This is a genomic window from Mesorhizobium sp. M7A.F.Ca.MR.148.00.0.0 (genome assembly GCF_003997735.1).
Classification (GTDB): domain Bacteria; phylum Pseudomonadota; class Alphaproteobacteria; order Rhizobiales; family Rhizobiaceae; genus Mesorhizobium.
Window position 1 is genome coordinate 20,601 of sequence record NZ_RZTB01000010.1, and the last position, 57,671, is coordinate 78,271.

Here is a 57,671-nt window from a genome sequence, read left to right on the forward strand (position 1 = left end):
GCCAAAACCGACCGTGCGTGGCGGAAGACAAAATCCGGTGCGCGAAACGACAAGACGACGCCGGGCAACGGCGTGAATTTGGCACCCGAGCAGTCCGCTAGAGACCGCCGGAACCGACAGGGGAAGACATTTGCAACGTGACTGGCCGCAAGGCCGGATGCTTCGCGCCTTTCCGTCGGTAGAAAGAAGGAAAGGGTCATGAGTCATCTGAGCGCGGAGAACGTCTCGGTATCGTTTGCGGGGCTGAAGGCCCTGTCATCGGTAGACCTCCAAATTACGCCCGGCCGCATCAGTGGCCTCATCGGCCCGAATGGCGCTGGCAAGACCACGCTCGTCAACGTGCTGACCGGCTTCCAGGCACCGACGGAAGGCACCATCAAGCTCGACGGGGCAGCACTCACAGGTCTCAAGCCGCATCAGGTCCGGCGGCGCGGCATTGCCCGCACCTTCCAGGGTGGGCGGCTCTTCCGCGACCTGCCTGTGCTGGACAATTTGGAGGTGACCGGCGTTGGTCTGGGAATGAGCCGGCGCGCTGCCATCGCCGAAGCGGAAGCGATGCTCGACTGGATAGGCATCGGTGCGCTGGGCACCCGCATCGCCGGAACGTTGCCATATACGGACGAGCGCCGCGTCGCCATTGGCCGCGCCCTGATGGGACGGCCCGCGTACATCCTGCTCGACGAGCCCGCGGCTGGCATGAGCGCGCTGGAGGCGCGGGAGCTTTCGGCCCTGATAAGACATATCGCCAGCGATCTCGGCTGTGGTGTCCTGCTCATCGAGCACAATGTCGGGCTGGTGCTCGGCCTTTGCCAGCATATCGTCGTGCTCGATTCCGGAGCGATCATCGAGGAAGGCCCGCCTGCCGCGATCCGCGACAGCGAGAAGGTGCGCCACGCCTATATGGGCACGGCCGCGAACACCGACCTGCCTGTGCTGGAGGCGATGGAATGAGCCTGCTCGCCCTTTCCGATATCACTATCCGCTACAGCCGTCTCACGGCGGTCCGAAATGTTTCCTTCTCCATGGAGGAGGGAGAAATCCTGTTCATCACCGGCCCGAACGGAGCCGGGAAGTCTTCGCTGCTGCGCGCGATCGCCGGTGTTACGCCAGTGGCGGGCGGCCGGATCGACCTTGCAGGTCATGAGATCACCGGCCAGGCGCCGGAGAACATCGCCCGGCTCGGATTCTCCATGGTGCCGGAGGGGCGCGATGTCTTCGGCTCGCTGACGACCGAAGAGAACCTTCTGGTCGGAACCGGCATGCACGCCCGCGAACGCGGCTGGCGCAGCCGAGCGGCCGACGAACTCGAAGCCGTCTACGCAACCTTCCCGATGCTGAAAGAGAGGCGGCATGGGCAGGCGGGATTGCTGTCCGGCGGGCAGCAGCAAATGCTGGTCATCGGACGCGCGTTGATGACCAATCCGCGGCTTGTAGCCATCGACGAGCCTTCGCTGGGCCTCGCCCCCAACATCAACGATCAGGTCTACGAGCGGCTGATCGCGCTGCGTGCGCAGCGCCAGCTCACGCTCCTGATCGTTGAGCAGAGCTCGGCCCGGGCGATGATGGTGGGCGGGCGGATGATCCTGATGCGTGGCGGACAGATCGTGCTCGATGGCGACGCGCGGACGCTCGGCAATGGCGAGGCGATCCAGGCTGCCTATTTCGGTTACGAGGACCACTGAGATGCTCCAGATCCTGTTCGACGCACTCTCGCTTGGCTCGCTCTACGCGCTGGGCGCGCTTGGCATCGCCCTCATCTTCGGTGTGATGCGGCTGGTGAACTTCGCGCATGGCGACGTCATCGCCTTCTGCGTCTTCGCGCTGCTGTGGCCGTCAACCGACGCCATGGCCATCGTCTTCGCCGGCCAATTGCCGTGGTACCTGCTGGTGCCCTTCGTTCTCCTCTGCGGGGCCGGGCTGTCGGTGCTGTGCGAAGTCGTCGTCTTCAGGCGGTTCCGCCAGGCAAATCCGGCAACCATGATGATCGCCTCCTTCGCGCTCGGTTTCGTCATTCGCTACTTCCTGCTCATGCTTTTCTCCAGTCGGCCGAAATCAATCTCGCTGCTGCCCGAACTGTCCCAGCCGGTGGAGATCCTCGGTGCCAGGCTTCCCCTCCTCCAGCTCATAACAATCGTCGCCACGATGGTCATCCTGATCGGCCTGACACTGTTCCTGCGTCAAACCCGCTTCGGCCTGGAGATGCGGGCGGCGGCCGAGAACTTCTCGATGGCCCGCATGCTGGGTGTGCGTGCGAACCGGGTTATCATGGGCGCGTTCGCGCTCTCCGGCGCGTTGGCCGCCGCCATTGCACTGATCTTTGGCGCCCAGACAGGCACGCTGGACATCCAGATGGGCGCCTCGATCATGTTGATGGCCTTCATCGCCACCGTCATTGGCGGCCTCGGCAGCCTCGGGGGAGCCGTGCTCGCCGGCTTCCTGCTGGGTGCCGCCTCGGTGATCATGCAGGTCATGCTGCCCATCGACGCCCGGCCGTTCCGCGATGCCTTTGTCTATGGAGCGGTCATCCTCGTTCTCCTCTTCCGCCCGCAAGGGCTTATTGCCGCGCGCGGCACCAAGGAAAGGGTCTGATTTCATGGGTGTCGCCGCCTCCCTCACCAACTCTACCGCTGCCGGTGCCGCGGCTGCCGAGCGAAAGCCCGCCCGCTTCGCGCTTGCCCGCCGCACAATCCTGACGCCGGTCCTGCTTTCTCTGCTGCTGCTGGCCATCGCGCTGATCACGGTGATGACCGGATCGCGGCCCTTCAACCAGACGGTGATCGACGTGTTCGTCCGTGTCATCCTCGTCGTGGGCCTATACATCTTTATCGGAAATTCGGGCGTTCTCAGCTTCGGGCATATCGGCTTCACCTGCCTTGGCGCCTACGCGGCCGCATGGCTAACCATCAATCCGATGATGAAACGCGGTTCGCTGCCGGGATTGCCCGAATGGCTGCTGGCGACCCGTTTGCCGTACTGGCAATCGGCCGTGCTGGCGGCATTGTTCGCTGCCCTCGCCGCTCTCATTTTCGGGCGGGTGCTGATGCGGCTATCGGGCATCGCGGCTTCGATCGCGACCTTCGCGATGCTCGCCATGATCAACACCATCTATTCCAATTGGGAGAGCGTGACCGGAGCGACCTCATCGGTCGTCGGCATTCCGATCGTGCGCATGATCTGGCCGTATCTCATCGGCGCCGTGGTCGCAATCTTCATCGCCTGGGCGCACGCGATCTCCCGGTCCGGCCTGGCCCTTCGTGCTGCCCGCGACGAACCCACCGCCGCCGCGGCTTCCGGTATCGACATTCCCAGGGAAAGACTCGTGGCGTTCGTCGTATCGGGCGCGGTGATGGGGCTGGGCGGTGCGCTTATGGCTCATTCCATCGGCGTGGTCACACCCGATACATTCTATCTCGGTCTCACCTTCATCACCCTTTCCATGCTCGTCGTCGGCGGCATGGGCAGCCTGTCGGGGGGTGTGGTGGGTGTCGTCCTGCTGTCCGCCCTGATCCAGGCGCTGCGCTGGCTGGAGGCAGGCGTATCGCTCGGCGAGTCCACTTTCGCCCTCCCGAAAGGGGTCCAGGAAATAGCCCTCGGCGTCATCATGATCGTGATCCTCGCGCTTCGCCCATCCGGACTCATGGGCAACCGCGAGCTCACCTTACCTCGCAGCAGTCGCAACAAGTGACCGGCGGCACAAGCCCGACCGGAAAACAAAAAAGGAGACGTGCATGACATACAAAATGAGAATTGTCGCAACCGCTCTGGCCTCGATGTCCATCGCATATCCGGCGCTGGCCGATGACAAGACTATCGTCATCGGCTTCGCCACTGCGGAGTCGGGCTTCATGGAAGCTTATGACAAGCCTGCGCAGGAGGCGGCCTTGATCCGCATCGACGAGATCAATGCGGCTGGCGGCCTGCTTGGAAAGCAGATCAAGGTTGTCAAGGCCGACACCAAGTCCGACCGGGCCGAAGGCGCCAAGGCGGGCCTCTCCGTGCTCGACCAGGGTGCGGATCTCGTGGTCGTGTCCTGCGACTACGACTTCGGATCGCCGGCTGCGCTCGCGGCCGAGGACGCGGGCCGTATCTCCTTCTTCCTGTGCGCAGAATCGGTCAAGGCCGGTATCCAGGGTGTCGGCCCGCACAGCTTCTCCGCGTCGGTGCTGGCGGCCGTGCAGGGCGCAACCATGGCCGAGTGGGCATTCAAGGAAAAGGGCGCAAAGGACTTCTACCGTCTGCTCGATACTTGGACGGCCTACAACAAGGGCATCTGCGACGGCTTCGACTGGATGATGCCGAAGCTCGAAGCCCAGGGCGCGAAGCTTGTCGGTGAAGACACCTTCAAGAACGAGGACGCCTCCATCGCCGCGCAGATCACCCGCATCAAGTCTCTGCCGAAGGAGCCGGATGCGATCATGCTTTGCACGATGATGCCGGGCGCTGTCTCGGCCATCAAGCAGCTTCGCGCCGCGGGTATCAACTCCATGATCCTGAATGGATCGGGCGTCGACGGTAGCTATTGGCTCTCGGCTGTGCCCGATCTGACGAACTTCTACGTCCCCGTTCAGGGATCGATCTATGGCGACGATCCCAATCCGGCCGTGCTGAAGTTCAATGCCACCTACAAGGCGAAGACAGGCGCCGATCCCTCGAGCCAGTATGTCTTTCCGGGTTACGTCATGGTCGACGTCTGGGCCAAGGCGGTGGAGCGTGCAGGCACGGCCGATGCCGACGCGGTCGTCGCGGAACTGGAAAAGATGAAGAATGAGCCGACGCTGTTCGGGCCTCGTACCTTCTCGCCGGAACTGCATCACCAGAACCAGACGCGGTACCTGATCGTCGAGACCAAGGCCGGCAAGCCGGGTGTTGTAGGCAACTGGACGATTTCCGAGCCGGTACCGATGGAAGCCTTGCTCAAGTAGGAGAAGATGGGCCGGATAAGTCCGGCCCTTCATCTACGAAAGGCCCTGTTCCTCTGGGACGACCGGGCCTTTCGTCTTTGAGGATCTTGCCTTTGGACAAAAAATGAGGGCGGCCCGTTTGGACCGCCCTTGTTGCCCGATGAATTCAGATTTTCGCTACCCTCGCGCTTTGCGGTAGGAATCCTTGAGCGCTATGAGCTCCCCCGAGAAAGCGAAGATATCGCAGCCGTCGACTTCGATTTTCTGCCCCGCTGCCGTGGTGCCGACGAAGCGCCATGATGAAAGCCCGGTGTCGCCCGTCACGACGTGCCGTCCCCTGGTCCACTCGGCTTTCGGGAAGGCATCGAACAGCGCTGCATAGGCGGCGCGCACGGCGTCACGCCCCATATGCTTGCGCCCTTCGGCATCGGGTCCAGCCGAGCCGTGGAAAGCGCAATTCTCAGCCATGCAGTCCATCAGCGCGCCCACGTCGCGGGCGTTCCAGGCCGCGAGGAACCGGTCGAGCACGGCCAGCCGCCTGGCTGCGAGATCGCCGGCTTCAACGACCTCGACCTCGAGGAAGGCGAGCGGTGCATCGCCGGCATTGATGACGTTGTGAGCCACACCCGTCCGCCGCGAATAGGGCACCCCTTGGGTGAGAGCGGCTTGCGACTGCGCGCCGTCCGGGCCTTCGAGACCGAGTTTGCCGTCCGTAAGCGGCACGATGACGTAGTCATGGCCATGGATGTGCCAGCCGGTCTCGGCCCCGGTGGCAAAGCGCCATTCGGTGACCCGGAAGCGTTCGTCGTCGATATGGACGACCGGTTCGGCTTTCATGCGGGTCATTCAAGTCCCTCCTTGGCGACCGCACCGGTCAGGCGCTCAAGCGTCCGGCCCATGCGCGTCATGATTTCCTTCACATCGTCTTCTGTCGAGATCATCGGCGGACAGAGCGCGAGCTGGTCGCCGATGGCGCGGAAGATGAGGCCTTCCTCGTGGCCGATTCCTGCTGCGATAGTCCCTGCACGCCCAACCTTGGCGAAGGGGCGTTTCGTCGCCTTGTCTGCCACCAGCTCCACGGCGCCGATAAGACCGGTGCCCCGCGCTTCGCCGACAAGCGGGTGATCGGCGAATGAGCGGATGCCGGCCTGGAACGACGTCTCAAGGCGGGCCGCGTTTCCGATCAAGTCCCGCTCCTCGAAGATGGCGAGGTTTTCGAGACCCACCGCCGTGGCGACCGGATGTCCTGACGCGGTGAAGCCGTGGCCGAAATTGCCGATCGTGGCGGTGTTGTCGGCGATCGCCTGATAGATCGCATCGGAGAAAATGACGGCGGCAAGCGGCATATAAGACGACGTGATTTGCTTGGAGACCGTCATGACATCAGGCGTGAAGCCGTATTTCTGAGCGCCGAAGGGCGTGCCGAGGCGTCCGAAACCACAGATCACCTCGTCTGCTACCAGGATGATATCATTTGCCCGGCAGATTTTCTCCACGCCTTCCCAGTACCCGACCGGCGGCGGCAGAACGCCGCCGGCTGCCATGAGCGGCTCTCCTATAAAGGCTGCGATGGTATCAGCCCCTTCTTCCGCGATCACCGCTTCCAGCTCGGCGAGCAGACGCGCCGTGAAGGCGGCTTCGTCTTCGCCTTCCATGCCGAAGCGATAGAAGTGCGGGCAGGTCAGGTGGCGAACGGGAATCGCCGGAAGATCGAAGTCGCGATGGTTGACCGGCAGGCCTGTCAGGCTGCCGGAGGCGACGGTGATGCCGTGGTAGCCCTTGGTCCGTGCCAGGAATTTCTTCTTTTTTGGCCGGCCCAGCGCGTTGTTCATGAACCACATCATCTTGACGATGGTGTCGTTGGCTTCCGAGCCCGACGACGTGAAGAAGACACGCGTCAGGTTTTCCGGCGTCATCTCCACGAGTTTCTCCGCGAGCCGGATGGACGGTTCATGCGCCTTGGAGGAGAAGGTGTGATAGTAGGGCAGCTTCAGCATTTGCTGATAGGCAGCATCGGCCAACCGCTTTTCCGAAAAGCCGACGCCCACCGACCACAGCCCGGCGAGCCCTTCGATGTATTCCTTGCCGCGTTCGTCATACACACGGATGCCGTCGCCGCGGCTGATGATCAGCGGCCCGGTTTGTTCGTGCTGACGCAGGTTTGTGTAGGGGTGCATGGTGGTGGCGATGTCGGCGGCGGCGAGAGAGTTGGAAAGCGCATCCATGGAAGTCCTCAGCGGCTTGGGGAAATGGTTCGGGCGGTGAGTTCGAGATAGTCCTCGATCCCATGCGTGGAGCTTTCACGATTCGGGAAACGAATCATGGCAGGCTGTTGGAATGGGTATCGATGATCCGCCGCATCAGCGCGGCGACGTCGCGCGCATTCGGAGGATCGGAGTGGATGCAGACGGTGTCGAAGTCGACCGGGCGGATCGTACCGTCTGTCGTGACGAGTTCGCGTCGGGTAAGCGCCCCCACCATGCGATGCTCGGCAAGTGTCAGGTCGATGGCCGACTGGACGCGCGGGATGATCAGGCTGCCGCCGGGAGCGTAGGCAAGATCGGGAAAGAACTCGCCCACGAAGGCAACGCCGAGCTCGGCTGCCGCCGTCTCGTGACGGGTTCCCGCCAGGCCGAAGAGCGGGACGCCGAACGGCTTGACCGCCGCGGCAATTGCCCGGGCAGTGTCTATGTCGTGCGCGGCCATGCCGTAGATGATGCCATGCGGCTTGACATGGCTGAGCTGCCCGCCCTCGGCGGCCAGCATCCCCGTCAGAGCACCGATTTGGTAGAGGGAGGCGGCTGTCAGTTCCTCCGGTTGAAGTTTCATCTCGCGCCGGCCGAATCCCTCGCGATCGGGAAGGGACGGATGCGCGCCAACCTTCTTTCCGTGCGAAAGCGCGAGCCGCACGGTCTTCAGCATCGTCCATGGATCGGAGGCGTGGAAGCCGCATGCGATGTTGGCGCAATCGATGTGAGGCATGATGCCGGCATCGTCGCCGAAACGCCAGTTGCCGTAACTTTCCCCCATGTCGCAGTTCAGGGTGACCATGGTTTGCTTGCCTCAGCCCAGAGTGTTCGACGCCCAGCCGGGGGCGATGTGCGGGAATTCCGGCGGTGGTTCGCGCTCATGCAGCAGTCGAAGCACGCGCGGCGGCGTCAGTGGCAGCTGCCGCACCGGTTTGCCGATAGCGCGTGCCACAGCGCAGCCGATCGCGGCGCCCACGGCCAGGATCGGGACCTCGCCCGCGCCCTTGGTGCCTAGAGGCCCGATCGACGGTGCGCCCTCGTAGAGGTCGGCGGCGACCGGAACCACGTCCTGCGCCAGCGGCAGGCGATAGGTCTCGAAATCGTCCTGCGCGATGCGTCCGTCAGCGGTGATCGTCACCTCCTCATGCAGGGCGTAGCCGAGACCCTGCACGACACCACCCTGTATCTGGCCCATGACCGCGCGCGGGTTGAGTGCGCGGCCGACATCCTGCACCACGCGATAGGCCAGCACCTCGACATGACCGGTGTCCGGATCAACCGCCACCTCGGCCTCGTGAACGACGAAGACGGGGATGTCGAGCGCATCGATGAAGTGCCCCATCGCGCAGCCGGACATTGCCGGAGTGTTCCTGGCGGTAAAAGCTCCGCTTCCGGTGACCGGGCCGGTGGTTGCCTGCGCATGGGCGACGACAGCGGGGATCGACATGCCGGAACCGGGACGTCCCGTGATCTCGACACGACCATCCCGCACCACCAAGTCTTCCGGTCGGGTCTGGAGCATCTCACCGGCGGTCCGCAGCAGCTTCTCCCGCACTTCCGCGCAGGCAGCCACACTTGCCGCACCGATGGAGACGGTGGTGCGCCCACCGCCAACGCCGACATCGAGACCGGCGGCATCCGTATCGGCTTCGCGCACGATCACCTGGTCGGGAGCGAGGCCGAGCTGCCCAGCCACGATCTGCGGCAGGGATTGCACCATCGTGCCGGATCCGATCTCCACACCCGAGGTGACTAGCGTTGCGCTACCGTCGGCGTTCAGATTCACCGTCGCCGCCGAAGGCCCGACGAAAACGAACCATGTGCCGACCGTGGTTGCAATTCCATAGAGCCTGCCGTCGGCCTTGGCCTCTGATGTACCGGTACTGGCGCGTAACGCCTCCATGCGATCGAGCATCGGACCCAGCACATCGGCCTCGAAAACCTGGCCCGTGGCACCGAGATCGCCATCTCCCAGGACATTTTTCTTCCGGAACTCCATAGGGTCGAAGCCTAGCGCATCGCAGATTTCGTCGGTATGTCGCTCCAAAGCGAATGTGTTGTAGACGCCGTTGCAAGCTCGGAAAGCACCGTTGGGTGGTGTGTTGGTGTATACGGCGCGGCTGACGAGCCGCGTTGCGCCAACCCTGTAATTGCCGCCCAGCGTGTGCGCCGTCATCGTCGTCAGAAAAACCTGTTCGCCTCCATACGCGCCGCAGTCCATCAGCACGACCGCCTCGCGCCCGGCAATGTATCCTTCGGCAGTGACAGCGGACCGGATGCGGATTTCCGCATTCTCGCGGCAGAGGCAGGTTGCCATCTCTTCCTGCCGGGTATTTTCCAGGACCACCGTGCGCCCGGTCATTCGCGCCAGAAGTGCCGTGATAGGCTCGATGGATGCATCGAATTTCAGGCCGAACCCGCCGCCGACAGGGGGTACAGTGACCCGCACACGCCCGGGCGGAAGCTGCATGACCCTTCCGGTGACGTTGCGCACAGTCCAAGGCACCTGCGTCGAGGTCTGTATGTGAGCACGGCCGTCCTCCCAGGAGCCGATGGCAACGCGCGGTTCGAAGGGCACATGGTTCTGCCGGCCGACGGTGAAGCTGCTCTCGACAATGCGAATGTCGGGACGGGAGAAGGCCGCATCGACGTCGCCGCGACTGGATTTTGCCTCCCAGGCGATGTTGCCGGCACGTGCACCGCCCTCGGTGATCACCTCATAGCCGCGCCAGCCCTCGTGAACGAGACGGGCGGAGGGCTGGAGCGCTTCGGCCATGGTGGACACCGGTGCCAGCGGTTCGACCTCAAGCACGACGACTGCAAGCGCCGCCCGCGCCTGCTTCTCCGTTTCGGCGGCGATGACGGCGATTGGTTCGCCGTGATAGCGGATCGTGTCGATGGCCAGAAGCGGATGGTCGGCAATGCCGATGCCGTACAGCCCTGGCGCATCGGCGCCGGTCGCCACCGCGCGCACACCAGGACAGCGAAGTGCTGCCGAAACGTCGAGCTTGCGGATCCGCCCAGCGGCAACGGTCGACCGCAGCAGCACGGCATGCAACATGTCGGGGCGAACCCGGTCGTTGGTGTATTTCGTGCGCCCGCGCAGCTTGTCCTGCGCATCGCGGCGGGGAAGGTTCATCACCGTGGCGGACAGCTCAGACATGGATGCCTCCTACCACCTGGCCAGCCATCCGCGCTTGGTCGAGCCAGTCGGCCACGGCGTCGACGATCCGCTCATATCCCGTGCAGCGGCAGATGTTGCCGACCATCGCGGCCTTGATTTCGGCACGGCCCGCATGCGGATTGTCGCGCACGAACGCCGAAAGGCTCATGACCATTCCCGGGAAACACATGCCGCATTGCACGGCATCGGCCGCCTCGAAATTGGCCTGGAGCGGGTGCAGCGCCTGGTTTCCGGAACTCAATCCCTCGATGGTCGTCACCGCGCATCCCTGGACGAGGCCAATCGGCTTCAGGCAGGACGGCACCGCTTCATCGTCGACATGCACGGTGCACGCGCCGCAGAAGCCTTCGCGGCACACGGCTTTGGTCCCCGTCAGGAATCGTTCCTGCCGCAGGATGTCGACGAGCGGCGTCATCGGATCGCCATCAAAGCGGCAGTCCTCGCCATTCAGCTGGAATATCACGGTCATGCCAGGCCCCCGGTCTTGAGAAGTGCGGCAACACCGCGCTTGACCAGTGGCGCAAGAACCTGGCGCCGGTACCAACCCTCCGCTTCTTTGCCGTCGCGGCCCTGAAAATCATTGTGCTCCAGCGCAAGCCCGGCGGCGCGTTCCGGATCGAACGCAGAGGCCGAGTCCGCCGCCATAGCCTGTTCGAGCGCCGTCCAGCGCCGCGCTACCGGCTCCACCGACCCGACGGCGATGCGACATCGTTTGTCCTTGTCTACCGCAAGCGAGACGATGGCGACCGGATAGTCGCCGGCTTTTCGAAGCGGCAGGCGGATATGAGCGCTGGCGACAAGGTCGCGGCGCAGATGAATTCTCGTCACAATCGCTTCGGCCAGCAGCGCATGCCTGTCTTTGAGGAAATCCGAAATACCGATGAGTTTTGGGCCTTCGAACGTCTCCAACTCCACCGTCGCCTCACAGGCGAGGAGCGCGGGAGCGAGATCGGCGGCGGCAAAGTCGAGGGCACAAAGGTTGCCGCCCACGGTGGCGACCTTTCGGATGCCAGGATTGGCCGCAGTCTCCGCCGCGGCAACCAGACCTTCGAAGCCCACTGCCCCGTGCAACGCACGGCCAAGGACTGCATGGGTAACGGCTGCGCCGATCACGACATGGTCCGGTTCGATTTCGACCTTGGACAAGGCGGGTATTCGGTGGAGTGCGACCACCGCCTCGGGAAGATCGACCCCGCGCCGTGGATCACGCATCATCCAGGTGCCGCCGGCAAGCACCGCCGCGCCTTGCCGGCGTGCGGCCATTGCCTCTTCAATCGTGCTGGCTGCGGTGAACGATCGTTCCACGCTTGGTGCCATCTGTCATACCCCTCGGAAGCAGCCAACTTTCGCGGCGCTGCAGCATTGTTGCTCCAGCTTTAGGCTCCTGTGAAATAGTAATTCTTTGAATATCGTATCGAAAAAACAGATAACTCGGGCATCCCGCGAGCGCCCGCAAGATTGCGGCGCGCTCGTTAGTGCTCAGACCCAGTGGGCGACGGTCCGTTTCTCAAAACTTTCCCGGAACTGGGCGGTGGTTTTGGGGAGCAGTTCGCCAGTCTCCCAGTCGAGGATCACGGCATAGTGCCGAACCGCATCGAGCGTATCGATCTCGCCGGAGCGGTATTTGCGCGCGACCTCCTCGGGATCCATGCGTGCCCAGTCCTTCCGTTTCGCCCGGATGTCGGCACGGCAGGCTTCGGTTGCCGTCCCGTCGATTTCGTACTGGCACAGGTCGCGGTCGATTTCGCGGATCACCACGCCGTAATCAGTCCTGGCGCGCTCCAGGGAAACGTAGTCGTCGATCACGTCCTCCATCACCTTGCGGGGCTCGCGCTCCAATGGATCGCCGAAACCGCCGCCGCCGGCCGTCGGACGAGCGAACTGGTCGCCTGTGTGGACGGAGTAATCGGAGAATACGGAGCCGAGCCAAATCTCGGTCTCTTCTCCGGCGCGCTTCATGGTCAAGCCGTGGGGCATCGACGGCAGGCCTCCTTCGACACCCCAGACGACAGCGCGCTCGCGGTCGCAAATATAGGACATGACGGCATTTTCAGCCTCAAGCAGCAACGAAGTCTTCTGCACGCCGACGCCGCCCCGCCATTTGCCGGGCCCGGCTGAATCCTGCTTGATCTGGAACTCGAGTGTCCGAGTGGGATTCACCCGCTCGTTGCCTTCGTTCGGCTGCGACATCAGCCCGGTTCCGAAGCAGGCGGTGGTGACATCGGCACCATCCTTGCCGTTGCGCCCGCCCCAACCGCCGGGCAGCCATTCGTAGAACATGAAGATCGGCTTTTCGGGTTTGCGTGCGTCCCGTCCCCCGGCCAGCAGATATTCGAGGTTGAAGGCGCAGGCGATAGCGCGTTCGGGCATGATCTTCGACCACATCTCGAAGATCGCGTTCATGATCTTTTCGAACGGCATCAGGAACCCGGTCACCGCCACCGGCCATTCCGCGCTGACGATGCTGTTCTTTGGCGCGGTTACCTCGATCATCCGGTAAAACCCGCTGTTGAGCGGGAGGTCCGGAAAGAAGGTCTTCATGCCAGCGACCACGGCAGAGAAGGTCGCGCCCGGGGCGGAATTGTACATCGAGGCAATGGTCGAATGGCTTCCCGTAAAATCGTAGTGGATCGTGTCGCCCTTGATCGTCATCTTGATGCGGATCGGGATCATGCCTTCGCCGGCACCGAGATCGCGGTCGATGTAGTCGACCGTCTCCCAAGTGCCGTCGGGCAGCTCCGCGAGACGCTTTCGCACGGCACGTTCGACGTAGTCCTGAACCTCCTCCATCCCGCGCATGACCTGGCCGCGTCCGTACTTCTTGACCAGCCGCAACAGTTCGCGCTCGGCGGCCTGCGTCGCCTGCGCCTGGGAATGGATGTCGCCAATGATCGACGCGGGATCGCGCGTGTTGGCCGCGATCATGTTGGCGACGTCGGAGCAGAAGCGGCCGCGCTGGAAAAGGCGCAACGGCGTGATCCGCAGGCCTTCGCGAAACATGTCGCGGGCGGTGACGTCGAAGGAACCCGGCACCGAGCCGCCAAGATCCGACCAGTGGCCGTTCGACTGTGAGAAGCCGATCAGTTTGTCTTCGTCGAAGATCGGCCGGACGAGCCGAACATCGCTGAAATGCGTACCGCCGGCATAGGGATCGTTGATTGCGTAGACGTCACCGGGTGCCATATCGCCTTCGAAGACCCGGATCACCTCCTTGCATGTGTTGTGCAGTGTGCCGACATGGACCGCGATGTCGTAGTTGCCCTGGGCGACCGAGTTGCCATCGGCGTCGTGCAGGGCGTTCGAAAAGTCTCGGTTGTAGATGACGAAGGAATAGCAGGTGCGAAGCATCTGTTCGGCCATCTGGTCGACGGTGGTGATGAAGGAGTTCTTCAGCACCTCGAACGTTACCGGATCGAGGCCAGGGCTCGTTTCAATCAGCTTTGTCATGTCTCAGCCTTTCGTCACGATGAGAATGTTCAGGAAGCCGTCGACGGTCGCGCTCATTCCCGGCGGAACCACGGTGGTGGAATCGAACTGTTCGACGATGGCGGGTCCCGCAAAGGCAGCGCCGGCGCTGAGTTGGTCGCGTTCATAGACAGCCGCATCATGAGATACGCCGTCGAACCAGACGCCGCGGCGGCCGAGCGGCTCGGGCACATGAGGCAAGACTTCATGCCGCGGCATCTCGGCTTTCGGTACGATGCCGATCGCCTTGACCGCGATGCGGAAGATCGACACCGGCGCCTCTTCGCGGCGGTAGTTGAACTCGCGTTCGTGCTCGTTGTGGAATGCCTCTATCAGCGAGCAGATGCTCTCGATCCGCGCCGGGGCTGACACCGCGAGCGAGCGCCACTGGCCCTGGTACATCATCTCGACCGTACGCTGCAGCGCCATGTCTTCGCGCGCCACGCCCTCATGGGTCAGGCGCTCAACGGCCTGTTCTTCCATCAGAACAAAGGCCGCCTGCATCTCGGCGGGCGAGACCGTCGAAGCATCGGCCATGAAGCTTTCGGAGAAATCATGCTGCACGTCGACGAGAAGGCAACCGAGCGCGGAGGTGACGCCAGGATTAGGCGGTACGATCACGGTTGGAATCGAAAGCTCCTTCGCCACGGCCGCTCCGTGCAAAGCGCCTGCACCGCCGAATGCGACGAGCGCAAAGTCGCGTGGATCATAGCCCCGGCTGATGGAGAGAAGCCGCACGGCATTGCCCATATTGGCGTTGGCGACGGCGATGATCGCCTCGGCCGCCTGGTGGAGTTCCATGCTGAAGGGTGTCGCCACAGTCTCCTGCACCGCCTGGGCGGCCAGGGCGGGGTCGAGCGTGATCTTGCCGCCCGCAAGGCTGGTGCCGAGACGGCCGAGCACGACATTGGCATCGGTGTTGGTGGCGGTGCGGTTGCCACTCTTGTAGCAGGCCGGGCCCGGAAAGGCGCCGGCGGACTGCGGTCCGTTGCGCAAGCTGCCGCCCTCGTCCTGCCATGCCAACGACCCGCCGCCCGCGCCGATGGTCAGCACCTCGATGGAGGGGAAGCGGATGGGGTATCCGAATTCGATGTACCAGTCTTTTGTGATGCGCGACTCCCCGTTCCATGCGAGCGAGACGTCGGTGCTGGTGCCGCCCATGTCGAAGCCGATCGAGTTCGGGAAGCCACAGAGATTTCCGATGAAGCGGCTTGCGATTGCGCCGGCGGCGATGCCGGATCCCGCGAGCCGGGCCGAGAAATCCCTGACGCTCGCGGGCGTCATGACCCCGCCACCGCTGTGCAGCAACAGGAGATCTCGTTTGTATCCGGCGGCCGCGAGCTTTTCTCCAAGACGCGACACGTAATCGACGACGACCGGGGCGCAGACGGCGTTGGCCATGGTGGTGGAAAAACGTTCGTGCTCGAAGATTTCCGGCATCACCTCCGAGGAGATCGAGACCGGCAGATCCGGCATGGCCTCCTTCAGAATCTCACGCATGCGGCGCTCATTGGCGCCGTTGACATAGGAGTTCATGAAGCAGACGGCGATGGACTTGACCTGCCGTTTGACGAGAATTTCCGCGACGCGATGAGCGGCCTCTTCGTCCAGTGCTTCCAGGATCGTGCCCTCGGCACTGATCCGTTCCCGGACTGTCAGCCGGTCGCGGCGCGGGATATAGGGCTTGGCGACATCCTTGTAGGTGTCCCAGAGGTCTTCCTTGTTGGCGCGGCGGATCTCGACAACATCACGGAAACCCTCGGTGCAGACCATTGCGGTGCGTGGCAGGCGGCGGGTGATCAGCGCATTGGTGGCGACCGTCGTACCATGAGAGAACAGCGTCACCTCCGAAAGATCGATGCGACCCTGCTCCACGCCATTCATGATCGCCTGCATGGGATCGTCAGGCGTGGAGGCGGTCTTCTCGATGCGGATCGCGCCGCTGTCTTCGTCCATGATGCAGATGTCGGTGAAAGTCCCTCCGACATCGACGGCAACTCTTATTCTGCTCATGACAGTTCCTTCGCGGGATATTTGCGGGCAAGGCCCGGCTTTCGCCGCCCTTGCCGGGGCGGCGTCGCAATAGATTATGGAATTGGCCCGGATTTCGCCGGGTCTAGTGCCGCTCTCTTGAGGTCGAAGCGCGGCCTGCCCGGTTCGCTGCTTCGCGACGGGTATCGGTCGGTGCGCAACCGAACCGCGTCCGGTAATGCTTGCAGAATTGAGACTGGTCGGCAAAGCCCCAGCGGTAAGCAATCTCGGCAACGCTGCTGATGTTGGTCACCGACATCAGTTCCTCGGCGCAAAGTTCAAGCCGGGCGTCGCGGATGAAGCCGTTGATCGACTGGTTGCTGTCCTGAAAAAGAACCTGCAGGTAACGCAGGGAAATCCCGCAGGCATCGGCCACCGCCTGCGGGCCGAGGCCGGAATTCTTCAGATTGTCGCGAATATACTGCTCGGCACGATGCAAATGGCCGGCCCGGATCGACGAGATGCTGCTGTCCAGCACGCGATCGTCGCTCACGATCGACAGGCACAGCATTTCCAGGATGTGCCTGCCCATCATCTCACGAGCGACTTCAGTGATCTCATCGACATGGCCGATCGTGGTTCGCACCGTGTCGAGGAAGAGCGCGGCGACGCCCTGGGTCGCGTCGAAACTGAGCGCACTGAGCCGTTCGGCAGACCCGATCCGCGCCCGAACGCTCGACGATGGCACCTTCAGGACCCACAGCGCGTTTGGCTTGCCGTGCCAGAATTCGTAAGGCGCGTCTCCCCTCTCAACGAGGAAGCCCCCCGGACCGCAATTGACGGTCCTCGACCCTTGCGAGAAATTCACCTCCGACATCTCCGGGATGGTGATGAGCAGGCTGGCGTCACGTTCGTTGAGGAAGTGGCGGCGATGGCGGCGATAGCTTACGGCATCGCAGCGCATTTTAGACACGCTGACGAGCCCAAGCGAGAAGGTTTCCAGCGTGCCCGAAAATTCACGACGGTTCCGATACTCGGTGTCGAGCGGAAAATAGGCTTCGGTAACAGCGGCTTGCCAGGCATCACCGCCTGTGGGACCGCCGATCGTATCGACGACGTATTTCATTCCCCGACCTTTCTGATTGGCCCCGGTTAGCCCGGTGTTTTTCTGAAGATTACAGGAATCCGCCGGCGCGTATTGGTCAAAAACGAATAAACTTATGTGGCCGTTGGCCCAAGAGCCGGAGCTCGCGACGGTTTCAGTTATCGTCACGGTCCTGGTGTGCAGTTGATCAAACCAGCCTTGGGCGCGCAAACCGCAAGCCAACTTGGAACCATACATCGGCCTCGACCGGCTCGTGCACCTTGGGCGCGGCCGTCGCCGTGTTTGGTTTCGCGCGATGAGGATGGCGGGACACAGCGCGCATCCGAAACTTCTTCGCCAGGCAACTTTGCACGAGCCCCCGGCCGAGAAACCCTGTTTCGCCAAAAATGGCGCCGATCCGCTCGGCTCCTCGGTCGTTTTGGCATGAGCCCAAACCCTTCCACGCGCGAAGCAATGCGGCGGCCTAGTCGGCCGCCGGGATCACCCGCCAAATCTTGTTGCCCACATCATCCGCGATCAGCAATGCGCCAGTTCGGTCGATGGCGACGCCGACCGGACGGCCGAATGCCTTGTCATCGTTGCTCAGAAATCCGGTAAGCACGTCCTGCGGCGGCCCCGACTGCTTGCCGTCGGCAAACGGCACGAAGATCACCTTGTAGCCGCTTCGCGGCATGCGATTCCATGAACCATGCTGGCCGACAAAGGCGCCATTCTTCATGTGCGGGCCGAACAGGTCGGCGGTGTTGAAGGTGAGCCCAAGCGACCCGGTGTGCGCCCCCAGTGCGTAGTCGGGCACGATCGCCTTGCCGACGAGGTCCGGACGCGGTGGCTCCGCCCTGACATCGATGTGTTGGCCGAAATAGCTGTAGGGCCAGCCGTAGAAGGCGCCATCCCTGACCGATGTCATGTAGTCGGGAACGAGGTCGCTGCCGATCTCGTCCCGCTCGTTGACGACCGCCCAGAGTTCCCCGGTTTCAGGGTTCCAGGAGAGGCCGTTCGGGTTGCGCAGACCCGACGCAAAGAGCCGCGTCTGCCGCGTCGCGAGGTCGATTTCGTGCACGGCGGCGCGGCCTTCTTCCTCCTCCATGCCGTTTTCGCCGACATTGGAGTTGGAGCCCACGGTGGCATAGAGCTTCGTTCCGTCCGGACTGGCAACGACGTCCTTGGTCCAATGGTGATTGCGGCCGGCTGGAAGGTCGACGATCTTCTCGGACGGAGCAGTGATCTCGGTGGCGCCATCGCGATAGGGGAAAGCGACGACCGCGTCGGCATTGGCGACATAGAGCTTGCCGTCGAGCAGCGTCATGCCGAAGGGCGAGAAGAGGCTGCTGAGGAGGACTGTCCTGGTCTCAGCCACGCCATCGCCGTTCTCGTCGCGTAACAACGAGATACGGTTGGCGCTCCGCACCTCGGCGCCAGCCCGGCTCTGGAACAGTTTCATGAACCAGCCACGTATGGAAAAACCTTCGTCAGGTTTTGGCGGCGCATTGCTTTCGGCGACCAGCACGTCGCCATTGGGCAGCACGTGCAGCCAGCGCGGATGGTCGAGGCCGCCAGCGAATTCGTTGACGGCGAAGCCTTGGGCGGCGACCGGCATCTTGCCCTGGGGCCAAGGGGTCGCCTCGGCAACGTGGACCGTGGGTATCCAGGTCGGATTGGGTTCGGCAAGCGTCGGGTTTGGACCGTAGGTCTGCTCGATCGGAACGGTGGCCTGTTCGCGCGAGAAGAAGAACAAGCCCGCCCCCGCGATTACGACGAAGACGACAATGACGAGTAAAACGCCGAGAATTTTTCGCATCAGATATTCCCGAAGATTGGGACGGTGACGTAACGCCATCAGGGCGTTCCGGTTGCGGCGGCACGCGACATTTGCGCGAAATAGGCGGCCAGTGCGGCAATATCTTCGTCCGAGAGGTTTTTAGCAGCGTTGCGCATCAGATGGGCGAAGCGCGTACCGCCGCGCTTTTCCTCCCGGAAAAGCTCGAGCTGGGTCGCAATGTATTTGGCGGGCTGTCCGGACAGTTCCGGATAGATGGGGTTGCGGTCCGGACGACCGTGGCAACCCAGGCATGCCGGAACGTCGCGCTCCGGGATGCCGCGTCGCGCGATCTCATCGGCACGCGCGATCCGGGCACGGTCCGGTTGCGTCGACGTTGCAGGCGCAGGCAGCGCGGAAAAATGCCGCGCGAGATCGGCGAGGAGTGCAGGGTCGACAGCGGTGACAGAAATTCCCATGACACCGCTCTGGCGGTGGCCGGCAGCGTAGGCTCTCAAACTTTCAAGAAGATAGGTTTCGCGCTGAGAGGCCAAGACGGGCGTTGCGGGGCTCCGGCCGAGCCCGTCCGTGCCGTGGCAGCGGGTACAGTCGGCGAGTGCGCGTTCGAGGCCTTGTGTTTGGCCAGTCGACGGTTCGCTACTGCCATAAGCAAGGTCGCGCCACCGCGCCTCGTCCATCGTCGGCAGTTCGCGCAGGAAGGCGACCATCGCCCAGACTTCATCGTCGCGCTGCTGCGTCGGCCAGGCCGGCATGCCGGTGAAGCGCACGCCGTGCTGGACGATGCGGAAGAGTTCGGCGTCCGTCCATTCGCCGACCTTGCCGGCAAGGTCCGGCGGCTGCGGCAGCATCGCAAGGACGGCGGGCGACCGCGGTTCGCCGGGCGCACCGTGGCAGATGGCGCAGCCGCGCGCGAAATGGCCGGCAGCCGGCTGAATAGCGTAGCGCGGCAGTTCGTCCGGCACCTTGACCGTGAGTGCGTATGTCCGCACGGCCGAGCGCATCGCGAAGTGCAGGAACCATTCGGTCACCTTCCAGTGGCCGGTCGAGGCACCAACGTTGAAGAAGCCGATCCAGGTTGCGAAAAGCACCGCGGCCGGCAAGATCGCCAAGCCTATCGCCAAGTGTTTCCAGTTGACGTGCATCAGCCAGCCAGCCTCTCGGTTTTGCCGCCTAGGAGCCTGGCAAGCAGGAAGACGCCTCCAGCGAGGTAAACGGCAGCGCCGATCATCAACATGATGATGCCGCCGAGCGCCTGGTCCTGCCCCGCCCCGAGCACGAGGCCGAAGCACGTCACTTCGCCGAGGCCATAGAGCGGTCGCGAGGCGAGCGAGAGCAGCGCGCCAAGCAACGTCATGTGGATGGAGGTCAGGAGCAACGCGAAGGCGCCGGCAGCGTCCCTAGCCGGCGCATCGGCATTGCGCGGCGCCATGCACGTCAGCCACAGGAACAGCCCGGCGCCAAGGAAGGACACCTGCTCGATCATGGTGGCGATGGTCGATGTCTCGGCCCACTGGCGCGCAGCCGGCGCATGCCAGCCCCAGACGACAATCAGTTCGACGAGAGAGGCGATAAGGGGAGCGGCGGTGGCCACGGAGCGTATCGGCCAGGCAATACCGATTGCGATCAGCGGCGCCGCGATCGCGACGACGCCCATGTGGGCAAGCATGTGGGCCGCGAACGAGCCACGCCACGCATCGAGCAGCGGTCCCACCCAGACCAGCGCGAGGGTGACGAAGCCCAGCAACAGGCTTGCCGTCCTCATGAGGAGCATCCGTCGATGAAGAGCAGCGGCAGCGCCACGTAAAGCACGGCGACGAAGCTCAGGCCGCAAAGCAGTAGCGTGGCAAACCCCTGGAAGAGGTTGCGGTCCGTCGCTGTGGGATCGTCGTGCGGCGGGTCGTTCGTGCCGAAGCCCCACTGCCTCCAGGCGAGCCACCCGGATAAGACGATCATCGCGAGTGCCGCCAGCGTCATAGCCACTATGCCAGCCTGGACGACAGCGAAACCGAGGTCACCGCGCTTGGCACACCAGATTGCGGCCAGTGCATAACAGGCGAGGAAATGTCCGGCCCAGATCACGGGCGCGGTGAAGAGCGTCCAGAGCGTTTCGACCTCTTTGGGAATGATGCGCATCACCGTCTCACATCGCTTCCGGGAAAAGACCTATGACGGCGAAGGTGATGACAGCGGTGATCGCCATAAAGTGCCAGTAGAGCGCGACGTTGTGCAGTTCCATGTCGTGCTCCCGCGTCAGGCGACCGGCGAGGCTGCGCGCAAGGCAATAGAGCTGCATAACGGATCCGACCGCGGCATGAGCAAGCGCCCAGATGACGAGAATCCAGACGATCGCCGGATAGACATGCGCGGTCGGCTGCATGTCATGCTGCCAGGGTCCGGCAAAACCGGCTGCAGAGGCAGCAAGCGTCAGCAGAAACGCAGCAACAAGCGCAGCGCGTGCGCCGTCGATCCACCCGCTTGCGTTCAGTCGGCGCGCACCAAGCATCGCGACCCATGCGGCGACGAAGAGAGACAGCGCGATCATCGGCCACCGCATACCGGGACCCGGCTGCCCCAGAGTGAAGTCGGGATGGATGGTCCAGTAGAAAAAATAGCCGAAGATGAGGCTGGCGAAGGCAGTTCCGTCGCCAACCATCGTAATGAACATCGCCCACCAGCCAACAGAATCCGGACCGGAGGCATAGAGCGGCAAGCGCAATCCAAGGCCGACATCCTTGGTCTTCTTTTCCGGGGTTTCGCCGGTGCCGGTCCAGAGCCACCACAGAACGGCAGAGAGCGTGCCGATGCCCGACAATAGGGCGAGGATCCAGAGTTCGAAGGTGAGCGCGACGAAGACCCCGCCGAGCAATGCGGCCGAGATTATTGTGATCGTGGTTGATGTCGCCACGCGCTGGCACTGTAGCGGATGGGCGTCGAGCACCGAGGTGATGAGCGTCTCGCGGCGATTCTCCTTGGCACTGCGAAGATAATAGGCGCCCTCATTGACCTTTTGCATCAGATCCGCCTGGTCCCAAAGCGGATACCGGCTCTCGATGATCGGAATGGATCGAACGCCCCAGTTCTCCTCGGGCTCGTTCAGCCATTCGAGCGTGCCCGCCTTCCACGGATTCTGCTCGCTGCGGGGTTCGCGATGCTTCGGCCGTACAACATCGAAGACAACCACCAGCACCCCTGCCGCGAAAACATAGGCGCCGATCGTGGAGATGAGATTCAGCCAGTCCCAACCGATCCCCTCGGGGTAGGTGAAGACGCGGCGCGGCATCCCGCGCAGGCCGCTGAGATGCATCGGAAAGAACGCGACGTTGAAGCCGGCAAACATCAGCCAGAAGGCGGTGCGCCCGAGACGGGGCGAGAGCATCCGCGCATTGATCAGCGGGTAATAATAGTAAACGCCGGCGACCAGCGGGAACAGCATTCCACCGATCAGCACGTAATGCAGATGTGCGACGATAAAATAGGTATCGTGCGCCTGCCAGTCGAACGGAACGAGCGCGACCATCACGCCGGTCAGCCCGCCGATGACGAAGATAGCGAGCCCGCCGGCGCCGAACAGCATCGGCACCGAGAAGATGACACGTCCGGCCAGCATGGTGGCGATGAAGACGAAGATCTGCACGCCGGTTGGAATCGCGACCGCTTCCGAGGCGGCCGAGAAGAATGCCAGCGAGATCTGCGGCAGGCCGGTAGCGAACATGTGGTGGACCCAGAGGCCGAACGATAGGAAGCCGGTGCCGACAGCGGCAAGCACGATCCAGGAGTAGCCGGCGATCGGACGTTGCGAAAAGGTTGGCACGATCATCGCCATCAGCGCGATGGCGGGCAAGAAGATGATGTAGACCTCGGGGTGCCCGAAGATCCAGAACAGGTGTTGCCACAGCAGTGGGTCGCCGCCCCGCGTCGGGTCGAAGAACGGCCAGTCGAACATGCGCTGCATCTCAAACAGGATGTCGCCGGCGATCAGCGGCGGAAAAGCGAATAGTATCATGCCCGCGACGATCAGCAGGTACCAGGCGAACAGTGGCATTAGGTTGATGCGCATGCCCGGCGCACGGCACTTCATGATGCCGACGATCAGTTCGACCGCCGCAGCAATGGAGGCGACTTCGATAAAGGAGAGGCCCAGCAGCCAGATGTCGGCACCAATGCCGGAATATGCCTTGTCAGTGGCAAGAGGCGGATACATGAACCAGCCTGAAGAGGGAGCGGCGTCGAAGAAGATCGAACCGCAAACGAAGACACCGCCGATCAGAAAGCTCCAGAAGCCGAAGGCGCCGAGACGGGGAAATGGCAGTTCACGCGCACCGAGCATCGGCGGCAGCAGAAAGATCGCGACGGCCTCGAAGATAGGCACGGCAAACAGGAACATCATCACGGTGCCATGCAGCGTAAAGGCCTGGTTATAAAAGTCGGCAGAGAGGAAATTGTTTCCCGGAACCGCGAGTTGCGTGCGCACAAGAAGCGCCAGTACGCCGCCAAACAGCATGAAGGCAAAGGCCGCACCCCCGTACCAGAGGCCAACCTGCGTATTGTTGACCGAAGTCCAGTAACGCCAGCCGATCGGCGTCTTCCAGACGAGGCGCAGCTGTTCTTTTTCGATCTTCTCTGCGGAGGGCAAGGCGTTTCGCTTGATGCGGGCTTTGAGGGTTGTCATTCGAGCCCCTTCAGCCAGGAGGCGATTTCGGCGAGGTCCTGTTGGGGCAGCATGTTGAAGTCGGGCATCTTCGAACCCGGCTTGATCAAATGCGAATGGGCGATGAAGCTACGAACGGCCTCATCGTCGGTGGGCAAAACGCCGGCACCAATCGTTCCCCGCGAACCCATATGCGAGAGATCCGGGCCGACACCACCCTCAGCTTGTGTGCCCGCAACGCGGTGGCACGCGCCGCAGCCGTTGCGAAGGAATATGTCGCGTCCGGGCAAGGATGCGCCGGGCGAAGGGTTCGCCCGCACAGCCAGCCATTCCCGGAAGGCAGCGGGCTGCATGGCGACGGCCGTGAAGGTCATCAGCGCGTGCGAGGTCCCGCAATATTCCGCGCAAGGGCCGCGGTAGGTGCCATGTTTGGTCGCCAGCAACGAGAGCCGATTCACGCGACCCGGGATCATGTCCATCTTGCCACCGAGCGCGGGAATCCAGAAGGAATGGATGACGTCGGTGCTTTTCAGCAAGAACTCGACGCGCTCGCCAACCGGCAGCCTGATCTCGTTGGCGGAAAGAATAGGAACTCCGCCGTCAGCCGGGTGGTAGGCGACCCGCCACCAGAATTGCTCACCAGTCACTTCGATCCTGAGACCATTGGCTTCGCCGGCTCGTGCGAAAGGTCTCAGTCCAGGCATCAACCAAAGCGCATAGCCTAGCAAGAGAAAGAGGAGTAGCGAAGGAATGGCTGCCCCGCCCCAGAAAATCAGCCGGCTTGCAACACGCTCGTCTATGGGAGTGCGCTCATGACGTGTCGCGTGGGCCAGAAGACCGATGACCGTCAGCCAGATAAAACCGCCAGCAATGGCCATGAGCCAGAAAAGGTCAGCGATCTGGCGCGCTTCCTCTCCGGCCGGATCAAGCGCCGACTGGGCTCCCGAGCAGCTGGAACAGGTTCCCAAGCATAACCACAGCGCGAGCCAGCGCACCGCAGCGAGTTTCGTAATCCGGGCGCTTGTGCTTGGAACTGTTGACGAATCTATCCCTCCAATCGATGCCCTTGCTCACAAACGCGCCCGCAACCGAGTGGTTGCGCCAAAACTTCAGTTTAACGGCAATGGCCAGTGCTCATGCAATCTGTGCGCCGGTTTCGTCATTTGTCGCGCCGGTAGGCTTCGATACCGGCGATCCTTTGTACGTCTCAGCAGGCAGCCACCCTATTTTAAGGTTCACCAACTATCGGGACCAATCGAGCGATTTCTTGCACTTTGCGGCGTTCGACGGCGTGCCCAAGCCGTCTCGAAAAGTACCGTCTCCGCTCCAACCTGCGAGCAGGCGACCGAGCATTGGTGTTGGTGAAACGTGGGCGCGCACCGAAGAGTTGTCGCCGAGCCGCCCGTCGATCTCGAACATCTCGATCAGGAACCCGCGCCTCCGGCGCGGTTGCAACGCCGGTCCTGTAAATGTCCGCAACGCCAGGGGGGCGGCTCAGCCATCGTCCCTGGCGACCAGTAGAAAAGGTTCGCGCTCCGGCGTCGTCACCGAAAAGCCCGAAGGGCCCACCGCGCTGAAAAAGCGATGGAACATGTCGATGAAGACACGCACGAAGAGTGGCTTTGCCGACCCGTACATGTCGGCGACGATCAGCGTGGGTGGCGGCAGTTCATCGAGGATTGGTCTTCGAACGATCTCCTCGCCATCGGCGGTGGCGCGACCGATCGGCCGCATGTTGAGGACGGCCATGCCGAAGCCGGATGCGACGGCCGAGCGCACCGTTTCATAAGAGCGCGTGCGAAAGCGCACCTCCGGCCGTTTCGCCAGCACGTCGAACAGGGTCAGGAGATAGGTCGCCGTGTGCGGCAGGTCGAGCAGCACCAGCGGCCGTGCCGCCAGTTCCGCCAGCCAGATGCCGTCGCGCGCGGCAAGGGGATCGTCCGCATTGAGCACGGCATGCGCCGGTACCTTGCAGATGCGGGTGACGCTGTCGATACCGAATGGACCGATGTCGTAGAGAATGGCCAGATCGATCTGGCCGGCGACAAGCCGTTCCTGCAATTGGACCTGGTCTGCCTCGACAAGGTCGATCTCGACATCGCCGACGTTGTCGAGGTAGCTGCGCAGCATCTCCGGCATGAACAGCGCGCCGAACGGCTCGAAGCAGCCGATGCGCAGGACCTTCGGCACGCGCCCGTTGAGGTCTCCGATCGACCGGTTGAACTCCGTCTCCGCCGCCAGCATGATGCGGGCGGCGGCGACGAAGCGTTGGCCGGCCGGCGTGATGGAGACGCCGCGCGCCGGCCGCCTGTCGAAAATGCGCGCTCCCATCCCGGCCTCGGCCAGAGTGATCGCCGCGAGGATGGAGGATTGCGAGATGTAGAGCGATCTGGAGGCCGCCAGCACGCTGCCAAGGCGGGCGACTTCGCAGACATAGCGCAACTGCCGAATGGTCAGATTCATGGCTCTTTGTTACATTAAATAGCGAATATTCCCCACAACAATACATTTTATGGTGATGAAAAAACCCGCCAGATTGCCCAGGCTGACAAGGCTGCCGGAAGAGCGGCCATGAAGTGAGGGGTTCGAACTGCATGCCGAATGGGCTGTCTCCCATTGCCGACGCCGATGATCTGTGCCGCCTGGCTGCTGCGGAGCTTAGCGCCGCCTACCGCGCTGGATCGCTGTCGCCCGTCGAGGTGACGCTGGCGGCGCTGGATCGCGCCGAAGCGATCAATCCGCTTTTCAACGCCTTCACCATGATCGACCGCAAGGGTGCGATCGAGGCCGCAGGTGCTTCCGAGAAACGCTGGCGGGCAGGCGAGCCGCTGTCGGCGGCCGACGGCATACCGACGACGCTGAAGGACATCGTCTGGGTCGAGGGCTGGAGCGTGCGTTACGGCAGCAGGACGACGACTTCCGCCGCCTATGACAAGGATGCCCCCGCCGTTGCCCTGCTGCGCAGAGCCGGCGCCGTCTTCATCGGACAGACGACGACGCCCGAATTCGGCTGGAAGGCGATTACCGACAGCGGCCTCTGCGGCATCACGCGAAATCCCTGGAATGCGCAAAAGACCCCCGGCGGTTCCTCCGGCGGAGCGGCGGTGGCCGCCGCCACCGGCGCCGGCGTCTTCCATCTCGGAACCGATGGCGGCGGCTCGATCCGCATTCCGGCCTCGTTCACCGGCATCGCCGGATTGAAGCCGACCTTCGGCCGCGTGCCCGCCTATCCGTCCAGCGCGTTCGGAACCGTCGCCCATATCGGACCGATGGCGCGGACAGCACTCGATCTTTCCGTCATGGCCGGCGCCATGTCCGGCCGCGATATCAGCGACTGGCAGCAAGGCGTGGGAACGCTGGCGCCGCTTGGCCGGATCGAAGAAGTTTTGCGGGGCGCTCGGATCGGCTACTGGTCGAAGCCGCCTTCAGGAGCGCTGGATTCCGGGATCGCCGCCGTCGTCTCCCACGCCTTGACGTGTTTCGACGCCTTCGGCGCGACGGTCGAGCCGATTGATCTTCCCGGTGGCGATCTCCTCGACCTGTTCCAGCATCACTGGTTCACCGGCGCCGCGGCGCGGCTGGCGCTGGTTCCGCCGAGCGAACGGGCGGGCATCGATCCGGGCTTCCTGGAGATCGCGCAGGCTGGGGCGGCGTTCGACGTCCATACGCTCGTCGCCGCACAGTTGGAGCGCGCCGAATTCGGCGCCGCCATGGACCGGCTGCTGGACGACTATGATTTCATCGTTTCGCCGGGGACATCGGTTCCAGCCTTCGACGTTGGCCTTGAAGTGCCTCTGGGCAGCGGCCTTTCGCGATGGATCGAATGGGCAGCGTTCAGCTACCCGATCAATCTCAGCCAGCAACCGGCCTGCGTCATCCCTTGCGGCATGACCGAGGCGGGCCTGCCCGTCGGCTTCCAGATCATCGGCGCGCGCGGCGACGATGCCCGCGTGCTTTCGGCGGCAGCCGACCTGGAAGCCGCTTTCGTGCCCATGACCCACGCGTTTCGCCAGAAAGATCTGGTGTGAAAGATTTCGCATGAAGAAAAGACTCTAACCAACGCCAAAAAGGGGAACTTTGCCATGATGAACAGACGTGCAATGCTGCAGGGCGCGGTCGGCGCGGGTGCGGCCGGTGCCGCGCTTCTTGCCGATATGAACACTGCGGCGATCGCCCAGGACACCAAGCCCATTCCGGTCGGCTCGGCCCTGCCGATGTCCGGCATCGCCGCCGCCGACGGCATCGAGTTCAAGAACGGTCTCGAACTTGCCGCCGAGGAGATCAATGCGGCGGGCGGCATTCTCGGCCGGCCTGTCGAGATCCACATCGAAGACACCAAGGAAATGGGCGCCGACCTCGTCAGCCAGTCGATGCAGCGCCTGATCGACCGCTTCGAGGCGCCGGTCATCATCAATGGCTACAATCTCGGCACCAACATGATCGAGATGGACGTCGCCGCCGACAACGACGTCATCATGATGCACTACAACACGCTGATTTCGCACAATGAGAAGTTCAAGACCGACCCTGCCCGCTATTACAGCTCCTTCCAGGGCGATCCGCCGGAGTTCTGGTATGGACCGGGCTGCCTGAACTTCCTCAAGACGCTTGCCGCGGACGGCAAATGGAAGGCGCCCAACAAGAAGATCGCCATCATCCCGTCTGCCAACGAATATTCGATCGTCATCGCCAACGCGATCCGCGACAAGGCCGCCGAATACGGCTTCGAGGTTAGTCTGTTCGAGACCGTTCCGTTCCCGACCAACCAATGGGGACCGACGCTGGCGAAACTCCGCCAGGACCCGCCGGCGGCGATCCTGGTCACGCACTTCCTGCCGCAGGACCTGGCGCAGTTCATGGTCCAGTTCCTCGCCGAGCCGATCAACAGCCTGATCTACATGCAGTACGGACCATCGCTGCCGGCTTTCCGCGAGATCGGCGGCGAGGCGGTCAACGGCGTCGTCTATTCGACGGTGATCGGCTGCCTGCCGGACGATTTCTCCAAGCCGTTCCGCGAGAGCTACCGGGCCAAATTCGGTCCGAACTCGGCCTACATCACGGGATCGCAGACCTATGACGGCCTGTGGATGTGGGCGCTTGCCGCGGCAATCGCCGGTGGTCCAGGCGAACCGATGGACAAGGCGCAGACCACCAAGGTGGCCAATGCGATGAAGCGCCTGGTCTATCGCGGGGTCAACGGCACCTACCGGGCCGATCCGGCCGGCCAATCGGCCTTCTGCTATCCGACGCAGGTAGCCGATCCGTCGCTTGGCATGCCGCACCAGTTCCTGCAGCATCAGGATTACAAAACCGATCCGAAGCTGATCGCGCCGGTGCTCTATGCCACGGACAGCTTCATCCTACCGCCATGGATCAAGTGACCGGACGCGGAAATGAAACCAACGACACCGGCCGGGCCGTTTGCCCGACCGGCTCCATTGGGTGAGAAATATGACTGAGGCCGCCGGTCCGATGCTGGTTTGTGACAGTGTGGTCAAACGGTTCGGCTCGCTGGCCGCCGTCGACGGCGTGTCGATGGTGGTCAATGCGGGCGAGATCGTTGGCATTGGTGGGCCAAACGGCGCCGGCAAGACGACCTTCTTCGACGTGGTGACCGGGATCACGCCGGCCAGTGGCGGCCGGGTGCATTTCGGCGACACCGACATTTCGGCGCTTCCGGCCGACCGCATCTGCCAACTCGGAATCGCCCGCACCTTCCAGCTCAATGCCGCCTTCGACAGCTTGACCGTTCGCGAAAACATCGAGATCGCCGCGTATTTCGGCCGGCAGCGGCGAAGGCTGGCCGGCTTCCGCCTCGGCGAGGATGTCCGGCAGGCAACGATCGAAGCGCTGGACTTCGTCGGGCTTGCGGCCAAGGCCGACGAGACCGTGGCGCGGCTGCCGGTGCTCGACCGCAAGCTGCTGATGATTGCCGGCGCCATCGCCACCCGGCCGAAAATGCTCTTCCTCGACGAGCCGGTGGGCGGGCTCAACGTCGCCGAGATCGACCAGATCATGGCGATGGTGCTGAAACTGCGCGACCAGGGACTGACCATCGTCCTGATCGAGCACGTCATGCGCTTTCTCCTGGCGCTCTCCAGCCGCGTGATCATCATGCACCATGGCAAGGTGATATTCGAAGGCCGGCCGGACAAGGTCGCCGAGGACCAGACCGTTGTCGAAACCTATCTCGGCCAGGGCACGCAGAAACGGCTGAAGAAATTCTTCGATGAGCAAGCTGCCGCGACGAATCCGGCGGTGGGGGGAACGCCATGACGGGCGCAGCCGCAAAACCACCTGTCCTGCAACTCGACGGCATCGTCTGCGGCTATGACGGACTCGACGTGCTCAAGGGCATTTCGCTGACCGTTCATGCCGGTGAATTCGTCACCGTCGTCGGCCCGAACGGCCATGGCAAGTCGACATTGCTCAAGACCATTTCCGGCCTGGTGCCGCTGCGCGGCGGTCAGATCAGCATCGACGGCCGGCGCCTGTCCGGCAAGCCGCATGAGACGGCGATGCTGGGCGTCGCCCACGTGCCGCAGGGCGATATGCTGTTCGCGCAGATGAGCGTGCTCGAAAACCTTTTGATGGGCGGCTATCTCGCGCCGGACAAGGCCGAGATCGCGCGTCGGCTGGACGAGGTCTACGCGCTTCTGCCGAAGCTTGCCGACCGTCGCAACCAGATCGCCTCGAGCCTGTCGGGCGGCGAACGGCGCATGGTCGGCATAGGCCGCGGCCTGATGATGGGCGGGCGCATCCTTTTGATCGACGAGCCGTCGCTTGGCCTCGCGCCACTGATCATCGATCAGGTCTACGACGTCATTTCGCAACTGAGCAAGGCTGGGCGCACGATCCTGCTGGTGGAGGAGAACCCGGCCCGGGTCGAGGACCTCGCCGCCCGCCTGCATCTGCTCGACGACGGCGCCATCGTCTGGTCAGGCAAGCCCGCCGAACTGATGGCGCGCGACGAACTCCTCGCAACCTATCTCGGAGGCTGACGCCATGACCGACGTTCTCATGGCCATTCTCGTCGCCGGCTTCACCTCGGGCGCGCTCTATGCGCTGGCGACGGTCGGGCTGTCGCTGGTCTGGGGTTCGATGGGCATGCTCAACATGGCCCATGCGGCGATGCTGACGCTTGGCGGCTACGTCGCCTTCACGGTGATCACCTCGCTCGGCCTGCCGGTCGCAATCGGTTTCGCCGGTGCCATCGTCGCGGGTGCTTTGGCCGGCGCCATCCTCTATTTCGCGATCGTTCGCAATCTCCTGCAGAACGACAAATCGACATTCGAAGCCAACGTCATGATCGCCACGGTCGGCATCGGCATCGCCCTCGAGAATGCCATCCTCCTGACCTATGGCGGGCAGCCGCTGAAGCAGCCGGTCTCGATCGCCGGTGCCTTACGCCTGGGGCCGCTGACGCTGCCCTGGCAGAACCTTCTGATCATCGCTGTGGTGGTCGTGATGATGGTCGTCGTCTCGGCGGCGCTCGGCCGCACGCGGATGGGCCGTGCGATCCGGGCGACGGCGCAGAACCGCGACGCGGCGCAACTCATGGGCGTCGCCGTCAACCGCGTCTACCTGCAGGTGCTGATGCTGTCGGGCGCGCTCGCCGGCATCAGCGGCGTCATGGTCTCGTCGATGACGCAATTGTCGCCGCCACTCGGCAACGACCCGATGCTGAAGGCCTTCATCATGTGCGTGGTCGCCGGTCTCGGCAATCTGCCGGGCGCCATCGCAGCAGCACTTGGGCTGGCGTTGCTCGAATCCTTCGTCCAGTACGCCTTGGGCGCCAGGTGGGGCTTTCCATCGCTGCTGTTCGTCGTCATTGCCGTGCTGATCTGGCGGCCGTCCGGCCTTTTCGGCCACGCCGAAATCCGGCGCATGTGAGGGGTATCATGACAGAGACACGTCCCATGTCCCGTTCCTCCATGTCCCGCTCGGCCAGGACTGATCTTGCCATCAGCTTGATGCTGATCGCGGCTGCGATCGCGCTGCCGTTCCTGGTCGACAGCCGCTACATCCTTGGCCAGATCGTGCTGGCGCTGTTCTATGCGACGATCGCCTCGCAGTGGAACCTCCTGTTCGGCTTCTCGGGCATCTTCTCGCTGGCGCAAATGGCGATCTTTGCCTTCGGCGGCTATGCGACGGCGATGCTCTGCTTCTATTTCGGCTGGAACGTCTGGGCAGCACTTGTGCCTGGCGCGCTGGGCGCCGTGCTGTTCTCGCTGGTCGTCGGCCTCGCCTGCCTTCGCCTGACCGGCGTCTATGTGGCGCTGCTGACGCTGGCGATCGCCCAGACGATGTATCTGCTGATCGTCACCGATACCGAATGTTTCGTCATGGTCGGCTCCGTCTGCCGCCAGTTCACCGGCGGCGCCGTCGGCTTTGCCCGCTTCGGCGACCTCGGCACCAGGGCCTTGCTCCGGGCGCAGTGGCTGGTCGGCAATTACGCCATCATCGCGGTGCTGTTCGCGCTCACCATGGTCTTCACCTACGCGATCGTCAAAAGCCCGATCGGCCTTGCTTTCCGGGCGCTGAAGGACAATCCGGGCTATGCGGTGGCCCGCGGCGTCAACCGCTTCCAGGCGCAGCTTCTGGTGTTCGGCATCTCCGCCTTCTTCACCGGGCTGGCCGGCGGTTTCTATGCCGCGCATTTCCAGGCGATCGGCCCCGGTGTGCTGTCGATGTCGCAACTTATGTTCATCATCGCCATCGTCGTGGTCGGCGGCGTCGGCACGTTCTGGGGACCGCTGGTCGGGACGGTGGTGCTGGTGCTGGCTGACGAACTGATGCGAGAGAGCGGCGAGTTCCGCACGCTCGGGCTCGGCCTGATCATCGCCCTGTCGGTGGTGCTGATGCCCAAGGGGCTGGTCGGCCGTTTTGGCGATGTCATCGACTGGCTCGGGCGCCGTCGCGCCAGCCCCGACAGCAAGCCAGCAGCAAGCAGCATTGTGCAAAGCCCGACCCCGGCCGGAAAGTGAGAGACTGACGATGTTCGATACGATCATAGTGGGCGCCGGCTCGGCCGGCTGCGTGCTGGCAAACCGGCTCAGCGCCGATCCTGCCCGCAAGGTGCTGCTGCTGGAGGCCGGGCGCGAGGCGCCGCTCGCCTCGGACGTGCCGTCGGACTGGCCGACCATGTTCAACACGGAAGTCGACTGGGGCTACTACACCGAGCCGCAGGCCGGCTGCCGCGGCAGGCGGGTGTTCTGGCCGCGCGGCAAGATGATCGGCGGCTCCGGCGCGCTGAACGCCATGATCTATATTCGCGGGCTGCCGTCCGACTATGATGGCTGGGCGGCGATGGGCTGCCCCGGCTGGGCGTGGGCTGACGTGCTGCCGGTGTTCAAGGCCAGTGAAAGCAATGCCGAACTCGGCAACGACCCGCTGCACGGCGCCGACGGGCCGCTGCATATCGGCAATGTCGGACATGTCGATCCCAACGAGCTTGCCTGGATCGAGGCCTGCAAGGCCGCAGGCTACAAGCAGAACCGCGATTTCAACGGCGTCGAGCAGGAAGGCGTCGGCCTGTTCCAGTTCACCATTAAGAATGGCGAACGCTGGGGCACCGGCAAGGCCTATCTGCGCCCGGCGCGGGAACGACCCAACCTGACCGTGAAAACCGGTGTGCTGGCGACGGGCCTGATCGTCGAGAAGGGCCGGGTCAAGGGCATCCGCTATCTCGTCAATGGCGAACCTGAGACCGCTTTCGCCGACAGCGAGGTGGTGCTGTCCTCGGGCTCGATCGGCAGTTGCCAGCTGATGCTGCTTTCGGGCATCGGGCCGGCCGACGAACTCGCCCAGGTCGGCGTTGCTCCCGTGCACGACCTGCCGGGCGTGGGCAAGGATCTGCAGGACCACATCAACATTCCGATCACCTTCTATACCAAGGACAAGATCGGCGTCGGCGCCTGGACCGACGAGACGCTGCAGCGCGACTTCGCCGAATGGCAGACATCGCGCAGCGGCCCGCGTTCCTCACCCTGGGTGGCGGCGGGCGGCTTCGTCAAGAGCCGGCCCGATATCGAGCCGGACCTGCAGCTTTACGGCGCCATCAGCCCGCATCGAGACTATGTTCGGTTCCTTTCGTCCAGACCCGGCATCACGCTGCACACCACGCTGCAGCGGCCAGACAGCCGCGGCGAGATTCGCCTGCGCTCGGCCAATCCGATCGAATATCCGGCTATCGACCCACGTTACTTCATCAGCGACGAGGATGGCTCGGACATCGCCACGCTGGTCGAAGGCATCCGCATCAGCCGGCGCATCGCGGCGCAGTCGCCGCTTGCCGAAATGCTCGCCGGCGAAATCACGCCGAGCGCCGAATGCGAGAGCGACGCCGAGATCGCCGACTATATACGCGGCCACTGCACGACGCTCTATCACCCGACCAGCACCTGCCGCATGGGTTCAGATGCGATGGCCGTCGTCGATCCGACGTCGATGAAGGTTCATGGGCTGGACGGGCTTTGCATCGCCGACGCCTCGGTCTTTCCGAAAATGGTGTCGGGCAACACCAACGCGCCGACGATCATGATCGCCGAACGCGCCGCGTCAATGATCCTGGCGGGCTAGGAAACAAGACATGACGACAGGCTGGAATTTCCACGAACTCTATCTCTGGCACGAGACCGGCAATGCCGCGCAGTTCTTTCAGCCGAGCCTGACCATCGAGCCGGGCGAGCATGCGGAGAATGCCGACACGAAACGCCGATTCCGCAATCTGATGGAGGTTTCGGGCCTGACCGAGAAACTGTCCAAGATCGCCTCCGTCGCGGTGAGCGAGGATGACCTCGCCCTGTTCCACGACCGCGACTACATCAGCCGTATCAAGCTGCTCAGTGATGGGCGCGGCGGCGATGCGAGCTATCTCACCCCCTTCGGCCATGGCAGCTACGAGATCGCCTGTCTGGCCGCCGGCGGCACGGCGGCGGTGATGGATGCGGTGTTGAGCGGCGATGTCGACAATGGCTATGCGCTGGTACGACCGCCCGGCCATCATGCCGAGCGCGGGCAAGGCATGGGCTTTTGCCTGTTCGGCAACGTTCCGGTCGCTATCCTGAAGAACCGGGCCAAACATGGCTTCGAGCGGGTCGCCAGCGTCGACTGGGATGTCCATCACGGCAACGGCACCCAGTCCGCCTTCTATTCGGACCCGTCGGTACTGACCATCTCGATCCATCAGGACGGGCTTTATCCACATGACAGCGGTCTTCACAACGAACGCGGCGAGGGCAAGGGCGAAGGCTACAACATCAATGTACCGCTGCCGGCCGGCTGCGGCCACGGCGTTTACATGTCCGTCTTCGAACGCGTCGTGCTGCCGGCGCTCAATCGCTACAAGCCTGATCTTATCGTCGTGCCGTCGGGCTTCGACGCCTCGGCGGCCGATCCGCTGGGGCGCATGATGCTGCATAGCGGCAGCTACCGCGACATGACGCGGATGCTGATGCAGGCGGCGGACGACCTCTGCGGCGGGCGCCTGATGATGTCGCACGAAGGCGGCTATTCCGCCTCCTACGTTCCCTACTGTGGCCTGGCGGTGATGGAGCAGTTGTCCGGCATCAGGACGCATATCGACGACCCGTTCCTGCCGGTCTTCGAAAGCTATGCCGGCCAACCCTTGCAGCCACATCAGGCGGCCGCTGTTTCCAGGGCGGAGGAACTTTTGGGCGGCATCGCCTAGAAGCCTGATTGCGGTCAGCCAATGAGGCGATCTCAAGACACACCGGCGGCCAATCTCGCAAATGCGGGCACGCGCTGACGGTAGGCTAATGCATGTCGCCCAAAAGTACCGGTTTGGGACAACGACATGCACGAAAACAAAGACTTAAAGCGCGTCGTTTTTTGCGAGAAACGCCGGAGCACTCCAGACTACGCTAACCCCTACTCCCACTCGATTGTTCAAACAGCCTATAACTAATTGAAATTACACTAGGATGTTTCTATAGCCCCATAAGAGACCGACACCAGAGCCGTCAAAAAATTACGCCTCGGTTCTAAAGGGAAATCGCCGCAAAGAATTTTTCGAGGGTTCACCAACTATCGGGACCAATTGGGCGATTTTTGTACCCCAAGACGTTCGACGGCCTGCCAAAGCCGTTTAAAAAAGCACCGTCACCGCTCCAATAGGGCATTGGCATGGGTCATAACGATCGACAAGCAACCGGTGTCGCACACACCCTGGTGCGGGCGGTGTGGCGCGACCGCGCTGGCATCCACTCGATTATTGCTAAAATTCCGGCTAGCTTGGCGAGAGATGGCTCAATTTCTGGTCGGTGAATCACAATCAGACCGCCCGTCAAGAGAATAATGGGCAGCACCTTTGGTCTAAGGCGAGTGCAATGGCGCGCACGAATGAGCTCTACAACAATGCGCCGTGGGACGCCCAGCGACCTTGTCCTTTCGTATACCGATCAAGCAATTGGCTATATGGGCAAGATAGGGGAAATCGTTTTTAGCAGTCCGGATTGGAATCAAGAGGGATGACTTCTGCCGATTTTTTTGACATCGTTTTCCTCCTCGATCCATCCCACAATACAACAGGAAGTCTCTGCTCACTCCTCGCGGCGATATTCGCCAACCCACCTAGTTCCGGACTGGCGATCAGAAAGCATATCTGAACGGCATTCCATAGAAGCGATATAAATTGAAATTGCGGCCATGTGATTCACACCCGGGATGGTTTCGAAGCCGGGGGCGCTCACGGTCTCAAGGCGAGAATTTTAAGAGACGTTCAAGAATGACCCAACACGCAGAAAACGCTCGAATTCTCATGTACAGCCACGACACGTTCGGGCTCGGCCACTTGCAGCGCTGCCGGACTATTGCGCATTCGCTAGTCGAGGATTTCCGTGGGCTTCAGGTGCTTATCATTTCGGGTGCGACTATCGCCGGCGCCTTCGACTACCGCGCCCGCGTCGACTTCGTGAAGATCCCCAGCGTCATCAAGTTGCGCAACGGCGAATACACCTCGTTGGAAAAGGACATCGATCTGCATGAGACGCTAAGGATGCGTCAGTCGATCATCCGCCACACAGCCGAGACCTTCCGCCCGGATATCTTCATCGTCGACAAGGAACCGCTCGGCCTGCGCGGTGAGATTGAGGACACGCTGTCCTACCTCAAGACGCGGGGCACCACGCTGGTGCTTGGCCTGCGCGAGGTGATGGATGCACCGCATCTGCTCGAAGCAGAGTGGGCGCGCAGGGATGTGATGCGCAAGATAGGCCTGTTCTACGACAAGGTCTGGGCCTATGGCCCGCCGGATTTCTACGACCCATTGACCGGTTTGGATGTGCCGCCGGCTGTCAGGGCAAAAATGAGATTCGTCGGTTTCCTGCAACGGAGCTTGCAGCGGAACCAGTTGCCCGGCCACCGGCCAGAGGGCGACTATATCCTGGTTACCACCGGTGGCGGCGGCGACGGGGCCGAATTGATTCACGACGTCATCGACGCTTATCAGCAGGATCCGAAATTGCAGCACAAGGCGCTGATCGTGCTTGGGCCTTACATGCCGGCTCGCAAGCGCAACAAGTTGCTGAAGAAGGGGGCCACGATCCCCTACATCAAGATTATCGAGTTCGACAACCGCATGGAAGACCTGATTGCCGGCGCCAAGGCGGTAGTGGCGATGGGCGGTTACAATACTTATTGCGAGATACTATCTTTCGACAAGCCGGCGCTTATCGTGCCGCGCATCGAACCCCGCCAGGAACAACTGATCCGAGCTCGGCGCGCGGCCGAACTGGGCCTCATCGAAATGCTTTTGCCGGAGGAGGCCAAGGACTCCCAGCGGTTTGCCGATGCACTGGTGGCGCTGCCGAATCGGCCTCGTCCATCCCAGAGTAATCCACATCTGACCCTGGAAGGGCTCCCTCATATTTCCGAAATCGTCGCGGAACTGCTCAACCGGCAGGCTGGCCCTCACCTTTCGGTTATTGAAGGCATGAACTGAGTTGCAACATCGCAAGATCGTCGTGGTTCTGAAGGGTTATCCGCGGCTGTCGGAAACCTTCATCGCGCAGGAACTGCTCGGACTGGAGCGTGCGGGGTTCGATCTGGTACTCGTTGCGCTCAGGCGGCCGACCGACGCAAAACGCCACCCCGTGCATGACGAGATCAAAGCGCCCGTCCATTATCTGCCGGAATATCTGCATGAAGAGCCGCTGCGCGTGGTTCGCTCGCTTCTTGCTTGTTTGCTGCTGCGGCCGGGCTTCTGGCGTGCACTGGGATCGCTGGCGGTCGATATCCCGCGCGACTTTACGCGCAATCGCGCGCGCCGTTTCGGGCAAGCGCTCGTGCTAGCGGCCGAATGGCCCGAAGACGCGGCATGGTTGCATGCGCACTTCGCCCACACGCCGGCATCGGTGACGCGCTATGCCAGCCAGCTTCTTGGTTTGCCCTGGAGTTGCTCGGCCCATGCCAAGGACATTTGGACTTCGGCGGATTGGGATCTGGCCAGCAAGCTTTCCTCGGCACGCTGGACGGTAACTTGCACGAAAACCGGCTTCGACCGTCTGAAAAAACTCGCCGACGGCAACTCGACCGTGCATTTGAGCTATCATGGGCTCGACCTTGATCGCTTCGGCATTTTCGGCGAGGCACGAAAACAGCACGACGGCTCGGCGCCGGACGAACCGGTTATCGTTCTGAGTGTCGGGCGCGCCGTTGCAAAGAAAGGTTACGACACCTTGCTGGAGGCCCTTGCCCTCTTGCCCGTCGATTTAGCGTGGCGTTTCGAGCATATTGGCGGCGGCGAGGAACTGGAGCGGCTCAAGGCGTTGGCGCAAAAGCTCGGACTGGATGGTCGCATCTCTTGGAAAGGCGCGCTTGCGCAGGAGGAGGTGCTTGAGCACTACCGCCGCGCCGATATGTTCGCCTTGGCCTGCAGGATCACCATAAATGGTGACCGCGATGGTCTGCCGAATGTTCTGGTGGAGGCGGCCAGCCAACGGCTTGCCTGCGTGTCGACCGATATTTCCGGCGTGCCGGAGCTTATATCGCCGGATGAAACCGGGCTGCTGGTTTCGACGGAAAATCCAATTGCCCTGGCACAGGCGCTGGAGCGACTGATCCGTGATCCCGTGCTGCGCGCCTGCCTCGGCGACGCCGCAGAGCGGCGCGTGCGCGGCAACTTCGATCATATGGCAAGCATCGGACAGCTCAAGGAGCTGTTCGAACGGGAGTGGCGGGCCGCCGAATGAAGCGGCTGCGCGCTTTCTTCTATGTCCAGCACCTGCTCGGCATCGGCCATCTCGCGCGCTCCAGCCGCGTCGCGGCGGCTCTGGTCGATGACGGGTTTGACGTAACCATCGTCACTGGCGGAGCGCCGGTCGCGGGGTTTCCGGGATTGGGGGCAATATCTGTAACCCTGCCATCTGTCACCTCCGGTGATGAAGGATTTTCGGGTCTTGTCGACCTGCAGGGTAAGCCCATTGACGATGATTTCAAGAAACGGCGTTCAGAGATGCTGCTGCAGGCATTCCGGGATTGCAGGCCTGATATCGTCATTGTCGAGGCGTTTCCATTTGGGCGCCGGCAGATGCGTTTCGAACTCTTGCCGCTGATCGAGGCCATCGACGCGGCGTCGCCCAGACCGCTTCTGGTGACGTCCGTCCGTGATATCCTTCAGGACCGCGTCAAGCCGGGCCGAAACGAGGAAACGGTCGATCTCGTTAACAGGCATTTTGACCTTGTCATGGTCCATGGCGATCCGGCTTTCGCAACCCTAGACAAGACATTTCCACTGGCGGGAGCGATCAGGGCCGAGGTTGCGTACACGGGGCTCGTTGCCGCGCCACCAGCGCCCGCGGCCTCCGAGCGTTTCGACGTTGTGGTGTCGGTTGGCGGCGGGGCCGCCGGAAAGAGCCTTGTCCGGTCCACCATCGCATCAGCGCGGAATGCCGACAACGCCTGGAAATGGTGTCTGATCACCGGCCCAAACCTGCCGAAGGACGAGTTTGACGCGATTACACGCGATGCGACGCCGAGCCTGTCCATCTTCCGGTTTCGCGAGGATTTCGCCAGCTTGCTGACCGGCGCCCGCCTGTCGGTCTCGCAGGCGGGTTACAACACTGTCTGCGATGTCCTGCGCGCGCGCTGTCGCTCGCTGCTCGTTCCCTTTGCAGCCGGCGGGGAAACGGAACAGACGGTTCGAGCCTTGATGCTCGAAGAACTGGGTTTGGCGACGGTTCTGAGGGAAAACGACCTGACGCCTGAGTGTCTGGCGCAAGCGATCGAACAGGCGCTTGCGGGACCGACGCCAGCCGCGCATCGTCTCGATCTGGAAGGCGCCCGTCACTCGGCGCAAATCCTGCGCGAGCGGCATCGAGCCTGGTCCTCGAAATCCTAGCGCAGGTCATATCTCGGTTGGATTCGCGCAACGCGCTTCAAACAGTTCCAATCAGCATGAAGCGGGTATATTTTTTTGTCGGCAGTTCGCCGGAGAACCTGATCTCCCGTAGCGCCACCATTGCTTCGAAGGCTGCAAGCGAAGCCACGCAGTTGATGTGCGTCGGCTCGCTGAAGTAATCGTTCGATTGCAGTAGCACCTTCGTGCCCCGCGGAAGCAGGGCAAGCCAGGCACCCAGGTCGGCTATGTGTTCGCAGCTCGTATTGACCACCAGGTCGGGCCGACCGGCCGCATAGTCGAGTGCGTACATATCTTCCGTCAGCGCCCGGAAGCGGTCGCCGGCTTCCCGGTTGAGGGTCCGGGCGACCGGCCCGACTTTGGGATCGATGTCGATGCTGTCGATCGCCGCAATGTCGAAACGGGCGTCGTTGAAAAGCATTGCCGGCAATACGCCGTACCATCCGCCCAGAACCCATATGCGCCCGAACCGGCCGCCGTCGTTTTCGAACAGCTTGTCGAGCGCCCACATCTTGCAGGCGACCTGCTTGTGGTTGAAGGCGTTGGCGATATCGGCCGTCGGATGCTTGGCGATGACCCGCGCCAGCCCGGCGACAAGAGGGTGGTCGACATACGCGGCAATTCCCCGGGCGAGGTCCAAGGCTTGTTCGTGCCCGTCAATGCCGGCATTGCGTGCTTGCGTGACATCCATCATATTCGTCTTCTATGTTGGGATTTCGGGCTACACAACGCAATATTGCCTCACCCAAGGCTGTTCGACTTGCGGATGAGACTATGCCACCAGCCGTTTCGCCGTTGCACGGTCACGATGGGGGCCGGTTGCGTCTGTCCGGACCAGCGGCGTCCATCCGCGAAGACATTGCCGATACATCGTTTGCCAGCAGGTGCTTTCACCGCCTGCTTCCTCCAAACTGACAGCCGCATATGGAACCCAGCCTAGCCCGCTATATCTGGACGCACACCCGGAAGCAGCAGATCTGGATATTGATGATCGTCCTGCTTTCGATGATCCCATATTTCATGTCCTTCGACCTGCCGAAGCTGATCGTCAACGGCCCGATCCAGGGGAAGGGGTTCGAGCAACCCGGCGCGACCCTGCCCTTCATGAAATTGCACTATAACCTGCCGTTCATTGGCGAGGTCCAGTTCTTCTCCGGTTTTCAGTTGGACCGCAAGGAGACGCTGCTTGCCCTGAGCCTTGTGTTCCTCTTGCTGGTCGTCATCAACGGCCTGTTCAAACTCTACATCAACACCTACAAGGGCCGCCTCGGCGAACGCATGCTGCGGCGTATTCGCTTCGATCTGATCGATCGTGTGCTGCGGTTTCCGCCGATTTACTTCAAGCGGGTGAAATCCGCCGAAGTGGCGACCATGGTGAAGGATGAGGTGGAGCCGCTGGGCGGCTTTATCGGCGATGCCTTCCTGCAGCCGGTGCTGCTCGGCGGCCAGGCGCTGACGGCCATGCTGTTCATCATGGTCCAGAACGCCTGGCTCGGAATGATAGCGATGGTGATCGTGATCATCCAGATCGTACTCATCCCGCGGATGCGGCGGCGGCTGCTCGTGCTTGGGCGCCAACGGCAGTTGACGGCGCGCGCGCTTTCCGGCCGGGTTGGCGAAATCGTCGACGGTATCGGCGCGGTTCACGTCCACGACACGTCGAACTACGAGCGCGCCGACATAGCTGCTAGGCTAGGGCTCATCTTCAAGATCCGCTTCGATCTTTACCAATGGAAATTCATGGTAAAGTTCCTCAACAATTTTCTCGCACAGCTCACGCCCTTTCTGTTCTACATGATCGGCGGGTATCTGGTCATAGGGGGCCGGCTGGACGTCGGTCAGCTCGTGGCGGTGATCGGAGCCTACAAGGACCTGCCCGGACCGATGAAGGAACTGATCGACTGGGATCAGGATCGGCAGGATGTCCAGGTCAAATATCAGCAGGTCGTTGAACAGTTCACCGTCGAGGATATCATTGCGCCGGGAATCGCGGCACTGGCGATCGACGATCCCGGTCCGATGACAAAGCCGCTGTCGGCGGTCGGTCTGTCCATAGCAGACGATGGCGGTGCAATGCTCCTCAACCGTGTCTCCATGCAGGTCAAGCCGGCTGAGACGGTGGCGCTGGTCAGCACCCCGACAGGCGGAGCAGAGGCGCTAGCAGAAGCCTTCGCGCGTCTGAACTGGCCAGAGAGTGGAAAGGTCGCTTCGGGCGCCGATGACCTGCTTGAACTCCCCGAAGCCGTGACCGGCCGGCGCATGTCCTACGCCTCGTCGGATGTTTTCCTGTTCCAAGCAAGCCTGCGCGATAACTTGCTCTACGGGTTGAAGCATGCACCGCTGACATCGGTGACTTATGACGGCACCGCGGCAGACCAGCAGCGCTGGAACATGGACGAGGCGCGCCGGTCGGGCAATCCGGATTTCGACGTCCACAGCGACTGGATCGACTATGCTTCCGCCGGTGCTACCGGCCCGCACGACCTCTTTGAAGCGGTGCGCCGGGTGCTCGACGCGGTTCTTCTGTCGCGCGACATTCTGGATCTTGGCTTGCGCTCTTCGGCCGACCTCACGCGTCACACGAAGCTCGCCGGGCGGATCGTCGAACTGCGTGCAGCGCTGCGAACCCGGCTCGAACAGGAAGGACTGCGCGAACTGGTGGTTCCTTTCGAGCCGGGCGCTTACAACACGGAAGCGACGATCGGCCAGAACCTGCTTTTCGGCGCCGCCGCCGGCCCCGAACTGGCCGACAAGGCTCTGGCGGCCAATCCCTACTTTGCTTCCGTGCTGAAGCAGGCCGGCCTCGACAGCACGCTCTACGAGATGGGCATGGAGATCGCCGAACAGGCGATCGAGCTGTTTGCCGACCTGCCGCCAGATCACCAGTTCTTCCAGCAGCTCGCCTTCATGAGCGCCGAGGAGATCCCCGCCTACGAGACCTTGCTACAGCGGCTCAAGAACCGCCCCTACGAGGCGGTTTCGGAGGCCGACCGCGCCATGATCATCACCTTGAGCTTTGCCTATATCGAGCCCCGGCACCGCTTCGGCCTGCTGACCGACGAGTTGATGAGCAAGATCGTCGCCGCACGCAACCGGTTCTATGAGAACCTGCCGCCCGAACTGCACAACGCGATCGAACGGTATGATCCTGCCAAATACATTGCCGCGGCCACCGTCATGGACAATGTCCTATTCGGCCGTGTGGGAAACAACCATCCCGACGCGCCGGACCGCATACGCTCCATCGTCTATGACATTCTTGACGAGCTGGGGCTTTATGCCGAGCTTCTGGATGTCGGCCTGGACTTCAACGTCGGCGCCGGTGGAAGGCGGCTGACCAGCGGACAGCGACAGAAGCTCGATGTTGCCCGGGCTCTGCTCAAGCGTCCCGATTTTCTCATTCTCAACCGGCCGCTGTCGGCGCTCGACCAGCGTATCCAGGACAAGGTGCTGCGAAACGTGCTCGAGGAAGCCAGACGCGACGGCCATTCGCCGGCAATTGTGTGGGTCGTGACGAGTCCGGCAATGGCGATGATGTTCGATCGCGTTATCGTCTTTGACTCGGGGCAATTGGTGGAAGACGGTACACACGAGACACTTTTGGCAGAGAACGGTATCTTCAAGGAACTTCTGTCATAGTCTGGCAGACGCGAATTTAGGAAGGTTTGCGACAATGCTGCTCAAGGATGAAGTTGGAATGCTGCAACGCGTTCCCTTGTTCTCCGGCATTGAGCCGGCAAAGCTCAAGCTGCTCGCGTTCACATCCGATCGCGTGAATTACAGCGCCGGCCAGATTCTTTTCCGGCAGGGCGACGAGGCAGACGCTGCCTATGTCATCCTTTCAGGCAGGGCGGATATTCTGGTCGATTCCGACAGCGGGCCGATAAAGGTTGCGGAACTGCTGCCAAATTCGATCGTCGGCGAGATCGCCATATTGTGCAACAGCTCCCGCACTGCCACCGTCAGCGCGGCAAGTGATCTGGAGGCCTTGAGAATCCGCAAGGATCATTTCCTGAGGCTTATGAAGGAGTTCCCGGAAATGACCATCGAGATATTGCGGGTTCTTGCCGATCGGCTAAGCCATACGACCGCGGATCTGATCGACGCACGAAGCGCCTAGAGCTATGATGAGCGAAAGGTAGCATGGACGACGATTTTTTCCTGGTCAGATTTTGGGGCGTGCGCGGCAGCATTGCTGTATCCGGGCCAGAATTCGCTCGCTATGGCGGCAACACAATCTGCATTGAGATGCGATGCGGCAAGCATACGCTTCTGTTCGACGCAGGTTCTGGCCTGCGGCCTGCCGGTAGGGCGCTTCAGGCGTCGGATGTGACCGATTTCGACCTGCTTTTCACCCATTGCCATTACGATCACATCATCGGGCTGCCGGCTTTTGCGCCTATCTTCGACCCGAGCGTCAAGCTTACGCTTTGGTCCGGGCATCTTGCAGGACGCATGACGACCCGGCAGATTATCGATGAGTTCATACGGCCGCCGTGGTTTCCGGTGAAAATGAACGTCTGCAAGGCAAATCTCGACTGCCGCGATTTTGTATCCGGAGACGTGCTTCGGCCGCGCGAAGGGGTGGTGGTTCGGACCGGCAGTCTCACCCATCCGGGAGGCTGCATAGGCTACCGGATCGAATGGGGCGGCCGCGTCGTGGCGGTGATCACCGACACCGAGCACGAGCCGGACAAACTCGATCAGTCGGTGCTCGACCTGATCGAAGATGCCGACCTCGTCATTTACGATTGCACCTACACCGAGAAGGAAATGGAACGCCGCCGCGGTAACGGGCACTCGACATGGCAACAGGGTGTCAAGCTCTGTGAGGCTGCTGGTGCACGGGCGCTTGCGCTGTTTCACCACGACCCGACACGCACCGACGAGCAACTGGACGAGATGGAGAAGCTGGCCAAGGACAGGTTTGCCGGCGCTTTTGCCGCGCGGGATGGCCAGATGCTCAAATTCCCGGTCTCATCGCACAGAAAGCGCTGAGCTATTTTCCTTTACCCGCGCGGCGCCCGATCAATGTCCTGATCGGAAGCCATGCACAGGGTTCAGCCTGTGCGGTGACTGTCAACAATCGTTCGAGGAAAAGCCAGGCCGATTCATCATGTACAAGATGGTGGGTGAGCAGGCCGATCGGCTCGCCGTCGGATGCATGCTGCAAGTGTGCGATGATAGCCTGGACCAATAGACCATGATCGAGGCAGCCGCGCGTGCCATGCCAATCCATGATGTCGACATTGCTGTTGATGACCGCCAATGAATCCGGCTTCGGCGGCCCATAGACTGACAAGGCCGCAAAACCTATCGATCCAAGGTCGGATACCACGCCGGCGTCGATCCTGTTCCATGGCGGCACCAGCATCGGAACGGCACGTGCGCCGTGCAGGCCGGTTACTCGCGACAGTCCGCGAGCCAGATCATCGAGCACCGCCTCGCGTGGCCGATGCGCGCCGAGCTCCTGCTTTTTCTGGTCCTCGGGCGCATGATTTCGGTGCGCCCAGCCATGGATCGCGACCGTGACATGCGGGGCCTCGTCAAGCCGGGCGACAAGCTTCGCGTCGGTCAGGGCCGGAATGACGGCCAGAGTGACCGGAACCGCGAATTCACCGGTGAGGTCGAGCAGCCGATTAAGCGCAGGCGTCGGATCCACGGCGTCGTCGTCGCGCAGCCAGAACTCCGCCTTGCGGCCCGCCCGTTGCAGGCGCGCCAGCTCTTCCACCAAGGGCTGCCAGATCGGATCGGACGTCATGAGACCGGGACCTTCGCAATAAGTCCGGCCAGACGCGCAGCTGCCCCACCGAGGGAACGCTCTTCGAGAACGAAACGCCTGGCTTCCGCGGCCATGATGGTTCTTTCGTCGTCACGGGCCAGAAGCCTTTCAATGGCGGAAGCGAACGCCGCGACATCGCCCGGCGGGGTTAGAAACCCGGTCTGGCCATCCCGCACGACCTCCGGCACGCCGGCGATGTCCTGGGCCACCACCGGAAGGCCGGCGGCCTGTGCTTCAAGATAGGCAACGCCGTAGGCCTCGCCATAACCCGGCCAGACATAGATTCCCCCGGTGTAAAGGACATCTGGCACGGCGGCTGGCTCGATCGAGCCAATCCATTCGATGCGATCGGCGGGCAGGCCGGCGAATTGCGCTTCGACCTCGTCGCGGGCTGGGCCGTCTCCGACGACCGACATGGTCCAAGGCAGATGACCTATCAAGCCGAGCGCTTGCGCCAGCATGCGATAGCTGCCCAGTTTGTCGCCCGGGCGCATCATGGCGACGGTAATGAGGCGCGTCGGACAACCCCGTGCCGGGATTTCCCGGAATGCCGATGTGTCGATGAAGGGCGAAAGCATACCGAAAGCGGCCTTGGGAATAGCATCCGCCAGTCCCTGACGATCCCTTTGGGTGAAGCAGATGTTCATCGCCGCCTGTTCGATGGCTCGCGCCACCAATGCTTGGCTATCGGCCCACAAGCCGGCATCGCGTCGCCTGGAATAGGAGGCTTCCGCTGTCACATAGGGGACAGCAAAGGCCGACGCCAGCTCCGGCCCGATCAAGTCGGGCGCCTTGTAATAAGGATGGTAGGTGAACCAGAGATCGGGCTTGCCGTCACGATCCCAAAGCTTGGTCAGCCGCACGGCTTCCTCTGCGGCCTCGATCTTTAGTGCCTCGAAACTTTTCGACTCCGGCTGGCGTAGATAGAAGCGCAACTCAGATGCCAGTTCGACGCTATGCCCTCCGTGCTCCAGCGCTTTGACAAGCATCCGTGCCATCTGGCGGTCGCCGGAAACAACGGGATGATTGGGTGACTTCAGCGGCGCGTAGAAGGCAATTCGCATCGCGCGACCCTATCACCGGAAAGCCTGCGCAAGTCAATTTCCAAGCGTAATCGACTTCACCTTCAAGCCGTGGAATATGCTATCTAATGGCCATGGAAACAGCTGTCGCGTCCGACCCGTTTGTCGCTTCTTTGCCGGTCTTCGCAAAGTTCGAAAGCGTTGCCGACATCGATAACTATCGGCCCCTCCCCGATGGCTGGGCGCTGGCCACTGCCGACATTGTCGGCTCGACCAAGGCGATCGAGGCGGGGCGCTATAAAACCGTCAATATGGCCGGCGCAAGCGTCATTTCGGCGCTGCTCAATGCGCTGGGTCGGCAAGACCTCCCCTTTGTCTTCGGCGGCGACGGCGCGCTCGTGGCGTTTCCCGGCTCGGCGCTGGAGATAGCCCGCAACGCGCTGGCGGCCGTCCAAAGGTGGGTGGCGGACGAACTGGGCCTTACCTTGCGCGCCGCGATCGTACCGATAGGGGACATAAGGGCGCATGGCCTCGACGTTCGCGTGGCGAGGTTCCGGGCTTCCGAAGCGGCCTTCTATGCCATGTTCGCCGGCGGTGGCGGCAGTTGGGCGGAAGCTGAGATGAAAGCGGGGCGCTACCGCATCGATCCTGCGCCGGCCGGCGCGCGGCCGGATCTGACCGGCCTCTCCTGCCGTTGGAACCCGATCGAGGCCCGGCATGGCGAAATCGTCTCGATCATAGCCACACCGGGGGCGTCGCGCGACTTGCGCGGGTTTCAGTTTCTGGCTTCCGACATCATCGCCCTCGCCGGCAGGCAGGAGCGCGATGGCCACCCGGTGCCGGTGGACGGCCCAGGCTACAGTCTGCTGCCCGCCGGCCTGGATGTCGAGGCGCGGGCGATGGCCCCGGCAGGATGGCGGTGGCGGTCGAAGCTGTGGATCGTGTTCCTGATGACGCTTACGGCTGCAACCGATCGATTTGGCTGGACGATTGGCCGTTTCGATCCGAAGGTCTACAAACGCGAGGTGGCCAGCAATTCGGATTTCCGAAAGTTCGACGACGGCTTGAAGATGACCATCGACGTTGACGCGGATGTGCTGCATCGGATCCAAGACCGGCTGAAGCAGGCGGAAGAAGCGGGCATCTGCAATTATGGCCTGCACCGCCAGAAGTCCGCCTTGATGACCTGCCTCGTCATCTCGCCGCTGCAGCGCGATCACGTTCACTTCATCGATGGCGCCGCCGGCGGCTACGCGATGGCTGCCGCAAGCCTGAAGGCGAAGGCGCCGGTCTGCTGACTGCTTGCGGAATTCGAGTTCCGCAATATGCCCTCACTCATGGTTCTTGGCACCGGTGAGCCTCGCCATGGGAGGGGTAACCTGTCCGAATTGACGGGAAAGCAGATTTTTTGGACGCCTCACGATATGACCGTCTTCTTAACCGGATTTCGAGGCGCGCCGCGCATGTCAGCGTGATCGGGCTGGCTATGTCGAGTTGCCGCTGTCGGTTGCGATCGCACGCGCCGGGTCCCCGGTTTTCCGGCTTCGACATCGAAACCCGGAAGGTCGAGAACTTGAACAACGGCCAATCCTCCTTGAGGCAGTGACGTTGACAGCCCTTGCCAACCGGGCGGTTCCGCGCCACTGCGGATTTCTCGAACTAGCCGTCTGCGATGCCATCATAATCTGCGTTCCGACACCGCTGACGAAACACCGGAAGCCGGAGAGGATCCCCGAAGGATTCGATGCTGTCGTCGTGGCAACCGGCCACGACGCGATCGACTATCAGGCGATCGCTGATCACGCTTCTCTGATCGTCGACACACGCAATGTTTTTGGCCGTCTCGGGGTGGCCCAAGAGACAGTGGTGAAGGCCCGACGGTGTCTGAGACGGCGAATTCTTTGCCCGATGTCAGGATCGAGATTGCACTCCGCCGGAAGCCTCGCCACATAGGGTTCCAGGTGATAGATGCTGTTTTACGCCTGTTTCCTTCCTGCAAGGAGTTATTTAGGAAATTCTTCGCCGGCTTTCGTCGCCGAAGCCGGCTTCACTGACTTCGATTGTGTGGCGGATCAAAGGAGATGGCTCGTCTTCGACGGGTTTGAGATGGCATGAGCACAGCGCAAGCAGAAATTTCCACCATTCTCATGGATAAAGTTGCCGACTGGCTGAGCCAATCGGCGCTGGCGGGCAACGACCTGGAAACATTGGTAAAGGGCTTTTGTGAACGGCTGGCTGCTGCCGGCCTGCCGCTGAAGCGGGTGCATTTGAGCTTTTCGATGCTTCATCCGCTTTATGACGCGCTTGGCTTTACCTGGCTTCGCGGCCAGGGTCTGGAAGTGGAAGGCTTCCGCAGTGAGAACGGCGTTCATTCCGACAGATTCCTGACCAGCCCATACTACCATCTGCTCAGCAACAAGCTCGACCACCTGCGGCGCCGGCTCGACCCGTCGGTGCGGTCGGAGTTTCCTGTTTTCGATGACCTCGGGCGTATGGGCGTCACCGACTACATGGCTTTCGTGCATCCCTTCAACGGCGATACCAGTCAGGGCATGATGGGGTCTTGGTCGACCGACAGTGCTTCAGGCTTCAGCGACGGCATGATTTCGGCGCTATTGCGGATCCAGAACTATCTCGCTATCGCCACTAAGATGGCGGTGCTCACCAAGCTCGCCGACAACATGATGACCACCTATCTTGGCGGCGACGCCGGCAGGCGTGTGCTGGATGGCCAGATTAAGCGCGGCGAAGGTGACACAATCCGGGCCGCACTCGTCATGGGCGATATGCGCGGGTCGACAAGGCTTGCCGAAACCTCCGGTCGCGAAATCTACATCGATACGCTGAACCAGTTTTTCGATGCCATCGCTGCGCCTTTCAATCGCAAAGGCGGGCAGATCATGAGTTTCCTGGGTGATGGCTTCATCGCCGTCTACCCCTGCGAAAGGCATCGCTCGCAGTCCGAGATCGCCTGCCAGGCTGCTCTTGCGGCAGCGCACAAGGCCAGCGCGCGCATGATGGAGCTCAATCTGAGCAGAAAGGAGCAGGGATTGGGCGACATTAAGTTTGGTATCGGCCTGCATGTCGGCAATGTGATGTTCGGCAACGTCGGACTTACCGATCGGCTGACATTCTCTGTCTTCGGCTCGGCTGTAAACGAGGTCCAGCGTCTCCAGACCCTGACCAAGAAATATCCGCACAGCGTTCTCGCCAGCAAGGACTTCGCCAGCTATTGCGGCGACAACAGTTGGCTGACACTCGGCACGGAGGAACTGGCGGGTAGCAAGCAGAAGCTGACGGTGCTTTCACCCGATTTGTCGGGTGCTCTCGCTCTCGATGAAGACGCTGCGCCGATTCACGACCGGATATCGGACGCCGAGCAGGTCATGCTGCTTCATCGCGATGCCGCGCGGTTGTCGGCAAGCGACCGGAGAAAGCTTCAGTAACCGACACGATCCGGTCCGAAAGCCTTGGTGTGCAGCCCGGTCGCCGGTTCCGTCGCGGAATTCGATTCGAATCCAAGTTGCTCTAGGCTGGCAATACGCTAGTCTCGTTTTTTGGGTCTGCCGCCCGGCAGACTGCCAGAGTGGGGCTGGTGTGAGGATGAATTCGGGCATTGATCTGCTGCGGATCGAGGATCTTGGCATCTCTTTTGCCATAATCGGGGGACCGTTGCATGCCGTCAGGCGCGCAAATCTCCGCGTCCTGCCCGGCAAGGTTACCGCGCTTGTGGGAGAGTCCGGTTCCGGAAAATCGGTTCTCAGCCAGGCAGTGATGGGCATTTTGCCGAATACGGCCCATGTTCGCGGCCGTATCCTGTTTTCCGATCCTGAAAAGCCCGGAACGACGCAGGATATCCTGCAGATGCAGCGTGACGGAACCGAAATCCGGGCGTTGAGAGGCAGCCGCATCGGCAAAATCTTTCAGGAGCCAATGACATCGCTGTCGCCGCTGCACACGATCGGCAACCAGGTCAGCGAATCCTTGCAGATTCATACGCCTATGGCTCGGGCGGAGCGCAAGGCGCGGACCGAGGAAATGCTCGGCCTTGTCGGCTTCCCCAATCCCAAACGCGCCTATGACATGTATCCCTTTGAACTTTCGGGAGGATTGCGGCAACGCGCCATGATCGCCATGGCGCTCATCTGCCGGCCTGCTTTGTTGATCGCCGACGAGCCGACGACGGCGTTGGACGTCACCATCCAGGCGCAAATCCTGCATTTGCTGCGCGGGCTTCAGACCAAGCTGAACATGGCGATGCTGCTGATCACGCACGACCTTGGCGTGGTCGCCAATGTCGCCGACGAGGTGGTGGTCATGTACCATGGCGAGATCATGGAAATGGGGCCTGTCGAGGCGATATTCCGCCGGCCGGGCCACCCTTACCTGAAGGGCCTGATGGCAGCCGTTCCGCATTTCGACCTGAAGCCTGGTGAAAGGCTAAAGGCGCTCCGCGAGGTGCCGGTGAACGTTGGGAACCTGCTCGGCAAGCAGACTGCGCCGGCATCGAAGGGGCCGGAGGACATTCTGCTTTCGGTGAGGGATCTGACAAAGACCTTCACCACCCGCAAGTCCGGATGGTTCAGCGGGGGTCATCAAACCTCTGTTCGCGCCGTGGACGGCGTGAGCTTCGACATCAGGCGGGGTGAGTGTCTGGGTCTGGTCGGCGAAAGCGGCTGTGGCAAAACAACCGTCAGCAAGATCCTCATGCGGGCCATCACCCCCAGCGGCGGTTCTGTGATCTTCAACGGCCGCGATGGACCGACCGACGTCCTGGGCGCAGAGGGAGATGCCCTGCGCATATTGCGCGCGAAAATCCAGATGGTCTTCCAGGACCCGGTTTCGTCGCTTTCACCTCGCATGACGGTGGAGAACATCTTGAGCGAGCCGCTGGAGATCCATCAACGTGGCAATGCGGCGTCCCGACTCGCCACGGTCAAGAGCCTGATGCAGGCAATCGGGCTCGATCCGCGCTTCATAAAGCGCTATCCGCACAGTTTCTCCGGCGGGCAACGTCAGCGCATCGGCATCGCGCGTGCGTTGGCGCTAGGGCCCGAACTCCTGATCTGCGACGAGCCGGTTTCGGCGCTCGATGTCTCTGTCCAGGCGCAGATCCTGAATCTTCTGAAGGACCTGCAAAAAGAACTGGGCCTGACCTACCTGTTCATATCCCACAATCTGGCGGTGGTGGACTACATGGCAGACCGCATCGCGGTGATGTGCGGCGGGCGTATCGTCGAGCTTGCGCCGCGCGAAATTCTGCTCAGGAAACCAATCCACCCCTACACGCGCTCCCTGGTCGCCGCGGTACCTTTCCCCGATCTCGACAGGCCGATGGATTTCAAGACGCTGAAGCTCAGCGGAGCTTCCGACACCAGCGCATGGGGACCGCAATTCCGCGACGAGGGCGACGAAGATAGGCTGTCACCACTCGATCTTGGCGGTGGCCACCTCGTGCTGGCGAGACATTCGGCCGATATCAGTGAGTTACGCCATTGATGAGCCGGCGCACCGTCCTTGGTCTCATGGCTTCGGCATTTCTGCCAGGGACGTCGCGCGCCGGCGATCTGGAGCCGGAATTTCTTCGGCAACAACTGACGGTCAAGGCGCTGCCGGCACTCGCTGAGCGCCTGCCCAAGAGTCCGCGCGCGCTGAATCTCGCTGCAATGGGCCGGCTGCCCGGCCAGTATGGCGGCACGCTGCGGACAATCATCGGCAGCCAGAAAGATATCCGGATGATGACGATCTACGGGTATTCTCGCCTGGTCGGCTATGACGAAAAGCTCAACATGCAACCCGACATTCTCGAGCGTTTCGACGTGGCGGATGATCGCGTCTTCACCTTCAAGATACGGGAAGGGCACAAATGGTCTGACGGCAGCCTGCTGACGCCGGAGGATTTTCGCTATTGTTGGGAAGATGTCTGGCTGAACGACGAGCTTTCGCAAGGCGGGCTCGCCCCCGCCCTGCTGGCGGACGGCAAGCCGCCACGCTTCGAGATCGTCGATCCGTTGACGGTCCGCTACAGCTGGGATGCGCCCAATCCAGACTTCCTGCCCAAGCTCGCTGCCGCTTCGCCGCTATCGCTTGTCCTGCCGGCCGCCTATCTCAAGCAGTTCCACAAGAAATATCAGGATTCATTCCGGCTCGCCGGCCTGATGAAGGAGAACCGGACCCAGAAATGGACGCTCCTGCATATCCGCATGTCGCGGCAGTATCGCCCGGAGAACCCGGAACTGCCGACGCTCGACCCCTGGCAGAACCGGACCAAGCCGCCGGCCGAGCAATTCATCTTCGAGCGCAACCCGTTCTTTCATCGAATAGACGAGAACGGCCGGCAACTGCCCTACGTTGACCGGATCATCATGAATGTCAGCTCATCGGCGATCATCTCCGCCAAGACCGGTGCGGGCGAGAGCGACCTGCAATGCATGGGAATTGACTTCAGCGACTACTCCTTCCTGAAAGACGCGGAGAAGCGCTATCCGGTGAAGATGCACCTGTGGAAACGTACACAGGGTTCTCGGCTGGCGCTGCTGCCGAATCTGAATTGCGCCGACCAGGTGTGGCGTGGCCTTCTGCGTGACGTGCGCGTGCGCCGCGCACTTTCGCTCGCCGTGGACAGGCGCGAGATCAATATGGCCGTGTTCTATGGATTGGCGCAGGAAAGCGCCGATACGGTCTTGTCCGAGAGCCCGCTCTACCGGCCGGAATTCGCTAAAGCTTGGGTTGCCCATGATCCCGACCAGGCCAATGCACTGCTCGACGAGGTCGGGCTTCTGGCACGTGACGATGACGGCCTGCGGATACTTCCCGATGGACGCTCTGCCCAGATAATCGTGGAAACCGCCGGCGAAAGCACACTGGAAACCGACGCGCTTGAACTCATCACCGATCACTGGCGAAAGATCGGCATCGCCCTGTTCATCCGGACTTCGCAGCGCGACATCTTCCGCAGCCGCGCGCTTGGCGGCCAGATCATGATGTCGATGTGGTCGGGCATCGACAATGGCGTGCCGACCGCCGACATGAACCCGAGCCAGCTGGCCCCCACCATCGACGATCAACTGCAATGGCCGCTCTGGGGTGCTCACTACTTGTCTCACGGCAAGATGGGCGAGGCGCCCGATCTTCCTGAAGTGATCGAGTTGATGGCTTTGCTCAAGCGCTGGAACGCATCGACCGAAGCGACAGAGCGCGCCGAAATCTGGAATTCGATGCTGTCGATCTACACCGATCAGGTGTTTTCGATCGGGACCGTGAACGGAACGCATCAGCCGATTCTGGTGTCCTCACGGCTGCGCAATCTGCCTGACAAGGCGCTCTTCGGCTACGATCCGACCGCCTATTTCGGTGTCTACATGCCGGATACATTCTGGCTTGGAGAGTCCTGAGCGTGCTTCGATATATTGTCTGGCGCATTACTGTGATGGTTCCAACGCTGCTGGTGATATCAGCGCTGGTGTTCACGATCATCGAACTTCCCCCCGGCGACTATTTCGACAGCTATGTCGCCGAGCTTCGGGCGCAGGGCGAAGGGGTGGATTCCGATCGCATCGAGATGATGCGCAAGGAATATGGTTTCGACAAGCCGCCGATCATTCGCTACTTCTACTGGGTCGGCGGGATGCTGCACGGCGATTTCGGCTATTCCTTCGAATATGAGCTGCCGGTTCGCGACGTCGTCGGGGACCGAATGTGGCTGACCGTGCTGGTTTCCTTCGTCACGATCATCTTCACCTGGCTCATCGCCTTTCCGATCGGCATGTACTCCGCGACGCATCAATACAGTTGGGGCGATTACGGCCTGACCTTTTTCGGCCTCCTAGGCCTTGCCATTCCGAACTTCATGCTGGCGCTGATCCTGATGTACTTCGCCAACATCTGGTTCGGCACGTCCCTCGGCCATCTCATGGACCCGCAATATCTCAGCGAGCCGATGAGCTGGGCCAAGGCGAAGTCGATACTCGCCCATCTCTGGATCCCGGTCTTAATCATCGGCACCGGGGGCACGGCAAGCATGATCCGGCGGCTGCGCGCCAATCTGCTCGATGAGCTACACAAGCAATATGTGGTGACCGCGCGCGCCAAAGGCCTTCATCCATTCAAGGCGCTGGTCAAATATCCGCTGCGCATGGCGCTCAATTTCTTCATTTCCGACATCGGCTCCATCCTGCCGGCCATCATCTCCGGCGCCGAAATCACGGCGATCGTGCTGTCTTTGGAAACGACCGGGCCGATGCTGATCAAGGCCTTGCAAAGCCAGGACATGTATCTGGCGGGGTCGTTCCTGATGTTCCTGGCCTTCCTGACAGTCATCGGTGTCCTGATTTCCGACCTGGCGCTGGCGGTGCTTGATCCACGAATTCGTTTGCAGGGCGGCAGCACCAAATGAAGACGGATTCGCCGCTCCCCGCTCCGGGTGCTCCACTAGAACACTACGTTTCCAGCGCGCCCTTTGACCTGCAGTCGGTCGAGGCGATGACGGCGGAGCAGTCGAAGGTCTTTCAGGCGTCGCAGTTGCGGTTGATGTGGTGGAAATTCCGCATGCACCGGCTTGCCCTTGTATCCGGCATATTCCTGATAGTGCTTTATTTCGGGATATTGATCTGCGAGTTTCTGGCGCCGTACAATCTGCACACGCGCAACATGGACTATATCTATTCGCCGCCGCAGCAGGTGCACCTGTTCCACAACGGCGAGTTCGTCGGGCCGTTCGTCTATGGCCGCCAGATGACGCTGGACATGGACACGCTCAAGCGGAACTACATCGACGACCAGGGCGATGTTCAGCGGCTCCGTTTCTTCTGCAAGGGCGACAGTTACCGGTTCTGGGGCCTGATCGAAGGTGACAGGCATTTTGTCTGCGCTGCCGAAAACGGCCAGCTCTTTCTGGCCGGCACCGACAGGCTGGGGCGCGACGTGCTCTCGCGCATGATCTATGGCGCACGCATTTCACTGACAATCGGCCTCGTCGGCATCAGTTTCAGCTTCCTGCTCGGCATCGTCATCGGCGGACTGGCCGGTTATCACGGCGGTATCTTCGACCTGATCGTTCAACGGATAATCGAAGTTCTGCAATCGATTCCCAGCATTCCGCTATGGCTGGCCCTGGCGGCGATCATGCCGATAACCTGGAGTCCGATCCTGATCTATTTCGGCATCACCGTGATCCTCGGAGTGCTCGACTGGACCGGACTGGCGCGGGCCGTGCGTTCAAAGCTTCTGGCCTTGCGCGAGGAGGATTACGTTCTGGCCGCGCAATTGATGGGCGCCGGGAGCAGCCGCATCATCGGCCGGCATCTCATTCCCGGCTTCATGTCGCATCTGATCGCCACGGCGACGCTCTCCATTCCCGGCATGATCCTGGGCGAAACGGCGCTGAGCTTCCTCGGGCTCGGCCTGAGAGCGCCGATAACCAGCTGGGGCATCCTGCTCACCGAGGCGCGCAGCGTCAGCGTGATCGCATTCTATCCATGGCTGCTTTTGCCGATGCTTCCCGTCATTCTCGTCATCATGGCGTTTAACTTCCTCGGTGACGGCTTGCGGGACGCCGCAGATCCCTACAAGTGAGTTTGTTATTTTGCCGCGCGCCGTGCCGCCTATTCCACCCGGTATGATCCTTGCCGGCTGCCTGTACGGTTGTTGCAGTGTTCATGGTCCGCCTCTATATGTGCCGACACGTGATCGAGTTTGGCACTGCGCCTTCGGGATTCACCCGTGAACAGTTCTTGTCGGCGGCATTGACGATCTCTTGCTGGTTCAGGACACACAAAAGCATATGAGTCGCCTCGAGAATTTCATCAGCAGGATGACCGCACAGCGCGACATTCTCGACCAAGTCTGCGTCGAGGTGGCGAAGATGGAGGGGCTTGTATTCGAGCTCGGCCTCGGCAACGGTCGGACGTTCCACCATCTGCGAGAGCGCCTGCCCGGGCGCCGGATCGTGGTGTTCGACCGCGAAGTCGGCGCACATGCCAGCTCAATTCCCGAAGCCGAAAACCTCGTGCTCGGCGAAATACGCGAGACGGCCCGCAAGTTCATTGGCATCGAAGCCGCCCTTGTTCATGCCGACATCGGCACCGGCTATGACGATCGGGATGCAGTGACTGCGACCTGGCTTCCCGATCTGATTGCGAGCCTGCTTCGGGTCGGCGGCTTCGCGGTCAGTGGCACGCCGCTCGATCACCCGCTGCTGCAACGGCTCCCGGCGCCGACTTCAGAACCCGCCGATCGTTATTTCCTGTGCAAGCGCGTGTGAGCGGCCGAGAGCGCCTCATCTTTTCACGCAAACGCTGCTCCACCGCAATTCCAAGGGAAAGTGCTACGCGTTTTTCCCGAAAAACCGTTTACACTTTCCCTAGGATTGCTCTGGACGGCCCGATTGCTCAGGGGATTGTATACACCGCGATCTCCCGCTCGATGCCGCGCAGCGAGACTTCGTGAGGCACGGGCGTCAGAGCGTTCCTGCGCAACAGATCGGCGGTGAGATTGTCGTCGACCACCGCGCGGGTTGCGAAGATAGCCTGTGCGTTGGCCAGGTTCTGGACCCGTGAAGCAATGTTGACCGTCTGGCCGAAATAGTCCTGTCGCTCGTTCATGGACACGGCGATGCAGGGGCCGGCATGGACACCGATCTTGAGCAGCAGATCCTCGCGCCCGCTTCTGTCATTGAGCGCACGCATGGCATCACGCATCCTGAGGGCCGCAGCCATCGCGCGATCAGGCGTCGCGAATGTCGCCATCACCGCATCACCGATGGTCTTCACCACCGCGCCTGCCTCCGCCGCGACGATCTCGTGCAGAACCTGGAAATGCACGCGCACGAGATCGAAGGCTGAAAGGTCGCCCACCCGCTCGTAAAGCGCGGTCGATCCGCGCAGGTCGGTGAACAGGAAGGTGAGGCTGGTGATCTTCAGGCGCTGGTTGATGTCGAGCGTATCCGTACGATAGAGGTCGCGGAACGTCTGGTTGGTGAGCAGGCGCTTGGCGGTCAGAAAAGGCCGGCGTTTGCCCAGGAGATTATGCAATGCCTCGCCGGCGATGAAGACTGCCGGCAGCACGCGGGTGTCGGTCCTGTTTTCCAGCGAAATACGCAGCGGACCAGGTTGCATTTCCAGTGTCTGGTTCTGGACATGGTCGCGGTCGAAAGCCAACGACAGGCTTCGCCGCTCTTTTGTTGGTTCGCC

At 62.0% G+C, this 57,671-nt stretch carries 46 protein-coding genes (1 of these 46 only partly in view); 26 read left to right on the plus strand and 20 right to left on the minus strand.

The window, feature by feature from the left end:
- The first annotated feature begins 198 nt into the window (after positions 1-198).
- From EOB49_RS05980 to EOB49_RS06000, 5 genes are read left to right on the plus strand one after another with little or no spacing between them, the layout of a single operon-like run.
- Positions 199-951, plus strand: a complete 753-nt coding sequence (locus tag EOB49_RS05980) for an ABC transporter ATP-binding protein (protein ID WP_027163992.1) — start codon at positions 199-201, stop codon at positions 949-951.
- Complete coding sequence (locus EOB49_RS05985) at positions 948-1,682, plus strand: ABC transporter ATP-binding protein (RefSeq protein ID WP_127380455.1); 735 nt, start codon at positions 948-950, stop codon at positions 1,680-1,682. Before EOB49_RS05980 ends, EOB49_RS05985 begins: the two co-directional genes overlap by 4 nt.
- Position 1,683: 1 nt before the next feature.
- Positions 1,684-2,589 carry a branched-chain amino acid ABC transporter permease gene (locus tag EOB49_RS05990; RefSeq protein ID WP_127319977.1) on the plus strand — a complete coding sequence of 302 codons (906 nt, stop codon included), beginning with the start codon at positions 1,684-1,686 and terminating at the stop codon, positions 2,587-2,589.
- A 4-nt stretch (positions 2,590-2,593) separates the two neighbouring features.
- On the plus strand, positions 2,594-3,685 hold the full coding sequence (locus EOB49_RS05995) for a branched-chain amino acid ABC transporter permease (protein WP_127326909.1): 1,092 nt from the start codon (positions 2,594-2,596) through the stop codon (positions 3,683-3,685).
- A gap of 43 nt (positions 3,686-3,728) precedes the next feature.
- Positions 3,729-4,922 (plus strand): ABC transporter substrate-binding protein, encoded by a 1,194-nt coding sequence (locus EOB49_RS06000; RefSeq protein WP_127317803.1) that lies wholly within the window; start codon positions 3,729-3,731, stop codon positions 4,920-4,922.
- Positions 4,923-5,078: 156 nt separating this feature from the next.
- Here EOB49_RS06000 and EOB49_RS38605 read toward each other — a convergent pair whose 3' ends face one another.
- From EOB49_RS38605 to EOB49_RS06080, 16 genes are all read right to left on the minus strand, one after another.
- Complete coding sequence (locus tag EOB49_RS38605; RefSeq protein WP_127380456.1) at positions 5,079-5,747, minus strand: nuclear transport factor 2 family protein; 669 nt, start codon at positions 5,745-5,747, stop codon at positions 5,079-5,081.
- Complete coding sequence (locus EOB49_RS06010; RefSeq protein WP_127380457.1) at positions 5,744-7,126, minus strand: aspartate aminotransferase family protein; 1,383 nt, start codon at positions 7,124-7,126, stop codon at positions 5,744-5,746. The genes EOB49_RS38605 and EOB49_RS06010 overlap by 4 nt, the downstream gene beginning before the upstream one ends.
- A 94-nt stretch (positions 7,127-7,220) precedes the next feature.
- Positions 7,221-7,952, minus strand: coding sequence for a LamB/YcsF family protein (locus EOB49_RS06015; protein ID WP_127380458.1), 732 nt, complete (start codon positions 7,950-7,952; stop codon positions 7,221-7,223).
- A gap of 12 nt (positions 7,953-7,964) precedes the next feature.
- Positions 7,965-10,313, minus strand: coding sequence for a xanthine dehydrogenase family protein molybdopterin-binding subunit (locus tag EOB49_RS06020; RefSeq protein WP_127380459.1), 2,349 nt, complete (start codon positions 10,311-10,313; stop codon positions 7,965-7,967).
- Complete coding sequence (locus EOB49_RS06025; RefSeq protein WP_127380460.1) at positions 10,306-10,803, minus strand: (2Fe-2S)-binding protein; 498 nt, start codon at positions 10,801-10,803, stop codon at positions 10,306-10,308. The genes EOB49_RS06020 and EOB49_RS06025 overlap by 8 nt, the downstream gene beginning before the upstream one ends.
- The gene (locus EOB49_RS06030) at positions 10,800-11,651 is read right to left on the minus strand and encodes an FAD binding domain-containing protein (RefSeq protein ID WP_127380461.1); all 852 of its coding nucleotides are present in this window, start codon (positions 11,649-11,651) and stop codon (positions 10,800-10,802) included. The genes EOB49_RS06025 and EOB49_RS06030 overlap by 4 nt, the downstream gene beginning before the upstream one ends.
- Before the next feature lie 162 nt (positions 11,652-11,813).
- Positions 11,814-13,781, minus strand: coding sequence for a hydantoinase B/oxoprolinase family protein (locus EOB49_RS06035; RefSeq protein WP_127380462.1), 1,968 nt, complete (start codon positions 13,779-13,781; stop codon positions 11,814-11,816).
- A 3-nt stretch (positions 13,782-13,784) separates the two neighbouring features.
- The gene (locus tag EOB49_RS06040) at positions 13,785-15,812 is read right to left on the minus strand and encodes a hydantoinase/oxoprolinase family protein (protein ID WP_127380463.1); all 2,028 of its coding nucleotides are present in this window, start codon (positions 15,810-15,812) and stop codon (positions 13,785-13,787) included.
- A gap of 103 nt (positions 15,813-15,915) precedes the next feature.
- Positions 15,916-17,112, minus strand: coding sequence for a helix-turn-helix domain-containing protein (locus EOB49_RS06045; protein ID WP_245463602.1), 1,197 nt, complete (start codon positions 17,110-17,112; stop codon positions 15,916-15,918).
- 226 nt (positions 17,113-17,338) lie between these two features.
- Positions 17,339-18,673, minus strand: a complete 1,335-nt coding sequence (locus EOB49_RS06050; protein ID WP_127380464.1) for a sorbosone dehydrogenase family protein — start codon at positions 18,671-18,673, stop codon at positions 17,339-17,341.
- A gap of 38 nt (positions 18,674-18,711) precedes the next feature.
- The gene (locus EOB49_RS06055; RefSeq protein WP_245472537.1) at positions 18,712-19,761 is read right to left on the minus strand and encodes a c-type cytochrome; all 1,050 of its coding nucleotides are present in this window, start codon (positions 19,759-19,761) and stop codon (positions 18,712-18,714) included.
- Positions 19,762-19,793: 32 nt separating this feature from the next.
- Complete coding sequence (locus EOB49_RS06060) at positions 19,794-20,414, minus strand: cytochrome c oxidase assembly protein (RefSeq protein WP_245472540.1); 621 nt, start codon at positions 20,412-20,414, stop codon at positions 19,794-19,796.
- The gene (locus EOB49_RS06065; RefSeq protein ID WP_127294296.1) at positions 20,411-20,785 is read right to left on the minus strand and encodes a hypothetical protein; all 375 of its coding nucleotides are present in this window, start codon (positions 20,783-20,785) and stop codon (positions 20,411-20,413) included. The genes EOB49_RS06060 and EOB49_RS06065 overlap by 4 nt, the downstream gene beginning before the upstream one ends.
- A gap of 7 nt (positions 20,786-20,792) precedes the next feature.
- Positions 20,793-23,321, minus strand: a complete 2,529-nt coding sequence (ctaD, locus tag EOB49_RS06070; RefSeq protein ID WP_127380467.1) for a cytochrome c oxidase subunit I — start codon at positions 23,319-23,321, stop codon at positions 20,793-20,795.
- Positions 23,318-24,295, minus strand: coding sequence for a cytochrome c oxidase subunit II (coxB, locus tag EOB49_RS06075; RefSeq protein WP_245472548.1), 978 nt, complete (start codon positions 24,293-24,295; stop codon positions 23,318-23,320). The genes ctaD and coxB overlap by 4 nt, the downstream gene beginning before the upstream one ends.
- 499 nt (positions 24,296-24,794) lie before the next feature.
- Complete coding sequence (locus EOB49_RS06080; RefSeq protein WP_127380468.1) at positions 24,795-25,763, minus strand: LysR family transcriptional regulator; 969 nt, start codon at positions 25,761-25,763, stop codon at positions 24,795-24,797.
- A 131-nt stretch (positions 25,764-25,894) separates the two neighbouring features.
- Between EOB49_RS06080 and EOB49_RS06085 the strand changes: the two genes are divergently transcribed.
- The 11 genes from EOB49_RS06085 to EOB49_RS06135 all read left to right on the plus strand — a co-directional run bounded on the left by EOB49_RS06085 (position 25,895) and on the right by EOB49_RS06135 (position 39,660).
- Positions 25,895-27,328, plus strand: a complete 1,434-nt coding sequence (locus EOB49_RS06085; protein WP_127380469.1) for an amidase — start codon at positions 25,895-25,897, stop codon at positions 27,326-27,328.
- A gap of 54 nt (positions 27,329-27,382) precedes the next feature.
- The gene (locus EOB49_RS06090; RefSeq protein WP_127380470.1) at positions 27,383-28,681 is read left to right on the plus strand and encodes an ABC transporter substrate-binding protein; all 1,299 of its coding nucleotides are present in this window, start codon (positions 27,383-27,385) and stop codon (positions 28,679-28,681) included.
- A 70-nt stretch (positions 28,682-28,751) separates the two neighbouring features.
- The gene (locus tag EOB49_RS06095; RefSeq protein WP_127317773.1) at positions 28,752-29,576 is read left to right on the plus strand and encodes an ABC transporter ATP-binding protein; all 825 of its coding nucleotides are present in this window, start codon (positions 28,752-28,754) and stop codon (positions 29,574-29,576) included.
- Entirely contained in the window at positions 29,573-30,301 is a 729-nt protein-coding gene (locus tag EOB49_RS06100; protein WP_127380471.1) for an ABC transporter ATP-binding protein, read from the plus strand. Before EOB49_RS06095 ends, EOB49_RS06100 begins: the two co-directional genes overlap by 4 nt.
- A 4-nt stretch (positions 30,302-30,305) precedes the next feature.
- Positions 30,306-31,193: a branched-chain amino acid ABC transporter permease gene (locus EOB49_RS06105; RefSeq protein ID WP_127380472.1), complete on the plus strand. Its 888-nt coding sequence runs from the start codon at positions 30,306-30,308 to the stop codon at positions 31,191-31,193.
- Between the two features lie 26 nt (positions 31,194-31,219).
- Complete coding sequence (locus tag EOB49_RS06110; RefSeq protein WP_236383177.1) at positions 31,220-32,287, plus strand: branched-chain amino acid ABC transporter permease; 1,068 nt, start codon at positions 31,220-31,222, stop codon at positions 32,285-32,287.
- A 10-nt stretch (positions 32,288-32,297) separates the two neighbouring features.
- On the plus strand, positions 32,298-33,881 hold the full coding sequence (locus EOB49_RS06115; RefSeq protein ID WP_127380473.1) for a GMC family oxidoreductase N-terminal domain-containing protein: 1,584 nt from the start codon (positions 32,298-32,300) through the stop codon (positions 33,879-33,881).
- Positions 33,882-33,891: 10 nt separating this feature from the next.
- Positions 33,892-34,992: a class II histone deacetylase gene (locus EOB49_RS06120; RefSeq protein ID WP_127321992.1), complete on the plus strand. Its 1,101-nt coding sequence runs from the start codon at positions 33,892-33,894 to the stop codon at positions 34,990-34,992.
- Positions 34,993-36,048: 1,056 nt separating this feature from the next.
- Positions 36,049-37,263, plus strand: a complete 1,215-nt coding sequence (locus tag EOB49_RS06125; RefSeq protein WP_127321995.1) for a glycosyltransferase family protein — start codon at positions 36,049-36,051, stop codon at positions 37,261-37,263.
- 1 nt (position 37,264) lies between these two features.
- A complete protein-coding gene (locus EOB49_RS06130) occupies positions 37,265-38,512 on the plus strand; it encodes a glycosyltransferase (protein ID WP_127380474.1) in 1,248 nt (415 codons plus the stop codon).
- Positions 38,509-39,660, plus strand: a complete 1,152-nt coding sequence (locus EOB49_RS06135; RefSeq protein WP_127380475.1) for a glycosyltransferase family protein — start codon at positions 38,509-38,511, stop codon at positions 39,658-39,660. The genes EOB49_RS06130 and EOB49_RS06135 overlap by 4 nt, the downstream gene beginning before the upstream one ends.
- A gap of 37 nt (positions 39,661-39,697) precedes the next feature.
- On the opposite strand, the gene EOB49_RS06140 is transcribed toward EOB49_RS06135, so the two are convergent.
- Positions 39,698-40,372: a class I SAM-dependent methyltransferase gene (locus EOB49_RS06140; protein ID WP_164761691.1), complete on the minus strand. Its 675-nt coding sequence runs from the start codon at positions 40,370-40,372 to the stop codon at positions 39,698-39,700.
- A 230-nt stretch (positions 40,373-40,602) separates the two neighbouring features.
- Here EOB49_RS06140 and EOB49_RS06145 point away from each other — a divergent pair, with 230 nt between their 5' ends.
- From EOB49_RS06145 to EOB49_RS06155, 3 genes are read left to right on the plus strand one after another with little or no spacing between them, the layout of a single operon-like run.
- Entirely contained in the window at positions 40,603-43,317 is a 2,715-nt protein-coding gene (locus EOB49_RS06145; RefSeq protein ID WP_127380476.1) for an ABC transporter ATP-binding protein, read from the plus strand.
- Positions 43,318-43,351: 34 nt separating this feature from the next.
- Positions 43,352-43,798: a cyclic nucleotide-binding domain-containing protein gene (locus EOB49_RS06150; RefSeq protein ID WP_127292062.1), complete on the plus strand. Its 447-nt coding sequence runs from the start codon at positions 43,352-43,354 to the stop codon at positions 43,796-43,798.
- A 23-nt stretch (positions 43,799-43,821) separates the two neighbouring features.
- A complete protein-coding gene (locus tag EOB49_RS06155) occupies positions 43,822-44,676 on the plus strand; it encodes an MBL fold metallo-hydrolase (RefSeq protein WP_127320283.1) in 855 nt (284 codons plus the stop codon).
- A 1-nt stretch (position 44,677) separates the two neighbouring features.
- Here EOB49_RS06155 and EOB49_RS06160 read toward each other — a convergent pair whose 3' ends face one another.
- Positions 44,678-45,439: a polysaccharide deacetylase family protein gene (locus EOB49_RS06160; RefSeq protein ID WP_127380477.1), complete on the minus strand. Its 762-nt coding sequence runs from the start codon at positions 45,437-45,439 to the stop codon at positions 44,678-44,680.
- A complete protein-coding gene (locus EOB49_RS06165; RefSeq protein ID WP_127380478.1) occupies positions 45,436-46,524 on the minus strand; it encodes a glycosyltransferase family 4 protein in 1,089 nt (362 codons plus the stop codon). Before EOB49_RS06165 ends, EOB49_RS06160 begins: the two co-directional genes overlap by 4 nt.
- 92 nt (positions 46,525-46,616) lie before the next feature.
- Here EOB49_RS06165 and EOB49_RS06170 point away from each other — a divergent pair, with 92 nt between their 5' ends.
- The 7 genes from EOB49_RS06170 (at position 46,617) to EOB49_RS06205 (ending at position 56,743) form a co-directional block, all read left to right on the plus strand.
- The gene (locus EOB49_RS06170) at positions 46,617-47,780 is read left to right on the plus strand and encodes a DUF3095 domain-containing protein (protein ID WP_245472550.1); all 1,164 of its coding nucleotides are present in this window, start codon (positions 46,617-46,619) and stop codon (positions 47,778-47,780) included.
- 813 nt (positions 47,781-48,593) lie between these two features.
- Positions 48,594-49,928 carry an adenylate/guanylate cyclase domain-containing protein gene (locus tag EOB49_RS06180; protein ID WP_127380480.1) on the plus strand — a complete coding sequence of 445 codons (1,335 nt, stop codon included), beginning with the start codon at positions 48,594-48,596 and terminating at the stop codon, positions 49,926-49,928.
- Positions 49,929-50,085: 157 nt separating this feature from the next.
- On the plus strand, positions 50,086-51,981 hold the full coding sequence (locus EOB49_RS06185) for an ABC transporter ATP-binding protein (protein WP_127320273.1): 1,896 nt from the start codon (positions 50,086-50,088) through the stop codon (positions 51,979-51,981).
- Entirely contained in the window at positions 51,978-53,876 is a 1,899-nt protein-coding gene (locus EOB49_RS06190) for an ABC transporter substrate-binding protein (RefSeq protein ID WP_127380481.1), read from the plus strand. The genes EOB49_RS06185 and EOB49_RS06190 overlap by 4 nt, the downstream gene beginning before the upstream one ends.
- 2 nt (positions 53,877-53,878) lie before the next feature.
- Positions 53,879-54,877, plus strand: a complete 999-nt coding sequence (locus EOB49_RS06195; protein WP_127326880.1) for an ABC transporter permease — start codon at positions 53,879-53,881, stop codon at positions 54,875-54,877.
- Positions 54,874-56,055, plus strand: coding sequence for an ABC transporter permease (locus EOB49_RS06200; protein WP_127319624.1), 1,182 nt, complete (start codon positions 54,874-54,876; stop codon positions 56,053-56,055). Before EOB49_RS06195 ends, EOB49_RS06200 begins: the two co-directional genes overlap by 4 nt.
- Before the next feature lie 208 nt (positions 56,056-56,263).
- Positions 56,264-56,743, plus strand: coding sequence for a class I SAM-dependent methyltransferase (locus EOB49_RS06205; RefSeq protein WP_127380495.1), 480 nt, complete (start codon positions 56,264-56,266; stop codon positions 56,741-56,743).
- 127 nt (positions 56,744-56,870) lie between these two features.
- Here EOB49_RS06205 and EOB49_RS06210 read toward each other — a convergent pair whose 3' ends face one another.
- Positions 56,871-57,671, minus strand: the 3' portion of a protein-coding gene (locus tag EOB49_RS06210) for an adenylate/guanylate cyclase domain-containing protein (protein WP_127319622.1). It continues 615 nt past the right edge of the window; 801 of the gene's 1,416 nt are visible here — the last part of the coding sequence; its start codon lies beyond the right edge, outside the window; its stop codon occupies positions 56,871-56,873.

Excerpts from the sequence above, each read along its gene's own strand:
- EOB49_RS05980 (WP_027163992.1), top strand. The coding sequence starts at position 199 with ATGAGTCATCTGAGCGCGGAGAACGTCTCGGTATCGTTTGCGGGGCTG.
- EOB49_RS05985 (WP_127380455.1), top strand. The coding sequence starts at position 948 with ATGAGCCTGCTCGCCCTTTCCGATATCACTATCCGCTACAGCCGTCTC.
- EOB49_RS05990 (WP_127319977.1), top strand. The coding sequence starts at position 1,684 with ATGCTCCAGATCCTGTTCGACGCACTCTCGCTTGGCTCGCTCTACGCG.
- EOB49_RS05995 (WP_127326909.1), top strand. The coding sequence starts at position 2,594 with ATGGGTGTCGCCGCCTCCCTCACCAACTCTACCGCTGCCGGTGCCGCG.
- EOB49_RS06000 (WP_127317803.1), top strand. The coding sequence starts at position 3,729 with ATGACATACAAAATGAGAATTGTCGCAACCGCTCTGGCCTCGATGTCC.
- EOB49_RS38605 (WP_127380456.1), bottom strand. The coding sequence starts at position 5,747 with ATGACCCGCATGAAAGCCGAACCGGTCGTCCATATCGACGACGAACGC.
- EOB49_RS06010 (WP_127380457.1), bottom strand. The coding sequence starts at position 7,126 with ATGGATGCGCTTTCCAACTCTCTCGCCGCCGCCGACATCGCCACCACC.
- EOB49_RS06015 (WP_127380458.1), bottom strand. The coding sequence starts at position 7,952 with ATGGTCACCCTGAACTGCGACATGGGGGAAAGTTACGGCAACTGGCGT.
- EOB49_RS06020 (WP_127380459.1), bottom strand. The coding sequence starts at position 10,313 with ATGTCTGAGCTGTCCGCCACGGTGATGAACCTTCCCCGCCGCGATGCG.
- EOB49_RS06025 (WP_127380460.1), bottom strand. The coding sequence starts at position 10,803 with ATGACCGTGATATTCCAGCTGAATGGCGAGGACTGCCGCTTTGATGGC.
- EOB49_RS06030 (WP_127380461.1), bottom strand. The coding sequence starts at position 11,651 with ATGGCACCAAGCGTGGAACGATCGTTCACCGCAGCCAGCACGATTGAA.
- EOB49_RS06035 (WP_127380462.1), bottom strand. The coding sequence starts at position 13,781 with ATGACAAAGCTGATTGAAACGAGCCCTGGCCTCGATCCGGTAACGTTC.
- EOB49_RS06040 (WP_127380463.1), bottom strand. The coding sequence starts at position 15,812 with ATGAGCAGAATAAGAGTTGCCGTCGATGTCGGAGGGACTTTCACCGAC.
- EOB49_RS06045 (WP_245463602.1), bottom strand. The coding sequence starts at position 17,112 with ATGTATGGTTCCAAGTTGGCTTGCGGTTTGCGCGCCCAAGGCTGGTTT.
- EOB49_RS06050 (WP_127380464.1), bottom strand. The coding sequence starts at position 18,673 with ATGCGAAAAATTCTCGGCGTTTTACTCGTCATTGTCGTCTTCGTCGTA.
- EOB49_RS06060 (WP_245472540.1), bottom strand. The coding sequence starts at position 20,414 with ATGAGGACGGCAAGCCTGTTGCTGGGCTTCGTCACCCTCGCGCTGGTC.
- EOB49_RS06065 (WP_127294296.1), bottom strand. The coding sequence starts at position 20,785 with ATGCGCATCATTCCCAAAGAGGTCGAAACGCTCTGGACGCTCTTCACC.
- ctaD (WP_127380467.1), bottom strand. The coding sequence starts at position 23,321 with ATGACAACCCTCAAAGCCCGCATCAAGCGAAACGCCTTGCCCTCCGCA.
- EOB49_RS06080 (WP_127380468.1), bottom strand. The coding sequence starts at position 25,763 with ATGAATCTGACCATTCGGCAGTTGCGCTATGTCTGCGAAGTCGCCCGC.
- EOB49_RS06085 (WP_127380469.1), top strand. The coding sequence starts at position 25,895 with ATGCCGAATGGGCTGTCTCCCATTGCCGACGCCGATGATCTGTGCCGC.
- EOB49_RS06090 (WP_127380470.1), top strand. The coding sequence starts at position 27,383 with ATGATGAACAGACGTGCAATGCTGCAGGGCGCGGTCGGCGCGGGTGCG.
- EOB49_RS06095 (WP_127317773.1), top strand. The coding sequence starts at position 28,752 with ATGACTGAGGCCGCCGGTCCGATGCTGGTTTGTGACAGTGTGGTCAAA.
- EOB49_RS06100 (WP_127380471.1), top strand. The coding sequence starts at position 29,573 with ATGACGGGCGCAGCCGCAAAACCACCTGTCCTGCAACTCGACGGCATC.
- EOB49_RS06105 (WP_127380472.1), top strand. The coding sequence starts at position 30,306 with ATGACCGACGTTCTCATGGCCATTCTCGTCGCCGGCTTCACCTCGGGC.
- EOB49_RS06110 (WP_236383177.1), top strand. The coding sequence starts at position 31,220 with ATGTCCCGTTCCTCCATGTCCCGCTCGGCCAGGACTGATCTTGCCATC.
- EOB49_RS06115 (WP_127380473.1), top strand. The coding sequence starts at position 32,298 with ATGTTCGATACGATCATAGTGGGCGCCGGCTCGGCCGGCTGCGTGCTG.
- EOB49_RS06120 (WP_127321992.1), top strand. The coding sequence starts at position 33,892 with ATGACGACAGGCTGGAATTTCCACGAACTCTATCTCTGGCACGAGACC.
- EOB49_RS06125 (WP_127321995.1), top strand. The coding sequence starts at position 36,049 with ATGACCCAACACGCAGAAAACGCTCGAATTCTCATGTACAGCCACGAC.
- EOB49_RS06135 (WP_127380475.1), top strand. The coding sequence starts at position 38,509 with ATGAAGCGGCTGCGCGCTTTCTTCTATGTCCAGCACCTGCTCGGCATC.
- EOB49_RS06140 (WP_164761691.1), bottom strand. The coding sequence starts at position 40,372 with ATGATGGATGTCACGCAAGCACGCAATGCCGGCATTGACGGGCACGAA.
- EOB49_RS06145 (WP_127380476.1), top strand. The coding sequence starts at position 40,603 with ATGGAACCCAGCCTAGCCCGCTATATCTGGACGCACACCCGGAAGCAG.
- EOB49_RS06150 (WP_127292062.1), top strand. The coding sequence starts at position 43,352 with ATGCTGCTCAAGGATGAAGTTGGAATGCTGCAACGCGTTCCCTTGTTC.
- EOB49_RS06155 (WP_127320283.1), top strand. The coding sequence starts at position 43,822 with ATGGACGACGATTTTTTCCTGGTCAGATTTTGGGGCGTGCGCGGCAGC.
- EOB49_RS06160 (WP_127380477.1), bottom strand. The coding sequence starts at position 45,439 with ATGACGTCCGATCCGATCTGGCAGCCCTTGGTGGAAGAGCTGGCGCGC.
- EOB49_RS06165 (WP_127380478.1), bottom strand. The coding sequence starts at position 46,524 with ATGCGAATTGCCTTCTACGCGCCGCTGAAGTCACCCAATCATCCCGTT.
- EOB49_RS06170 (WP_245472550.1), top strand. The coding sequence starts at position 46,617 with ATGGAAACAGCTGTCGCGTCCGACCCGTTTGTCGCTTCTTTGCCGGTC.
- EOB49_RS06180 (WP_127380480.1), top strand. The coding sequence starts at position 48,594 with ATGAGCACAGCGCAAGCAGAAATTTCCACCATTCTCATGGATAAAGTT.
- EOB49_RS06185 (WP_127320273.1), top strand. The coding sequence starts at position 50,086 with ATGAATTCGGGCATTGATCTGCTGCGGATCGAGGATCTTGGCATCTCT.
- EOB49_RS06200 (WP_127319624.1), top strand. The coding sequence starts at position 54,874 with ATGAAGACGGATTCGCCGCTCCCCGCTCCGGGTGCTCCACTAGAACAC.
- EOB49_RS06205 (WP_127380495.1), top strand. The coding sequence starts at position 56,264 with ATGAGTCGCCTCGAGAATTTCATCAGCAGGATGACCGCACAGCGCGAC.